Origin of the sequence: Luteibacter rhizovicinus, assembly GCF_004342265.1 — a bacterium.
Taxonomy (GTDB): domain Bacteria; phylum Pseudomonadota; class Gammaproteobacteria; order Xanthomonadales; family Rhodanobacteraceae; genus Luteibacter; species Luteibacter rhizovicinus_B.
Map to the genome: position 1 here is coordinate 57,672 of NZ_SMCS01000009.1, position 56,171 is coordinate 113,842.

A 56,171-nucleotide genomic window follows, 5' to 3' on the forward strand; every position below is an offset into this window, starting at 1 on the left:
CCCAGTACAGGGGGCCGCTTGCCGAAATCCTTACGGATGCGCTTCTTCTCGGTAAACGAGTAGGTCATGGTGGGAGCCGCCTCGGTTCGCAGTGACGCCGGTGGTGCACACACCGGCTAATGATGAAATCGGTAATCGGAGATCGGGAATCGGGTGAATCCCGATGTCCCATTACCGACGGACAAAAACACAACTTCTTTCCGGAACAGGCAAAGCCCGGGGGCTTACGCCCCCAGGCTTGCTTGACGCTAGGTCGAATAAACGACGCCCAAGGCGTCGATTACTTCAGTTCGACCGTGGCGCCGGCAGCTTCGAGATCCTTCTTGAACTTCGCAGCGTCGTCCTTGCTGGCGGCTTCCTTCACGGTGCCACCGGCTTCGGTCAGATCCTTCGCTTCCTTCAGGCCGAGACCCGTGATGGCGCGGACGACCTTGATGACGTCGATCTTCTTGTCGCCAGCCGACTTCAGGATGACGTCGAACTCGGTCTGCTCTTCAGCAGCGGCAGCGGCCGGACCGGCAGCAGCAGCGGCAACCGGAGCGGCAGCCGAAACGCCAAACTTCTCTTCGATCGCCTTCACCAGCTCCATGATTTCCATGAGCGACTTGGCGGCAACGGCTTCAACGATTTCGTTGGTGGAAAGGGACATTTGATTAACCTCTGAAATTTGATTCGGTTTGATAGTCGGCGAACTTAGGCGGGCTCGGCTTCAGCGGGGACTTCGGCGACAACATCGCCGCCACCCTGCTTGTCGGCCACTGCCTTGACGGCGCGGGCGAACATCGCGACCGGCTCGGACAGGACGCGCGCCAGCATCGCCAGGGCTTCCTGACGGGTCGGCAGCGAGGCCAGCACGTCGACGTGAGCGGCCGGAAGCAACTTGCCTTCCACCGACACGACCTTCGCGATCAGCTTGTCGTTGGTCTTCGCGAATTCCTTGATCAGGCGCCCGGCTGCACCGGGTTCCTCAAGCGAGAACGCATACAGGAGCGGACCGACCAGGGCGTCTTTGACGACCTCGAATTCGGTACCACCCACAGCGCGCGCAGCCAGCGTGTTCTTGACAACTTTCAAGAAAACGCCCGACTCGCGAGCCTTCTTACGCATCGCGGTCATCTGAGAGACCGTGGTGCCTGCGTACTCGGCGGCGATCAAGGAGTGAGCCTTAGCCGCGACTTCTGCCAGCTCGGCGACTACTTCTTGCTTCTGAGACAGATTGAGAGCCATTGCACTCCTCCAAATGAACTCCGCTTACGGCTCCTGCCGCTTGCGGTCCTGAGCGACGCCATCCGTGACGTCGGGGACACGGGGTGTCCCGGGTGGTGGCCTTTCCAGAAAACACGATTCCAGAAGGGGCAGCACCATCTGCGCAGGCCGGATTTGCGAGAAACCCGATTAAGCGATCCCGCTAGCGACGACGGCGTTTCCATGCCTACACGAGCTCCTTGCTCGTCGTCATCGCGCGCTGATAGCGCCTGCGGTCTTTGACGGCGACCTCGATCTTTCGATCGGGGCTGCCTTCAAAAACATGCCCACGCCGGACAGTGCCGGCGCGGGACTTGATTCTTACTTGGTGGTGACGGTCGACGTATCGACAGCGACACCCACGCCCATCGTGCTCGACAGCGAGATCTTCTGGAGGTACTGGCCCTTGGCGGCAGCCGGCTTGGCCTTCAGCAGATCGGCGATCAGCGCATTCAGGTTGTCGGCCAGCTGGGCAGCGTCGAAGCTTGCCTTGCCGATCGTGGCGTGAATGATGCCGCCCTTGTCGTTACGGAACTTGACCTGACCCGCCTTGGCGTTCTTGACCGCCGTAGCGACGTCGGCCGTGACCGAGCCGTCCTTCGGGTTCGGCATCAGGCCACGGGGACCGAGCACCTGACCGAGCTTACCGACGACGCGCATCGCGTCCGGCGTAGCAATGACGCGGCCGTAGTTCAGATCGCCAGCGGCCATCTTCTCGGCCAGGTCGTCCATACCGACGGCGTCGGCGCCCGCGGCAAGAGCCGCGTCAGCCTTTTCGCCAGCCGGCACGAACACAGCGACGCGGATCGTCTTGCCGGTGCCGTGCGGCAGCAGCGAGGAACCACGAACGCCCTGATCGGACTTCTTCGCGTCGATGCCGAGGCGAACCGAAACGTCCACCGACTCGGCGAACTTGGCCTTGGCGTTGTCCTTGACGATCTTCAACGCTTCGTCGAGACCGTAGGACTTGCCGTGCTGCACAGCGGCCGTTGCCGCCTTCATACGCTTAGTGAGCTTTGCCATGTCTTAACCCTCCACTACCAGACCCATGCTGCGCGCGCTGCCGGCGATCGTACGCACGGCGGCATCCAGATCGGCAGCCGTGAGATCCGGCTCCTTCTGCTTCGCAACATCTTCCAGCTGGGCACGAGTGACCTTGCCCACCTTATCGGTGTTCGGCTTCGGCGAACCCTTCGCGACGCCGGTGATCTTCTTGAGAAGGATCGTGGCGGGCGGGGTCTTCGTGATGAAGGTGAAGGTACGGTCGGAATAGGCCGTGATGATCACGGGGATCGGGAGACCCGGCTCCAGCTTCTGCGTGGCGGCATTGAACGCCTTGCAGAATTCCATGATGTTCAGACCGCGCTGACCGAGGGCGGGACCCACCGGCGGCGACGGGTTAGCCTGACCGGCCTTAACCTGCAACTTGATGTAACCAATGACTTTCTTTGCCATTCGACTATCCTCGCGAGTTCAGACGCCTGTGAGGCTCCTCGCTGTAAGACTTCCCTGAATACCTGGGTTCGCTGCCTGCGAACCCCTGAAACACGGACACGCCGGGCCGAAAGGCGCCAGCGTGAACCGAGCATTATAGGCATCCGGCCGGGCTTAAGCAAACCCTGTGCCGAAGGAGCTGGCCGTCAGGCCTTCTCCACCTGACCGAATTCGAGTTCGACCGGGGTCGAGCGACCGAAAATGAGCACCGCGACACGCAGGCGGCTCTTTTCGTAGTTCACTTCCTCGACCACACCGTTGAAATCGTTGAACGGGCCTTCGGTAACGCGGACCATTTCGCCCGGCTCGAAAAGCACCTTGGGGCGCGGCTTCTCCACACCCTCGCGGACGCGGCTGAGAATATTATCGGCTTCGCTGTCGCGGATAGGCAGCGGACGGTCCGCCGTACCACCGATGAAACCCATGACCTTCGGGGTTTCCTTGACCAGATGCCAGCTTTCGTCGTCGATACGCGGCGACTTGCCGGTGGTATCGGTTTCGATCTGGACCAGGACATAACCGGGGAAGAACTTGCGCTCGCTGCGACGCTTCTGGCCGCCGCGCATCTCGATGACTTCCTCGGTCGGAACCAGGATTTCACCGAATCTTTCTTCCATGCCTTCGCGCTTAATGCGCTCGTCAAGCGCGCGCTTGACCTGATGTTCGAAACCAGAATAGGCGTGAACCACGTACCAGCGCTTGCTCATGCCTTACCTCAATGTCCGAGCTTAAGCAGCCAATCGAGCACGACCGTCTTCAGCAAGAAGTCGATCAGCCCCATCAGCAGCGAGAGAATGATGACAACCACGATGATGATACCCGTGGTCTTCAGCGTTTCGTCGCGCGACGGCCAGACGACCTTGCGCAGCTCGAATTGGGATTCGGCGAAGAATACGCGCAGTTTGCGACCCGGCTGGGTGAAGGCACCGATAGCGAATGCGGCCACGATGGCCGCGATAACGCCAACCACGCGCGCAGCCTGCGGCACGCTGGCGTCATTACTGAAATAGTAAAAGCCGACGATACCCGCGGCGAGCACGACGAACGCAAGCGCAAGCTTGCCGATGTCGGCGGGGCCCATACCCTTGGCTTGTTCTGCCTTAGTGTTCATACGCACTTGGGCGGGTACCGTACGGACGCCCGGGGGCACGAGGCCTCACGATCATCCTTCGTCACCCACCCTTGGTCCTCTGGAATGGCACGCCAGGAGGGACTCGAACCCCCAACCTGCGGTTTTGGAGACCGCTGCTCTGCCAATTGAGCTACTGGCGTACTGATAAAACAGGGTAAACGCGATGGCGGGCAGCCTTTCGACTTACCCGCCTCGCGACCGGGTGCCGATTCGCTTCCGCGAATCGGCATCGCTTATCTTACTTGGTAATCTTCGAGACCACGCCGGCGCCGACAGTGCGACCACCTTCACGAATCGCGAAGCGCAGGCCGACATCCATGGCGATCGGGAAGCCGAGCTCGACAGAGAACTTCACATTGTCACCCGGCATCACCATTTCGACACCTTCCGGCAGCTTGATCGAGCCGGTGACGTCGGTGGTACGGAAGTAGAACTGCGGGCGATAGTTGCTGAAGAACGGCGTATGACGGCCACCCTCATCCTTCGAGAGGATGTAAACCTCGCCTTCGAAATCGGTATGCGGCGTAACACTGCCCGGCTTGGACAGAACCTGGCCGCGCTCGACGTCTTCACGCTTCAGACCACGGACCAGCACGCCGACGTTATCGCCAGCCTGCCCCTGATCCAGCAGCTTGCGGAACATCTCGACACCCGTGACAGTCGTCTGCTGCGTGGCCTTCAGACCGACCACTTCAGCCGAATCACCCACCTTGACGATGCCGCGCTCGACACGACCCGTGAGAACGGTGCCGCGACCCGAGATCGAGAACACGTCCTCGACCGGCAGCAGGAACGGCTTATCGATATCGCGCTCCGGCTGCGGAATCCAGCTGTCCAGCGCATCGACCAGCTTGACGATCGACGGCACGCCCATCTCGGACTGGTCGCCCTCGAGCGCCTTACGCGCCGAACCCGAAATGATCGGAGTGTCGTCGCCCGGGAAGTCATACTTCGACAGCAGTTCGCGCACTTCCATTTCGACGAGCTCGAGGAGCTCGGCGTCATCGACCAGGTCGGCCTTGTTCAGGTACACGACAATGTACGGTACACCGACCTGACGCGAGAGCAGGATGTGCTCGCGGGTCTGCGGCATCGGGCCGTCAGCGGCCGAGCAAACCAGGATCGCGCCATCCATCTGCGCCGCACCCGTGATCATGTTCTTCACATAATCGGCGTGGCCCGGGCAATCGACGTGACCGTAATGACGGTTCGGCGACTCGTATTCGACGTGGGCGGTCGAGATCGTGATGCCACGAGCCTTCTCTTCCGGAGCAGCATCGATCGAGCCGTAATCCTTGAATTCACCACCGAAGCGCTCAGCGCCAACCTTGGTGAGAGCCGCCGTCAGGGTCGTCTTGCCGTGGTCGACGTGACCGATGGTGCCGACGTTGACATGCGGCTTGGTGCGTTCGAACGTTTTCTTTGCCATGCGCGCTAAACCCCAATGGAGTCAATGAGTAATGAAAATAAAACCGAATCGGTATCGTGAAGTGGTGCTCATGACTGGAATCGAACCAGCGACCTCTTCCTTACCAAGGAAGTGCTCTACCGACTGAGCTACATGAGCACTGTACGCAACGCGCGAAGCTTCAATGGAGCGGGAGACGGGAATCGAACCCGCACAATCAGCTTGGAAGGCTGAAGTTCTACCATTGAACTACTCCCGCACTGCGCGGAACTCGTCTGGTGGAGGGAGGTGGATTCGAACCACCGAAGGCGTAAGCCAGCAGATTTACAGTCTGCCCCCGTTGGCCGCTTGGGTATCCCTCCAACAAAGAACGCCTATTGTCGCGAGCGCCCGTGAAACTGTCAACAGTTCTACACGTGTCGAGAACGTGCGAATGACAAGGCATGGCGCCCTAACGACAGCCCGGCGGACGGGGAGTCGCCAGGCAGCCGCGAAGTGTATCCATGCGCTCGCTCATTGGGAAGCCTGTCCGGCGATTTATATCGCGGATTTTTGCCGGATCGCGGTCACGAGGGGCTCCATCGCCCGCGACATTTCCATCAGTTTCAGCGCGTATTCCTGCAGGCGGAGATCGTCCTCACCCTTCGGCACCCAGGACGGAACGGGCGTCGGCCGACCGCCATCGGGACGGTCCAGAGCCACGAAAACCATCACGCAACTGGTGGCCAGCCGCTCATCGCCGCTGCGCAGATCTCGCGCAAGCACATCCACCGCCAGATGCATGCTCGAGGTACCCGTATGGATCAGCCTTGCCCGCACCGTGACGAGATCGCCAATGAGAATGGGACCAAGAAACTGGATACCGCTGACCGACGCGGTGACGCAATACGCCCCGCTCCAACCCACCGCGCAGGCGTAGCCCGCCTGATCCAGCCATTTCATGGCCATGCCGCCGTGGACCTTGCCGCCGAAATTCACATCCGTCGGCTGGGCCAGAAAGCGAAAATTGACCTCGCGCTGCGTACCCGGCATGTCCCGACCCCATGATGGCAAACCCGCATTATGCCTTGCGATGTCGCTTGCCGAGCGTCGCAGGCTCGCTTAGATTCGCGGTAAGCCCCGGGGGAACACTACGATGGTGTTGCACAGCGTGGCATCTCGACTGGCGATGGGCGTCGTACTCGGATCGGCGATCGTCATGCTGACCACGGGCGGATTGCTGCTCGTCCATACACGCGAGCAGGTGCTGGATCAGACCCAGCGCGAATACACCGCCCTGGCCTCCGGAGCGGCGCAACGCATTCAGAACCGGATCGATGGCGTGGGCGACGTGGCCCAGGTTCTCGCCGGCATGCTGGGCACGCGGCGCGACCAGGCACAGGGACTGATCCGCGACGCATTGGCGTCGAATCCGGACATCGTGAATATCACCGCGGCCTTCGTGCCTCGCGACAACGCGGCCCTGCGCGAAGACGACGCGCCTGTTGCCAGGCGTGCGAAGGATGGTCGGATCACCCTCGCCAGTCGTGTGGGCGAGTCCGAACTCTACTGGTCCGCTCCATGGTTCATACGCGGCCTGAATTGCGACAGGGGCTGCTGGCAACCGCCCTTTCGCTCCTTCGACCGCGAACAGACGCTGATCGGTTATTCGGTCGCGATACCGGGCAAGAACATACCGGTGATTGGCGTCGCCGACGTCACTGTCAGCATCGAATGGTTGCAGGCGGCGCTGGGCGAACTGGAAAAAACGCCACACGCGTACGCGTTCGTGCTGGACGGAAATGGCGACTTCCTCGCACACGAATGGACCTCCTACATCAGCACGCGGGGCAGCACCGCGCTCCTGAGCGCCCTGGCGAACGGCAAGGGCGCGCCGGTACGCCTGACTCCCGAGGAAGGCGGCCGTATCAGCGAACCCGTGTGGGTGTATTTCGTTCCCGTAAAAGGAACCCGCTGGACGTTCGGACTGGTCGTTCCCGAACGTCAGATATTCACCGGCGTCCGGCGCAATTTTCTTGTCGACGCAGGACTGGGCGCCCTCACTCTCTTCGGGGTCTTCCTTATCGCGATCCTGCTCGCACGCCGGCTGATGGCACCGCTCGGCGTACTGGCCGACCGTGCCGAACATGTCGCGCGCGGCGAGCTGGATTTCGCGCTGCCCACGCTGCGCGGCGACGATGAGGTGGCCCGCCTCAACCGGGCATTCGACGATATGCGCCGGCAGCTGGCGGTGCATATCGAGGGCGCCAAACGTAGCGCGCGCGACCAGGCGCGCATGGCCAGCGAGCTGGAAATCGCACGACAGATCCAGCTCGCCCTGCTACCCGAACCGCACTATGTCGCCGACAACGGCAAGCTCGAACTTTACGCCACCCTTCAGCCGGCCAGCGCCGTGGGCGGCGATCTGTACGCCTATTTCATGCTCGGTGCGGATCATCTGTGCGTAATGGTCGGCGACGTATCGGACAAGGGCATTCCCGCAGCCTTATTCATGGCCCGCACGATCACGCTTGCCCGCACGGTGGCCACGCATGCGCGCTCTCCACGCGACATTCTCGCCGTACTGAATCGTGAACTGTGCAAGGACAACGACACCTGCATGTTCGTTACGCTGCTGTGCGGCGTGATCGAAACCGAAACCGGCATGCTGTCGCTCGCCAGCGCGGGACACGAACAGCCGGTGCTGCACGCCGGTGGCACGACCAATCTTGTCGATGTGGAGACCGGACCCGCACTCGGCCTCGACAGCGCGGCCAGCTATCCTGTCCGGGTGCTCACACTGCTGGAGGGCGACACGGTTCTCATGTACACCGACGGCGTCAGCGAGGCTCACAACGACCGTCAACGCCTGTATGGCGCGCAATCCCTGCTCGATAGCGTGGCACGCGTCGAGGAAGGCTCGGCACCTGAGGCTTATGTCGACCGCGTACTGAGCGACGTGGATACCTACGTGGAAGGTCGCGCGCCCTACGACGATATCGCGCTGCTGGCCCTTACCTGGCGCGAGGCACGAAGCGAGGGGGTTCGCATCGATGCGGCTGCACATTCGTAATCGCCTGCACGAAGTATTCGACGCGCTCGATCATGCCGAGGATGCGCTGGATAAGGCTGCCCTCAATCCGTCGTTCCGCGCCGATATCCGGCTCGTACTGGAAGAGCTGATGGTCAATACCGTACGTCACGGTTATCCGGACGGGCGGGACGGCTCCATCGCCATAAAACTCGACATCAGGCCGCCCACCGTCACGGTGGAACTGCGCGACGACGCCATGCCATTCAACCCGCTGGGCATCGAGACGCCGGAGCTTCCAGGCGACCTCGCGCAACACGACGCGGTCGGCGGCCTGGGGGTTCATCTGGCCCGCAGCATCGCAAGCGACATGCACTACTCACGCGACGGCGACAGCAACCATGTCGTCATCCGTTTCGATCAATCCCTTTCGGAAGAAACCCCCGCATGATCCTGAATCTCCGCAGCGAGAGCCCCACCCCCAAGAGGAGCACGGTCTGGCTGGATGGCCGGCTCGACGCGGAGACCTATTCGCAATTCGACGAGGCGGTGCGCGACGTCACGCCCATGGTCGACAACGGCGGCACGCTGGTACTCGATCTCAGCGGACTGGAATACATCAGCAGCGCGGGCCTGCGCAGTCTGGCGCAGCTGCGCAAGGCCATGCACGACCGGGACGGCCGCACGCTGCTGCTCAACCCGCAACCGCAGGTGCGCAAGGTCTTCGACATCGTGAAAGCGGTGCCCGTCGCGGAGGTGTTCGCGGACATCGCGGAGCTGGATCAGTATCTGGATCTGATGCAGCGACAAGTGACCGGGCGAACGGACTTGCAGCCGACCAGCGAATAGCTACCCGGCGCACTACTCACCTACCGACAAACCCCCTCCCCTCGAAGTCACTCCGACGCGCGGAACGCTTGCCAATAAGATAAGTACTCGCTAATGTGATGCCATGGTAGAGAACGACATCTTCAAAGCCCTGGCCGACCCGACCCGCCGCACGATCTTCGGAAAACTGGCGATCGGCAGCATGAACGCCAGTGCTTTGCGGGAAGGTATGGAGATCAGTCAATCGGCCATGTCCCAGCACCTTTCCGTTCTGCGCAACGCAAAGCTGGTGCGCGAAGAACGGCAAGGCCGATTCGTCAATTACGAGGTCGACCCAGAGGGCCTGCTGCTCGTGGTCCGATGGCTGGCGAAGTATCGCGCCTACTGGCCGGCGCGGGTCGACACCTTGAAAGCGTTGCTGAAGGACATGGACCAATGAACGACATCGGGACCAAAACGCAGACGAAGGATGTAGTGCTCGAGTACGAACTCGATGCGTCGCCCGAAAAAGTCTGGCGGGCAATCAGCATCCCCGCATTTCGTGAAAAATGGCTGCCGACAGGAGCATTGGCCGATGTCGAGCCCGTTTCTTCGACGCCAGGCGAGGAAATTCGCTACAGGATGCGGGACGACGAGCCGCCCTTCCTCGAAAGCATCGTGACGCTTCAAGTCGGTCCCAATGCCGTTGGCGGCACCGTACTCAGAATCACCCATGGGCTGGACGACGCACGACTGGTGCGCCACGCGCAGACAGCCGCGAACGACAGCTGGCCCTACCTCATGTGCGCCGCCTGACGCCTTGAACCAACAACAAATCCGGAAAACAGGAGTTCGCCCATGCGCGAAGCGATGCAACTCGTCCCTATGGTCGTCGAACAATCCAGCCGGGGAGAACGGTCCTTCGACATCTATTCGCGGCTTCTGCGCGAGCGCATCGTCTTCCTGAGCGGCGAAGTCAACGACGAGGTATCCGCAGTGATTTGCGCGCAGCTCCTTTTCCTGGAAGCCGAGAACCCGGAAAAGCCGATCCATCTGTACATCAATTCGCCTGGCGGCGTCATTACAAGCGGCTTCGCCATGTACGACACCATGCGCTACATCAAAGCGCCCGTGCATACGCTGTGCATGGGAACGGCCCGCTCCATGGGTTCGTTTCTGCTGATGGCGGGTGAGCCGGGCGAGAGAGCAGCACTCGCCAATGCGAGTCTGCACGTCCATCAACCGCTAGGCGGCGTTCAAGGGCAGGCGTCGGATATCCTCATCCAGGCCGAAGAGATGCAACGGACCAAGCATTGTGTCACCCGGCTTTATGCCGAACATTGCGGGCGCACCTACGAGGAAGTCGAGCGCACTCTCGATAGAGATCACTTCATGACATCGGAGGAAGCGATGGAATGGGGATTGATCGACCGCGTCATCAAGGGACGGAACGCTGGCGCCTGAAGCGCGCTATAAAAAAGGCCCCTTTCGGGGCCTTTTTTAATCAGACATTGAACCGGAAGTGCAGCACGTCGCCTTCCTTCACGATGTATTCCTTGCCTTCCAGACGGAGCCGCCCCGCTTCTTTCGCGCCAGCCTCGCCCTTATACGTAACGAAGTCGTCGTAGCCGATCGTTTCGGCGCGAATGAAACCACGCTCGAAGTCGGTATGAATGACGCCTGCTGCCTGCGGTGCCGTGGAGCCCGCGCGCAGCTGCCATGCGCGCACTTCCTGCACTCCGGCGGTGAAATAAGTCTGCATGCCCAGCAGGCGGTAGCCCGCGCGAATCACGCGATTGAGGCCCGGCTCGTCGATGCCCAGGCTGGCAAGGAATTCGTCGCGATCGGCGTCGTCCAGCTGCGAGAGCTCTTCTTCGATCGCGGCACAGACCGGCACCACCTCGGCGCCTTCGGTCGCTGCGTGCGCACGTACGGCGTCCAGATGCGGGTTGTTCTCGAAACCGTCTTCCGCGACGTTCGCGATGTACATCAGCGGCTTCATGGTGATCAGGAACAGGTCGCGGACGAGTGCCTTCTCGTCCGCATCCAGCCCCAGCGAACGCGCGGACTTGCCCGCATCGAGACCGGCCTGCAACTTTTCAAGCACCGGCTTCTTCGCCATCGCGTCCTTGTCATTGGCCTTGGCGGCGCGCGTGGCGCGATCCAGCGCCTTCGCGACCGACTCAAGGTCCGCCAGCGCCAGCTCGGTATCGATCGTCTCGATGTCCGCGATGGGATCGACCTTGTTCGCCACGTGGATGACGTTGCCGTCATCGAAACAGCGTACGACATGGGCAACCGCGTCGACTTCGCGAATATGCGCGAGGAACTTGTTACCCAGGCCCTCGCCTTTCGACGCGCCCGCAACGAGGCCCGCGATATCGACGAACTCCATGGTCGTGGGAACCACGCGCTGCGGCTTCACGATGGTCGACAGCGCTTCCAGGCGGGGATCGGGCACAGGCACGATGCCGGTATTCGGTTCGATCGTGCAGAACGGGAAATTGGCCGCTGCGATACCCGCCTTGGTCAAGGCGTTGAACAGGGTGGACTTGCCGACGTTAGGCAGACCGACGATGCCGCATTTGATGCCCATGGGACGTCCAGAATCAGAGTGAGAGATGAAGGCCTCAGGCCTTCGTATGCAATCGCTTCATCGCTTCGTCGAAGCGACCTTCGATTGCCAGCGGCAGCACGTCGAACGCGCGGTCGATGCCTTGCATGATCGCGTCTTCGTCGGCGACCGACGGGCGCCCGAGCACCCACGGCGTGACTTTATCCTTGTGGCCAGGATGGCCGATGCCGACACGCATCCGGTGAAACTTGCCGTGACCCAGGTGAGCCACGATATCGCGCAGGCCATTCTGGCCGCCGTGCCCGCCGTCGAACTTGAGGCGCACCGTACCCGGATCGAGGTCGAGTTCGTCGTGGGCGACGAGACACTCTTCGGGAGCGATCTTGTAATAGCGCAGCGCCGATGCAACGGCGATGCCGCTTTTATTCATGAAGGTCGAGGGCTTCAGCAGCCAGACCGTTTCTCCGTCGATACGCAGCTTGCAGATCTCGCCATGCAGCTTGCCGTCGAATCCGAAACGTTCTCCCTGGTCCATTGCCAGGGCGTCAACAAACCAGAACCCGGCATTGTGCCGGGTTCTGACGTATTCGGCCCCGGGATTGCCGAGGCCGACGATGAGACGAAGTCCCGCCATGCTTTACGAAGAAACGAAGGTGGCCCGCGACGTACCAGACGCACGGGCCACCGCCGATTACTTCTTGTCGGCCGGCTTTTCTTCGGTCGGGGCAACAGCCTCGGCCGGAGCGGCGTCGACTTCTTCCTTGACCGACGCCACGGTGACGATGGCGACATCGTGTTCCTTGCCGAGCGCCAGCTCGGGGATCACGACGTTCTTCGGAAGCTTCACTTCCGAAAGGTGGATGATGTCGCCAGCCTTCAGCTCGCCCAAGTCCAGCTCGAGGAATTCCGGCAGGTCCTTCGGCAGGCACGAAACCGTGACTTCCGTGAGGTTGTGCGAAATCACCAGACCCGCGGTCTTGCCAGCCGGCGACTTTTCCTGGTTCAGGAAGTGAACCGGGATAGCGACGCGGATGGCTTCGTTCTCGTTGATGCGCAGGAAGTCCATGTGCAGCATCAGCTGCTTGAACGGATGCTTCTGGTGGTCGCGCACGAGCACCTTCTGCACCTTGCCGTCGATGTCCAGATCGAGGACCGACGATGCGAACGACTCGTCGCGGTAAGCGAGGAGGATCGTGTTGTGCAGGATCTGGATGCTCTGCGGCTCCTGGTTGGAGCCGTAGACGACTGCCGGGACGTAACCCGCACGACGCAGGCGGCGGCTCGCACCTTTCCCCTCGTCCTTGCGGATTTCCGCCTTGATGTTGTGATTCGTTGCCATGGGTGTTGCCTCGTTGATAAAAACCACCTCGCGGTGGTTGGTGCGACTTCCCCGCGACCAGGGAAGCCGTGAAACTCAGTCGATATAGAGCGAGCTGACCGATTCGCCGAAAGCGATGCGCCGGATGGTCTCGGCAAGCAGTTCCGCGACGGACAACTGGCGGATTTTCGCACATCCCAGCGCATCGGCGCGCAGGGGGAGCGTATTGGTCACCACCAGCTGGTCCAGCTGGGAGTTCTCGATATTGGAAATCGCAGCGCCCGAGAGCACCGGATGCACACAGTATGCCACGACCCGGCGGGCGCCCTTTTCCTTCAGGGCGGCGGCGGCGGCGCACAGGGTGCCGGCCGTATCGACGATATCGTCGACCAGGACGCAGGTCTTGCCTTCCACGTCGCCGATGATATTCATGACCGTGGCCACATTGGCCTTGGGACGGCGCTTGTCGATGATCGCCAGATCGGCGTCGTCGAGGCGCTTGGCCAGGGCGCGGGCGCGAACCACGCCACCGACGTCCGGGCTGACCACGATCAGGTCGTCCATGCTGTGGTGGCGCCAGATGTCGGCCAGCAGCACGGGCGAGGCGTAAACGTTATCCACGGGGATATCGAAGAAGCCCTGGATCTGATCGGCGTGAAGATCGACCGTGAGAACGCGGTCGACGCCCGCCGTGGCGATCATTTTGGCGGCCAGCTTGGCCGTGATCGGCACGCGCGCCGAACGCGGGCGACGATCCTGACGGGCATAGCCGAAATACGGCATGACCGCCGTGACGCTGGCGGCCGACGCGCGCTTCAGCGCATCCACCAGCACCAGCAGGTCGAACAGGTTTTCCGCGCTGGGCGCGCCCGTCGGCTGAATGACGAACACTTCCTGCTTACGTACGTTTTCTTCGATCTCGATCTGCGCTTCGCCATCGCTGAAACGACCGATCAGCGCTTTGCCGAGCGGAACGCCGAGGCGCTGGGCGACATCTTCGGCAAGCGCGCGGTGCGCGTTGCCGGTAAACAGCATCGGGGTGGACGTATCCACAGGGAACCTCTTGGAATGAGTGAAGGGGGGTGTGCATGCCATCCCTCAAGGAGATGGCTGGGGCGGCAGGATTCGAACCTGCGTATGCGGGAATCAAAATCCCGTGCCTTAACCAGCTTGGCGACGCCCCAACAAACGCATTCGGCGGAACCTTTTCCGACCGTACTCACCGCCGACCTGCGGCTGTCTTCCTCTTCGTTATTGCTTAGCTGCCCGGCGTGCCAGGATCCGTTGCCGCGCAAGGTGCAGCGGTGACGGGTCCACACCCGCCGCCACATGGGCGACGAAGGCTTCCGGACAGCGCAAGGCAACGCCAAGCGCCGCCTCGTGTGTTCGTGTTTCCAGAAAAACGCAGCCGCCGCTGCCGGAAAGGCGCGCGCGGCCATGTCGACCCAGCCAGTCCAGCGCCGCGGCCACCCGGGGGTGTCGCGCGCGAACCGCCGGTTCGAAGGCATTTTCAGCCGAATCGCCGGAAACAAAGGATGAAATTGTCGCTGGCGCAGCATTTCGTGTCAATTCGGATGCCTGGAACAAGGCTGCCGTAGGTACGTGTTCGCGGGGGTCGAGCACCACGTACCAACGCCTAGGGAGCTTGATCGGCGAAAGACGCTCGCCCACGCCTTCGGCCCAGGCGGAGCGTCCACGAACGAAAACGGGAACGTCGGCACCGAGTTTCAGCCCCAGCGTCGCCAAAGCGTCCTCGTTCAGTCCGGTGCCCCACAGGGCATTGAGCCCCACCAGCACGGTGGCAGCATCGGAACTGCCGCCGCCGAGTCCCCCACCCATCGGAATGCGCTTGCGAACCTCGATCTCGGCGCCAAGCGAGACACCCGTATGTCCGGCCAGGAGGCGCGCGGCACGTACGGTCAGGTCGGCCTCTTCCGCCACGCCGTCGACCGCGACGGGACGTGCGATGGCGCCATCGGCACGTACGCGCAGACGGACCTCGTCGCCCCAGTCGAGCAGGCGAAAGACCGTCTGCAACTCGTGGTAGCCATCGGGACGACGACCGGTGATGCGCAAAAACAGGTTCAGCTTTGCCGGCGCGGGCCATACCGTCCAGTCGCCGGCAGCTAACGGTTTCAGTTCGCGACTCATGAAGACGCGCAGACGATCGGGAAAGCCATTCTCGCGATCCCGCTCCAGGGCGAACGCGAACTCCGGTGCGCGCTTGTCCTTCACCACGAAACCGTGTTTCGCGTAGAACGGCGCATTCCACGGCACATCGGCCAGCGTGCCGAGGTCGACCCGGCGAAACCCCGCTTCCCGCGCCCACTCGCACGCGTGTTCGAGCAAGCTCGCACCGATGCCCCGGCGGCCATAGGCGGGAAGCACATCGATTTCGGCGATACCGACGGTATCGCCCCCCTGCTCCACATCCAGGCAGACGAAACCCACGACGACGTCGCCGTCGAGCGCGATCCAGACGAAACCCCGGGTGATCAGGTCGTGGACGACGTCGCGCGGCAGGGTCATCGTCGAATACGACGGCCACGCTTCATGCCCGCGAAACAGCTCGACAGCCGCGCGCTCGATATCGCACAGGATATCGGCCTGCGAAGGTTCGGCACGCGCGATTCGGATGGGCATGGGAGGGCCGCGGAAGAAAGGTCGGGATTATAGTCGGACGCGTTGCGCGCGATGCCCTACCAAGCTATCGCTGGGTCAGACATGGCGCGCAGCGCAACCGAGCGTCGCGTCAATCGAACTTCCACGATTCGATCGACAAGCGCACCTTGTACGGCGGACGCTCCGCGAAGACTTTCAATGGCAGCGCCGGATCGCGCGTCGCATCCCATGCACGGTAATCGACCTGCCAACCGTCCTGAGTGATGCGCGACGGCAGCCGGTCGGCGCCGAAAGCTATGTCTGCCGCGCCGCTGTCCGCGCGCAACCCAAGCACCCAGGCACGCAGGTCGCGCATGGGCAGTTGCCAGCCAAGCGTGCGCGCCATCAGCGACTCGGCGTCGGCGCCGCGCTGCGGGCCGCCGTCCAGCCCTTCCAGCTCGGCTCCCTCGGGACCGCCGCTCAGGCGGAAGCTCTTGCCCGTCACTGGTCCGCGCACGGTGAATTCGTAGCGGTCGCCGCTCTGGTGCCAGACCAGCGTGCCGCTGCCGCCATCCTGTCCGTTGGACACGGACAGCTTGCCCTCGACTGTCCAGCGATCCTTGCCCGCGAGCGCCCGCTCCCTGCTTTCCTGCGCGCCCAGCATGGCGGCATCGCCCTGCTGACGGACGATGGGGGCGGTACAGGCGGCGAGGAACATCAGCGGCAATGCCGCGACAACGAAACGCAACCTCACGGCTTCAACCTCTGCTCGGTACTCCGCAAGGTCGCGTTTTTCGGGTCGAGCTTGCGCACTTCATCGAGTACGCGCTTCGCTTCGCCGTGTTCGCCGCGCTTCCAGAGCACCTCGGCCAGATGCACGCCGACGTCGGCGTCCTTGCGTGCACCCCAGGCACCGCGCAGCGTCTGTTCGGCGCTGTCGAGACGGCCCTGACGGTATTGCAGCCAGCCCCAGGAATCGGCGATAGCCGGATCGTTCGGGCGCGCCGAGCGCGCGGCCTGCAGGAGCGTCTGTGCTTCGTCGAGGTCGCGATCGCTGTCGGCCAGCGTGTAACCCAGCGCGTTGCTTGTCTCGACGTCGCCGGGTTTCAGTTCCAGTACGCGGCGGAAGTCAGCCACGGCCAGATCGATCTTGCCCGCCTCCGAATACGCGAGACCACGGCCGTACAGCATCTCCGGATCGTCCGCCTTCACACGCAGCGCATGCGAATACGCGTCGGCGGCCTCGTTGAAGCTGCCCTCCCGCATGTATAGCTCCGCATCCAGACCGAACGCCTTGCGCAGACTGTCGGGCTGGTCCGCGTAAGCGGTCTGCAGGTCGGCAACGAGCGCGTGCGCTTCGTCTTTCTTGCCCTGGCCATCGAGCACCACCGCGCTACGCACCGACGCGTCGAAAGCATGCGCATCGTCGTCGGGAACGTCGGCGTACCAGTCCAGCGCGTCTTCTTTCTTGTCCAGCATTTCGGCCAGTTGCCCGAGCGTGAAGGCACTGTCCGCCTGCTCGTCGTCGGGGCGACGCTGGATTTCCTCATACAGGCGACGCATGGCGGCTTTGTCGTTGGCACGTGCGGCCAGCGTGGTACGCAACGCATAGGTATCGGCGTCCTGCGCGCCGGTGGACAACACCTTCGTCGCGCCAGCTTCGTCGCCTCCCTGCGCCAGCAGGGTCGCGTAGGCCAGGCGCAGACGCGCGTTCTTCGGGTCTTTCTGCATGGCCTTGGCGAACAGCACCCTGGCGCCCGCCGGGTCCTTCGCACGGAATTTCTGCTGAGCGGCCCAGGCGTACGTTTCGGCGTTGTGGAAACGCGCCATCGCAGCCTGGCCCGTCCGGGCGGCGTAATCGTGGCGACCCAGGCCTTCGCCTAGCTCGGCCATCGCCAACCACGCCTGGGCGTCATTGGGCAGCCGCTGGGGCGTCGCGACCTGCTCGAGCAACTGGGCCGCCTGTGCCGCGTCGCGCGCCGACAGGATGATCCGGCCGAACTCGCGCCAGGCATCCGGATCGCCGGAAGACACCAGCAGTTCCAATTGTTGCCGCGCGTCGTCGGTATCGCCGCGATCCAGCGCGAGTCGCGCGCGCGTGCTGGCCATCTGGGCAGGCGTGGCGCCAAGGGCTTTCCAGCGATCCAGGGCCTGCCCGACGGCGGGAATATCGTGTACGGCCAGCGCCAGTTCGGTAGCGCGCGCGGCCACTTTCGGGTCATCCGTGAGGAAGGCCGCCCGGCCATAAGCCGCGGACGCGGCCTTGAGGTCGTTATGAGCCAGGGCGAAGTCGCCCTCCAGCAACTGGGCCGTCAGGTCCCGCTCGGGAGGAAGAATCGCCACCTGAAGATGGTCCAGAGGCTGGGCGCTGGCCGGTGTCCGGGCTACCCGCTCGGGAGCTGTCGCACAGCCCGCAAGGGCCGCCAGCGCGACCGCAACAGCCACAAAATGCCGCACTTGCTTGAACTTAGACCGCCCGCTCCGCACAATTCGTCTCCATTACACGCCTAAGAGGCATTCCGTTTAATTCCGGATGCCGCGCCCACAAGCTTAGCCTACGTCATACTGACCCAAGCACCCGTCGACAGCCGCGCACGTCATGCCACTCATCGCCCTCGGGCTCAATCACCTCACCGCGCCGGTCAGCCTGCGCGAACAGGTGGCATTCGACGCCACGGTCGCTCCGGAGGCGCTGGGCGACCTCGCCCGCCAGCCGGGCGTGGAAGAAGCGATGATCCTGTCCACGTGCAACCGGACCGAGCTTTACGTCAGCGTGGCCGAGGGTGCAGAGGCCGTCCCGCAGGCATGGCTGTCGCGTCAACACCGATTGACCCCGCAACGCCTCGATGAGTTCCTTTACCGTCACGACGAAAGCGATGCCGTACGCCACATGTTTCGCGTGGCAACTGGACTCGACTCGATGGTGCTCGGCGAACCGCAGATCCTCGGGCAGGTGAAGGACGCGTATCAGCAAGCCCGTTCCGCGCACGCCCTGCGCGCACCGATGGAACGCCTGCTCCAGCACACCTTCGCCGTCGCCAAACGCGTGCGCACGGATACGCGGATTGGCGCGCATACCGTATCGGTCGCCTATACCGCCGTGCGCCTTGCCGAGCAGGTCTTCACCGATCTCAAACAAGCCTGCGTCCTGCTGATCGGCGCCGGCGAAACGATCGAACTGGCCGCCCGGCACCTTGCCGACAAGGGCGTCCGCCGGCTGATCGTGGCGAACCGCACGCTGGAGAACGCGCAGGAACTGGCCACCCGTTACAGCGGCTACGCCATCGCGCTCGCCGACCTCCCGCAACATCTTGCCGAAGCCGACATCGTCATTTCGTCGACGGCGTCGCGCCAGCCCGTGGTCACGCGCGAGATGGTGTCCCACGCCATTTCCGCTCGCCGTCGCCGCCCGATGTTCATGGTGGACATCGCCGTGCCGCGCGACATCGAACCCGAGGTCGCTCGACTGAACGACGTGTTCCTCTACGGCATCGACGACCTGAAGCAGGTCATCGACGAAAACCGTCGCTCGCGGGAAACCGCCGCGCGCGAAGCCGAAGCGATCATCGACCTGCAGGTCGACCGTTACATGTCGTGGCGTCGCGCCCTCACCCTGCGCAATCCCGCCGTCGACATGCGCCAGGCCGCCGAAGCGCAGCGAGACGAGGTGCTGGGCAAGGCTCAGGCGATGCTCGCGCGCGGCCGCTCGCCCGACGAGGCGCTCGCATTCCTGGCCAATACGCTGACGAACAAGCTCCTGCACGCACCCAGCGCGCGACTGCGCGACGCCGCCCTCTCGGGCGATCTCGACCTGCTGCATGCCGCCGGTCGCCTTTACGGACTGGACGCGGAAGACGACGTTTCCGCATGATGCGCGGCCCTGGAGCCGGCAAACCTGCCTCCCTCCGTACAGCCCTTCCCCGACTGCGAGACGCATGACGCCCTCGATCCGCCGCAAACTCGAAGCCCTCGCCGAACGCCATGAGGAAATCGGCCTGTTGCTCAGCCAGCCCGACGTGCTGGCCGACAACAACCGCTTCCGCGAGCTGTCGCGCGAATACGGACAGCTCGAACCCGTCGTCACGTCGCTGCACGCCCACGACCTCGCCGAGCGCGAGCTGGCCGAAACGCGGGCCATGCTCGACGACCCCGAAATGCGCGACATGGCGGCCGACGACATCGACCGCATCGAGAAGCAGCTGACCGATCTCGACGCCGAGCTGCAAGTCCTGCTTCTGCCGAAAGACCCGCGCGACGAAGGCAACGTCTTCCTCGAAGTGCGCGCTGGCACGGGCGGCGACGAAGCGGCGCTGTTCGCCGGCGATCTCTTCCGCATGTACGCACGCTACGCCGAACGTCAGCGCTGGCAGGTGGAAATCCTCAGTGCCAGTCCCGGCGAACACGGTGGCTACAAGGAAGTGGTCGCGCGTGTCGAAGGCCGCGGCGCCTATTCGCGACTGAAGTTCGAATCGGGCACCCATCGCGTCCAGCGCGTACCGGACACCGAATCGCAGGGGCGCATCCACACCTCCGCCGCCACGGTCGCCATCCTGCCCGAGCAGGACGAGATCGACGATATCGAACTGCGCGACGCCGACCTCAAGGTCGATACCTTCCGCGCGTCGGGCGCCGGCGGGCAGCACGTCAACAAGACCGACTCGGCCATCCGCATCACCCACCTGCCCACCGGCACCGTCGTGGAATGCCAGGACGAGCGCAGCCAGCACAAGAACCGGGCGCGCGCCATGAGCCTTTTGAAAGCCCGCCTGCTGGACGTCGAGCGCAGCAAGCAGAGCGCCGCGCAGGCGGAGTCCCGCCGCCTTCAGGTCGGCAGCGGCGATCGCAGCCAGCGTATCCGCACGTACAACTTCCCGCAGGGCCGCATCACCGACCACCGCATCAATCTCACGATCTACCAGCTGGCCGAGACGATGCAGGGCGACCTGGACGAACTGATCGATACCCTGACCCGCGAATACCAGGCCGACGAACTCAGGTCGCTGACGGCCGCCTCGTAAACCCTCACTCCCCGCGCACGCCAAACAGTGCTAAACAGTGCCCTCCAACCCATCGGGGCACGTGCCGTGAGCGATTCGCGCAAGAAGGAATACGAAAAGACACTCGAAGCCTTGCAGATCGAGCTGGTCGGCCTCACCCGCTGGCTCCGGTCCACGGGCAAGCGGCTGATCGTGGTATTCGAAGGCCGCGATGCCGCCGGCAAGGGCGGCACGATCAAGGCAATCACCGACAAGCTCGATACCCGCGCAGCGCGTGTCGTCGCGCTTGGCAAGCCGAGTCCGGCGCAGGAAACGCAGTGGTACTTCCAGCGCTACGTCGAACACTTCCCGTCGGCTGGCGAATTCGTGCTGTTCGACCGCAGCTGGTACAACCGCGCGGTCGTCGAACCGGCCATGGGCTTCTGTACCGACGAACAATGCGAGGCGTTCCTCGCCGCCTGCCCCACCTTCGAGAAACTCGTCGCCGACGATGGCGTGATCCTGCTGAAATACTGGCTGACCGTCGATCAGGCCGAACAGGAAAAGCGGTTCGCCGAACGTGCGGACGATCCGTTGAAGCGCTGGAAACTCTCGCCCGTCGACATGAAGATGCGCGAGAAATACGGCAAGGTCGGCAAGCTGCGCAATGCGATGATCGAACGGACGCATGCGGAAAACGCGCCGTGGTTCGTGGTCGATTTCAACGATCAGAAGGCGGGTCGATTGAACCTCATACGGCACCTGCTCGATCAGATTCCCGACCGGCGATTGCCGGACAAACCGGTGAAGTTGCCGAAGCTGAAGGACAAGCTGAAGCGCGAGGATGTGACTGCGGCGGCGCTACGGGTGCCGGTCGTTTATTGAAGCACCGGGGCGAAAACCGATTGCATCGCTGCGGATTCCGGCGTGCGCCGGAATGACGGTGAGGGGAATGTGGAACACGGCATTCGGATAACACTGTATCGTCATTCCGGCGCACGCCGGAATCCGCGGCGACCACGCAAGGCAAGCGACAATCTCCGACCGCTTTACGCCCGGGCCCGCCGCCGAATCTCCCGCTTCGGCAACCGCCCATTCCGCGACAACCTCAGCCACTGCCGCAATGCCAGCAGCCCACCGATCGATTCGATCATCGCAGCCGGCACCCACATGATCAGGCCACCGATCAACTGGCCCGTCAGCACGTTCATGGTGAACGCGCGACCACAGATTTCGAAGATGGGATACAGATCGGTTTTCGAAAACGTGACGATGGCGCCCGCCACGATCTGCGGCGTCATGGTGATCGCCGGCGACAATACGCGCACACCGGGCGACATGCGCCCCGGAGGTTTCGGCCGGTGGTCGAGCACGATCCACCAGTAAGCCAGCCCGCTCACGATCATCGACCAGTTCATCGCGCGATAGATCCGCCAGTCCAGCATCGCCAGCGTCTGCATCGGCGGGATCAGCCAGACGAGAATCAGCGCAACGAAGGTAGCCGTCACGAAGGTCGGATTGAGCAATACCGCGAAAACGCCGCGCCAGGCGCGCGACTGCTGAACCGGCCGCAGCCAACGCGCGCGCCAACGCAACGGAAGGCCGGCGCGCAGCACCGTTCCCGGATACGCGGCGATGATCATCAGCGGCGCGAGATGATGCAGCAGCACCTGCTGGATACGGTGCATGAAGAACTCATGCTCCGCGTAGTAATCGAAATAGGTGTGCAGGGACACATATACCGTCGCCATGCCCAGCCAGAAAGCCGCCTGCCGCAACGGCGATACATGCAGCCGTCGAGACCCGCGCCAGTAAAGAAACGACGTTGCCAGGAAGGTCGCGAGGAAAATCCACGAGAACTCCCACGGGACGATCCATTTCAACAGCACGCGACAGCTCCCGCGGAGCGCGAATGCGCCCTAACCGGCAGGCAGGATAGCCGCCACATCGCGGTGAAGCGACGGGCAGCGGTGCGACACATTGCCGCCAGCACGGGTTTACAGGCCGACACGGCGACCGCGACGCTGGCGCCGCCATCCGTAAATAAGACCGAACAACGCGACCAGCCCGGGCACCAGAACGATATTGATGAACTTCAGGCGCAAACCCAGCGCGTCGATTTCCGCGTTCAACTGGTGCTGCACGTCACGCAACTCTTTACCGATGGCCAGCTTGCGCTGGAGGTATTGCTCGACCTCGCGACGCTGTTCCACGGTAACCGCCGTACCGTTGGAGGTACCTCCCTTCGCCGGCTGCAATTCGCTGAGCCGCCGCTGGGTTTCGTAGAGCTCGCCTTCCAGCTCGCGCTTCTTGACCAGGAACTTGCGGTCCGCCGCGGCCTGGAGCGAACGCACCTTCGTAAAGGGGCGCTGCAGACTGGAACGGCCACGAATGGACAGCAGTGCGGACGACCCACTGAGGTTATCGACGAGATTGGCAATGAAATCGCCGTTGTTCGCGAATGCGGTCATCTGCTGCTGACCGAGCAGCGGCTGGATCTCGACCCACAGGCGGTCCGTCAACAGGTCGGTATCGGCGATCAGCACGACCTCGCCCGGTCCCTGCGATTGCGCGAGATGCCCCGTGTCGGTCCGGTCCGGAAACGCCGTACGGAATGTGTCGCGCACGCGTGCCGCCAGTACGTAGCGCTCATGGGTAGGCGTGTAGTCGGAGAGCAGCACGGAAGGATCGCTGGTGGCCTCGCGCACGCGGTCGACCGGTACGATGGTCGCATCGTCGGACGTCTGCACCAGCGGCATCATCTGCGCGTGCGTGGTCGGAGCCAGTTCGAAATGACCCGCGGTGGAGAAGTTCAGGCGTTGCAGGCTCGCAGTGACAACGTCGTCATGGTTGAGGCCCTGCGCATTCAGACCCAGCATCGCCGGGTGACTGAGGCTATTGCCGTTCAGCTCGATCGTCAGCGACTGCGAGCGATCGAGCACGATCTGGGTCGGGTCGTAAACGACGCCCCACGCTTCGAACAGCCGGCGGATATCCGAGTTGTGATCGTCGATCACGCCACGCACGTCGACCAGCGGCGCGGTATCCATCTCCGCATCGGGATCGACGAAAACCACCAGTCGCCCGCCGCGCAGTACGAACTGGTCGATGGCGTACTGCGCATCGGCGCTCAGCCGCTTCGGATGGATCAGCAGGAGCACCTTGAAGCGATCGTCGATCCGGGTCAGCCCGTTCGCGTCGATCATGGACACATCGGCCAACTGTTCCAGCTGGCGCATGATCGTCCAGGGTTGCTCGCCGATCACCATGTTGCCGGCAATGGGCAGCGTACTGATGACGCCGAGCCTGGGTTTATGCGGCGTGCTCAGTTCGTACAGGAGCTTGGCTATGTCGTATTCGACGAAGGCTTCGCGCGCCGGATCGAAGAACGGAATCGCCTGCGTCGTGGCCGCGTCGCCCGTTCCCGCGGTGCCCACCAGACCGAAGAACACGCGCTCGCCGTTGCTGCCGCCGTTCACGGGCATCAGGCCGTAGCTTTCCGCGGCGTCCTCATCGTCCGAATAAGGCACCGGGTCGATCACCCGGAGACGGATGCGCCCGTGTCCACGCACAGCTACTTCGCGCAGCATTTCATGGACGCGCTGCTCATAACTGCGCAGTTGCGCCAGGTCGCGCGAGGCATGTTCGGAGAAGTACAGCGTCAGTGTCAGGGGTCGCTCCAGGCTATCCACGATGCGCGTGGTGCCCGGCGTGAGCGTGTAAATCTTGTCCCCCGTCAGATCGACGCGCGCGGTACGCAAGGTGCGCGCACTGATCGCCACCACCAGCAGGAAGGCGAGCGCGATCCCCACCAGGGCCAGACGCAGCGCGAACGACCGGCTGATATGGAAATGCCGGCCGTCCATCAACGGGTCCTCTTAAGGTCGACCAGCGCGACGCCCGCCGCGAGCCATGCCACGATGCTCGCCACGAAATACGTGACGTCGCGCAGATCGAGGACGCCACGCGCGATAGCCGCCGCATGCCGCGTGATACTCAGCTGGGCCAGCGCGCCGAGCATTTTGGCGGGCAACGCATCCTGGAAGAAATCGAGTACCTGCGGCTGCCCGGCCAGCAGCAGCAGGAAGCACACCGCGGCCGTCAGGATGAACGCGACGATCTGGCTGCGCGTGGCGGCGGACATGCAGGCGCCGATGGCGAGAAAACATCCGGCCATCAGCCAGCTACCGAGATAGCCAGCGAAGATCACACCGTTGTCGGGATCGCCGAGGTAGTTGACCGTGATCCAGATCGGAAAGGTCAGCATCAACGAGAAACCGATGAACAACCATGCCGCGACAAACTTGCCGATCATCGCCTGCGCGATGGTCACGGGTAGCGAAAGCAGTAGTTCGATCGTGCCGGAGCTGCGCTCCTCCGACCACATCGGCATCGATATGGCCGGGACGAGTACGAGGTATAGCCAGGGATGGATGTCGAAGAACGGTTGCAGATCGGCCAGGCCGCGATCGTAGAAATCGCCGGCATAGAACGTCAGCAATCCCGCCAGCACAAGGAAGATGACCATGAAGACGTAGGCGACGGGTGTGACGAAGTAGCTCAGCAGTTCGCGGCGGACGATAGCGAAGACGGCGCTCATGCGGCCGGCCCCGGATGTGCCGAGGTGGTGATGTGGCGAAAGACTTCGTCGAGGCGCCCACGCTCCAACTGGATTTCGGACACTTCGAGGTTCTGCGTACGCAGCAGGGTCTGCACTTCTTCGAGAATCGGCTTGCCCTCGCGCGGAAACACCGTGACACGCCCGTCGAGCGGATCGACTTCCACCGAAGCGACCTCCGGAATACGCGCGAGCATTTCGCGCGACACGCCGCTTCCCTGCGCACTGAACGACACGGCGCCGTGGTAACGCGATTGCCGTTCCAGTTCCGCCGGTGTCGCATCGGCCAGCAACCGGCCGTTGGCGATGATGGCCACGCGGTTGCAGAGCGCGTGCACTTCTTCCAGCAGATGGGTCGAAATCAGGATGGTGCGCTGGCGCGCCATGGCGTCGATCAACATACGCACGGAATGCTTCTGGTTGGGATCGAGACCGTCGGTCGGCTCGTCGAGCATCAGTACCGGTGGGTTGTGCAGGATTGCCTGCGCAAGTCCTACGCGACGGCGCAGGCCCTTCGACAGCATACCGATGGGCTGATCCAGCACTTCTTCCAGTTGCAGGCGCGAGATCACCTCATCGAAGCGACGATACCCCTTGTCTCCCCCCACACTCCGAACACGCGCGATAAAACTCAGGAATTCGCGCACCGTCATTTCGCCGTAGCTAGGCGCGCCCTCGGGCAGATAGCCGAGCGCCTTCTTGGCGGCAACGGGATTGCGGCGCACGTCGTGGCCGCACACGCGCGCCGTGCCCGACGTGGGTGCGAGAAAGCCGGCGATCATGCGCATGGCGGTCGACTTCCCTGCTCCGTTCGGGCCGAGCAGGCCGAGCACCTGGCCGGGTTCGGCGCGGAGAGTCAGCGAGTCGACGGCGGTCAGGCTGCCGTAACAGCGGGTCAGTTGCTCGGTTTCGATCATGGCCTGCGGTCGGATGGGGCGGCGACGAATGTAGCGCATAGAAGCATGTGACGGGCGTCCTTTGCTCTCTTGCTCTCTGTGGGAGCGCGCCTGCGCGCGAAAACCCGATCGCGTCGACGCTTGATCCGAGCGATGGGGTTAGCACCTTTCACGCGCAGGCGCGCTCCCACAGGGTCACGGCATCGTCGACAGCCGACGCACCCTGTCCTGAGCAACAAAAAAAGCCCCGTCGTTGCCGACGGGGCTTCTCGTATCGCGTACCGGCGGATCTTACTGCGCGGCGGCGGTCGACGCGGCGGCCGGGGTCGGAGCCGTGCCAGCCGGAGCGGGCGCCGTACCCGAGGCGGCCGGAGCGGCTTCCTCGAGCGTCGGCTGCTGCACGCCAGCTTCCTGTTCCGGGGTCTGTGCCGGCAGGTTGTCGCCCGACAGCGGCAGATAGATTTCGAACTTCTGCTCGTCGTAACCGGAAACCGTACCGTGATTATTGGTCGGTGCCTTGACCTGGATGTCGTACGGGCGGTTCACGACGTCGTCGAACTTGTAGCCGTGGGTCTGCGCATAAGCGGAGAGCATCATGCGGGTCTGCGGGAGACCGGCGCCGGTGCCGTTCCACTCGGCCTTCAGTGCGCGGCCGCCAAAGGCCAGCACAGCCTTGACGTCGCCGTCGACGATGACGCGACCGAGCTTGTCCTTGCTGCCCGGAGCCGCCGAATCGGTGGCTGCCTGGTCGGCCGGGGCAGCTGCCGGTGCGGTGTCGAGCGTCGGACGCTGTGCGGCCGTCAGTGCGACGTCCTGACCGTTGATCTTCAGCGTCGTGCTGTCGATCTCGGCGGCGACGTCGAACGTGTAGTTCTGATCGCCCCAGTTCGTGGTGAACGTGATGCGCGGGCTGACGATGTTCACGCCGAGCTTCTTGGCGGCAGCCTGGATTTCACCCATGGCCTTGTCCGACGCGGTGTCGACATCGTCGAGCGTACGCGGCGCCGTGGTGGACACGAACAGGATCGGCTTGGCCGGCTGTTCGGCCATCGTCGGAACCAGCTTGCTGTAGTCGATATTGGGAATCGACGCCATCAGGTTCTGCAGGTTCGCCAGGCTGAACTGGATCAGCGAATCCGGATCGCCGTGGATATAGAGGTTCGAGAAGCGGCTGATCAGGTTGAAGCCGTAATCGACGTCGTACGACCACGTGACCTTGACCAGCTTCTGGCTGCGACCGCTGCGCTCCAGGTTGATCGTGAACTTCTTGTCGTTACCGCGCCAGCCGTTGGTGACGTTCCAGACGATCGTGCCCTTGCCGGCATCGGAAATCGCCGAGAAGGACGGATCGATGGTGGCGATTTCGAATTCGCCGTTACCGACCTTCTTGTCTTCGCTGGTCCAGGAGATCTTCGAGCCCGGGCCATAGGCCTTGCCGGACAGTTCGAACTGGATCTTCGGATCGAACGAGCGCATCGCGGTGTAATCCGGGAAGCGACGGAAATTGCTGAAAACGTCGTAAACCTGACGGAGGTCCTTGCTGATCAGCATCGAGCGCTCGACGTGTCCCGTCGAGGGCATGGCCACACCCACCACGACACCAAGCACGGCGACGATGACGATGGCAACAATAAGTTCTAACAGACGCGTCATTCCACGGTTCTCCGAACGTCTTCTAAACGGGCGCTCCGGATGGCGGCGAAAGCCGGCCCGGAAAGCCCCTGATGAATCGGCCCGTAACGTGGCATCGTCCGTGCCGAAAGGACGGATGGTACTTGCTCGCGCACGGGAACGCTATTGGGTAAGCCCTGCTGATTTGCGAAACGTCGCAAGGCCCCCATGCCGCAGCGCAGCGCGGTTTTCGGCCTACGCGACATGTAGGCGAAATCAGACGATGCCGAGTTCCAGCGCCTTGAGGACCGCCCGGGTCCGGTCGCGGACGCCCAGCTTGGACAGAATATTGGACACGTGATTCTTCACGGTCCCTTCCGCCACGCGCAGCGAATTGGCGATTTCCTTGTTGCTGTAACCGCCCGAAAGAAGCCGCAGAATTTCGGTCTCACGCTCGGTGAGGGGATCGGGCTGCTCCAGGCTGGAGAACTGGTTCTGGATACGCCCCACGCCAGCCAGCAGACGCTGGGTGACCATGGGCGCCACCAGCGACCCGCCCGCCGCCACCGTGCGCACGGCTTCCACCAGTTGCTCCAGGGAAACGTCCTTCAGCAGGTATCCGCGCGCGCCCGCCTTCAGGCCCGAAAGCACGAGCTGGTCGTCGTCGAACGTGGTCAGGATGATGGTGGGCGGCAGTTCGTTGCGGCCGCTCAGGGCCTGCAGTACGTCCAGCCCACTCATGTTGGGCATGCGCAGGTCCAGCAGGACGACGTCCGGCTTGATCTGCGGGATGGTCTGCACGGCCTGGGCGCCATCGGCACATTCGGCGATGACGCGGATGTCTCCCGCCAGGTCGAGCAGCGAGCGAATGCCCTGGCGAACCAGGTTCTGGTCGTCAACGAGACAGACAGAGATCATTGCGGATCCTCAGCGATAGCGCGGCATTGTGGCATGGGGAATGTCATGTAGCCTCAGGAAGGCTGGTGTCCAGCGCGGGGCGTGTCGGCGCATGTGCCAGCGCCTGCTCCTCGCCCAGGGGAAGACGGGCGGTCAGTGCGAAACCGCCCGCCGGGTGGGTCACGAAGTCCACCGTGCCCCCGAATTCGGCCAGCCGTTCGCGCATACCCGTCAGACCGTTGCCCGGCCGGAACTGGCTGGCGCCGTTGCCGTCGTCCCGGGCGTCGAGACACAACTCGTCGGGCCCGGTATGCCGGAACGTCAACCAGAGGTGGCGCGCACCGGAATGACGGACGGTATTGGTAAGGATTTCCTGCACGCAGCGCAACAGCATCTGGGCGCGCCGCGGATCTTCCACGCCGAAACGCGGCGGTATGGAAAGAATCACTTTAAGACCGGGAACGCCTTCTATGAGACTGCGCAACGCCTGGGTCAGGTCGATCGCGTCGTCCTGGCGCAGCTCGCTCACGACCTCGCGGACGTCGGCCAGCAGCTGTTTGGCGGTCGATTGCGCCTTGCGCACGTGCTCCCCCGCCGCTTCGTTGGTCAGGTGGCTGGCCACTTCGAGATTCAGGCTGAGCGCCGTGAGATGGTGGCCCACCAGATCGTGAAGGTCCCGTGCGATGCGCATGCGCTCGGCGATGCGCGTCGACTCGGCCAGCAGCGCCCGGGTGGCGCGCAGTTCGGAATTCAGCCGTCGCTGTTCCTCCCGCTCCTCGGCCTGCTGGCTGGCGACCGCGGAGGTGATGAAGGTCAGCGCCGAAAAGCTGAAATACATGCAGGACTGCATCAGCGCCATCAGCCAGGCACCGCTCACCCAGTGAAAAGCGGCCCCGAAGATCGGAATGAGCGCCGCGTGCGACAGCACCATCCATGCGGCGCCGACGGGCACGGTCACCAGCCAGGGAACGATCGTCGCCACGATCACCAGCAACAGGGCCGCAAGGCCGCTCTTGCTCAGCCAGCCGATCGTCAGCGCCGCCGCCGTCAGGAACAGCAGCGCCGCCAGCTTGGTCGCGCTGTTCATGGGCGCGCCGAGATTACGCGTCAACAGCCAGTACACGACCCCGAAGGCCAGGTAGCAGGCAGTCCACAGGAGAAGTGCGACGTCGCCCAGTTCGCCCGGCTTGAGCATCGAGAGCGGCAGCCCGAGGCACAGATAGACGAAATAGGTGCCGTATCGCAGGAGGCGGGTGTGATTGAAATGAGGCCAGGGCATGGGGACCATCATAGGGCTTGAGCGCGGCACCACCATCTGACTGAAGTCACGGCTTGGCGGCTCGCCCAAGCATGCGCTTTTACAAGTGTTTTACATCCTGACCTGCTCTCATGAAGTGTGTCGCGAAGTGTGTCGCGTGCCATAATGCCGCGCATCCGAAGGGCCGGTCTGCGGTCTTCCCTCGAAACGTTCATCTGCGGAGCAACGAATGGCCCTTGCCATCCGCGACGTGCGCGAGCACGACCTGGACGCCGTGCTGGCGCTCAACAACGCCGCCGGCACCGGCATTCTCGTCACCGACAGCGCGCGACTGCGTCATCTCTACGATAACGCCCATTATTTCCGCGTCGCAGAGATGGACGGCGTCATCGCCGGTTTCCTCATCGCCCTGCGGCCGGACGCCAACTACACCAGCCCCAATTTCCACTGGTTCCAGGACCATTACGAAAGCTTCGTTTATATCGACCGCATCGTGGTCGCCCCCGAATATCGCGGGCACGGGCTTGGCCGCGTGTTCTATTGCGATGTCCAGAGTTATGCCGAGGTACGTGTGCCGCTCCTGACGTGTGAAGTCTTTCTCGAACCGCGCGACGACATGGTCGTGCTTTTCCACGGCACCCTGGGCTTCCAGGAAGTCGGTCAGCAGAAAATGGGCGCGAAGGGCCCGAAGGTCAGCCTCCTCGCCAAGGAACTGCCCAGCTTCCCGTTCGTACGCGAGCGTTACCTCGATGGAGACGGCCTGCCCGACGTGTCCTGGCTCGCGGAACGCCACCGCCCCTGCGAGGGCGCCGCACAGGAGGTGCGCGCATGAACGCCCGCGCCGACTCCCTTGAAGCCGCCTGCGATCTTCGTTTCGGTCAGGTAGGCATCGCTTGCGTACGCGTTCGGCGTCCCGACGCCGCGGCCCTGTGCGACGAACTGGAACGCCGCGTTCGTTCCGCCCCGCAGATGTTCACCCGCGCCGCCGTCGTGCTCGATCTCAGCCATCTGGCCGCCCTGCCCGACGACGGTACGGTCGACGCCCTGCTGGAAGCCGTGCGCAGCGCGGGCATGCTGCCCGTCGGCCTGGCCTATGGCACGGCGGAAACCGAGCAACTCGCCGAGCGTATGGGTCTTCCGCTGATCGCGAAGTTCCGTGCGGCGTACGAGCCGGTCGCCGGCGAAGCCGCGCCCGCACCGGTCGCCAGCGCTCCGGCACGCGCCGAAGCGGCACCCACGCGACAGCCGATTCACGAAGATTACGCACCGCCCGCCGCGCATACCGCGCAGTACCACACGGGTAGCGCCGTTCGTTCAGGACAACAGATTTACGCTCGCGACCGCGACCTGGTCGTTACCGCCGCGATCGCCAACGGCGCGGAAGTGATCGCGGACGGTTCGATTCATGTTTACGGCGGCCTTCGCGGCCGCGCGATGGCCGGTGCCCAGGGCGACGAGACCGCGCGCATTTTCTGCTCGGATTTCCGTGCGGAACTCGTCGCCATCGCCGGGCACTATCGTGTGTTCGAAGACATGCCGAAAGAATTCGAAGGCCAGGCCGTGCAATGCTGGCTCGACAATGGAAAACTGCTGGTTGCGCGGCTTTGATGCCGACGCTGCCACACACGCGGAGATACCCACTTGACTGAAATCATCGTCGTCACTTCCGGAAAAGGCGGAGTCGGCAAGACCACGACCAGCGCATCGCTGGCCACCGGTCTGGCCATGGCCGGAAAAAAAGTCGCCGTCATCGACTTCGACGTCGGCCTGCGTAATCTCGACCTGATCATGGGCTGCGAGCGGCGGGTCGTTTACGACTTCATCAATGTCGTCCACGGCGAGGCCACGCTAAAGCAGGCCCTGATCAAGGACAAGCGCAACGAGACCCTTTTCGTACTGGCTGCCTCGCAGACCCGCGACAAGGATGCGCTCACCCAGGAGGGCGTCGAGAAAGTCCTCGACGAACTGGCCAAGGAAGGCTTCGACTTCGTGGTCTGCGACTCGCCCGCCGGTATCGAGAAAGGCGCGCATCTGGCGATGTACTTCGCCGACCACGCCGTCGTCGTCGTCAACCCGGAAGTTTCCTCCGTGCGCGACTCCGACCGCATCCTCGGCCTGCTTGCCAGCAAGACGCGCCATGCGGAACGCGGCGACACGACGGTCAAACAGCATCTGCTGCTGACTCGCTACAACCCGGTGCGTGTCGAAGCCGGTGAAATGCTCAGCGTGAAAGACGTCGAGGACATCCTCGGCATCTCCGTCGTCGGCGTCATTCCGGAATCGGAAAACGTGCTGGCGGCGTCGAACTCCGGCGAGCCGGTCATTCTCCGCGAGGACTCCTTCGCCGGCCAGGCATATAAGGACACCGTAGCCCGCATTCTCGGCGAAGAGCGCCCACTGCGCTTCACCGAAGTGGAGAAGAAAAGCTTTCTCAAGCGCGTATTCGGAGGCTGAGCATGGGTATCCTGGATTTCCTGCGACGCAAACCCGAGCCGAGCGCCGGCGTGGCGAAAGAGCGCCTGCGCATCATCGTGGCTCAGGAACGTTCGACGCGCGGCGGCCCGGACTATCTGCCCCTGCTGCGCAACGAACTGCTTGAAGTGATCCGCAAGTACGTCAACGTCGACGTCGAAGCGGTGATGATCAATCTCGAACGCGACAGCGGCCACGAAGTTCTCGAACTCTCGGTCGCCCTGCCCGACATCAAGCCGGCCGCACCGTAAGGCCTGCGACATGGGAGTGACGGTCGAATCCATGGGGCCCGGGATGGCCCCCGCCGAGGACGATGGCGTCCTGCGTCTTGGCGACATTGGTTTCGACGCGCCGCGCGCGCTTCTGGCCGGCTACGGCCTCACCCTGATCGAAACGCCTGCCGGCGAGCCGATTCCCGGCAGCTATTGGGGCGAGTCGGAAGCCGGCATCATCGGTAGCGCGGTTTACGCGCGCGCCGACACGCCCGTGCATTCCATGCTCCACGAATCCTGCCACCTGCTGGTATTGCCAGCCGACCGCCGTGCGGCGGTGCATACCGACGCCACGGATTCGATCGAGGAAGAAGACGCGACCTGCTACCTGCAGATCGTGCTGGCGGACGAACTTCCCGGCGTGGGCCGCGAGCGCCTGATGGACGACATGGATCGCTGGGGCTACACGTTCCGGCTGGGATCCACGCACGCATGGTTCGAGAACGACGCGACCGAAGCGCAACGGTTTCTCTCCGAACGCGGCCTGCCGGTCTAACCCGGCTCCTGCAACTCGGCCTGCTCCGCGGCGCTGCCCATGCCTGCCGCCTTGTGTCGTGCGATCGCGCGGCGTTCCAGATGCGAATACCACCACCATGCGAGCAGCCCGATCGAACACATGCCTGTCGCGCCCAGCGCCAGACCCAGCATGTTGTAAGACAGCAGCGGAGACAGGACGCCCGCGACCAGTGCCGTGAACAACAGGCTGGAGAACGCCTGTACCGACGACACGCCGCCACGCTGCGCCGGAAAGCGGTCCAGCAGCAATAGCGTCAGCGTCGGGAACGCCATCTGGACGCCGAAGCCGTAAAGCGCCAGCGGCAACGTCGACCAGGGCACCCGCGGCGTGGGCAGAGCCAGCGCCAGCACGATGTTGATCGCGCACGACGCGAGCATGAATACGTAGCCGACGGCGACGGTCCGCGCGGCGCTCGCCCGCCCCGCGACGCGGCCGGACGTATAGGCCCCGGCCACCATGCCGATCACCACCGGTACGAAAAGCCACGGGAATCCCTGTGCACCCAGCCCCAGCAGATCGCGAACCAGTCGCGGTGCCGAGGCGATGTACAGGAACAGGCCCGAAAAATTGATGGAGCTGGCGATGGCCAGCGGCCAGAACGGCAAGTCGCTGCCGATACGGACGTAGCCGGCCAACAACGGGCGCGGACGAAAGATCGTGCGATTCGCTTTGGGATGCGATTCCACCAGGAACCGCGCCACGCCCATCGTCAGCAGCACGGTAAAGACCGCCAGCGCCCAGAAAATACCGCGCCAGCCGTCGATACCGAGCAGCCACGCACCGACGATGGGAGCGATGGCCGGGGCGATGCCGAAAATCATCATCACCTTCGACATCATCCGCTGCGCTTCCTCGCCATTCATGGTGTCGCGCACCACCGCGCGCCCCACGACGATGCCCGCACCGGCACACACGCCCTGCAATGCGCGGCAGCCGAGCAGGAACGTAAAGGTCGGCGCCAGTGCCGCGCCGACCGACGCCAGCGCATAAACCGCCATGCCGATCACGATCACCGGCTTGCGGCCGTACGCGTCGGACAGCGCGCCATGGAAAAGACTCATGACGGCGTACGCGATCAGGTACACGCTGACCGTCTGCTGCAGCGCCACCTCGCCCACGCCGAAATTGCGACCGATATCCGGAAACCCCGGGAAGATCGCATCGATCGAAAACGGGCCGATCATCGCCAGCGCCGCGAGCAGCAAAGGCAGATGACGCCGCGGATCGCGGGTGACGGGAGTCATTGGGCAATGGGCAAAGGTGAGTAGCCGGAAGTATAGCGACGCCACACCCTTTCTGTTTTCGCGAGCAGGCTCGCTCACACAGAAAGCCCGTGAAGTCGCGAATTCGTATCTTCACGAATTCGTTATGTACACGAACATGTCGCACTGCGCCATAATCGACCGACATCGGCTCGAACAGGGGCACTGCGTGGGCTATACCGGGTTTCTTGCCGTCGGCATCGGAGGCGCGTTCGGCTGCTGGCTGCGCTGGTGGCTCGGCGTCGTTTTCAATCCGATCTTTCCCAACCTCCCCCTGGGCACGCTCGCGGCCAACCTCACCGGTGGCCTGTTGATGGGCATCACGCTCGGCATCTTCGATCACTACCAGGCGCTTCCGCTCGAAGCGCGCCTGTTCGTCGCCACCGGATTCCTCGGCGGCCTGACCACCTTTTCTACATTTTCCGCGGAAACGACCGGCCTTCTGCTGCGCCAGGAGTACCTCTGGTTCGGCGCGCACGTATTCGTGCACCTGGCCGGCTCGATCGCGATGACGGTACTCGGTTTGGGTTTGGCCAAGGGCGTGTTGCGACACGTGAGCTAGGGATAACTAAGGAAGCGAGGTCCGACGATGGGTAACGATTCCCTGAAGGCACGCGCGCAGGCCCTGCTGGAACAGGCCGGCATCCACATCGGCGGCGACGGTCCGACCGATCTGATCGTCCATGACGAGCGCACCTATGCGCGCGTCTTCGCCCACGGCTCGCTCGGGCTTGGCGAGGCGTATATGGACGGCTGGTGGGACGTGGACGACCTGCCGGGCTTCTTCGCCCGCGTGCTCGACTCCCATATCGACTCTTCGCTGCGCACGCTGGACACGCTGATCGCGCACCTGAAAGCGCGCTTCATCAATATGCAGCGCGGCGAACATGCGTGGGACGTCGGCCGCCAGCATTACGATCTCGGCAACGACCTGTTCGAGGCGATGCTCGGCAAGCGTCTCGTTTACTCGTGCGGCTACTGGGCCAACGCGACCAACCTCGACGACGCACAGGAAGCGAAGCTCGACCTGATCTGCCGGAAGCTGGCGCTCAAACCCGGTCAACGCGTGCTCGACATCGGTTGCGGCTGGGGCGAAGCGCTGAAGTACGCCGCCGAACGCTACGGCGTCAGCGGCGTCGGCGTCACCGTATCGCAGGAACAGGCGAACTACGCACGCGACCTGTGCCGCGGCCTGCCCATCGACATCCGTCTACAGGACTATCGGGAGATCGACGAGCGTTTCGATGCCGTCATGTCGATAGGCATGTTCGAACACGTGGGCTTCAGGAATTACCGCACCTGGTTCGAAGTCGCACGACGCTGCCTGCCTGTCGACGGCCTGGCGCTGCTGCATAGCATCGGTAGCAACGGTGCACCGGGCCGTCCCGATCCATGGATCGAAAAGTACATTTTCCCGAATTCGGTCATCCCGTCGTCGAGCCAGGTGACGACCGCGTTGGAGAACCTGTTCGTGATCGAGGACTGGCACAACTTCGGCGCCGACTACGACCGCACGCTGATGGCGTGGCTGGGCAATGTCGATAAGGCATGGCCTTCGCTCAGCGCCAGCTACGACGAACGGTTCCGCCGTATGTGGCGTTTCTATCTTGCCTGTTCGGCCGGGGTATTCCGCAGCCGTCGCGACCAGTTGTGGCAACTGACGCTGAGCCCTCACGGCATCCCCGGCGGATATCGCGTCCCGCGCTGATACGACGCGACTTCACGCCCCCTAACATCGGGTGCCCTAACGTCGCGGGATGCCGGATCCACGCAACGCCATGGTCGAAACGGATATCCCCGCGCGCCTGGACCGGCTGCGTTGGGGGCGTTTCCATTTGCTGGTCGCCGTGGCGCTGGGCATCACATGGGTGTTGGATGGTCTCGAAGTCACTATCACGGGCTCTATCGCCGGCGCGCTCAAATCGAGTCCGGTACTCCACCTGACCGATGCCGAAGTCGGTCTCGCCGGCAGTCTGTATCTCGTCGGTGCCGTCGTCGGCGCGCTGTTCTTCGGCTGGTTGACCGACCGGCTCGGACGCAAGAAGCTTTTCACGATCACGTTGGGACTCTATCTGCTGGCTACCGCGGCAACGGCGTTCTCGTTCGACTTCTGGAGCTTCGTGCTGTTTCGCGCACTGACCGGCGCCGGCATCGGCGGCGAATACGCCGCGATCAATTCGGCCATCCAGGAGCTTGTTCCCGCACGATATCGCGGACATACCGATCTGGTTATCAACGGCAGCTTCTGGATCGGTGCCGCACTGGGGGCGCTGGGCGCGGTCGCCCTGCTCGATACGTCATGGGTGTCGCCCGAGATCGGCTGGCGCCTGACATTCGGGCTCGGCGCCATACTCGGCCTTGGCGTTCTTCTGTTGCGTCGCTACATTCCAGAAAGTCCGCGCTGGCTGATGCTGCACGGACGAATCGCGGAAGCCGAAGCCATAATGGGCGACATCGAAAGACGTCTGGGTACTCCTGTCGCTACGGAACCGCCGGTAAAACTCCGGCTGCGACCGCGCACCCTGCGCATGGCCGACGTCGCACGCACCCTGTTCCACGACTACCCGCGACGAACCGTCCTTGGCGTGGTCCTGATGGCGACACAGGCGTTTTTCTACAACGCCATCTTCTTCACCTACGCGCTGGTACTCGGCCGCTTCTATGGCGTGGCCGATGCCGAGGTCGGTCTGTACCTGCTGCCCTTCGCCGCCGGCAACTTTCTTGGACCATTACTGCTCGGCCGCCTGTTCGACACGATAGGACGACGTGCGATGATCGCGACGACGTATGCGCTGTCCGGCGGATTGCTCGCCGTGACCGCATGGATGTTCGTGAACGGATGGCTGGATGCGCGCACGCAGACCATGGCATGGAGTGTCGTGTTTTTCTTCGCGTCGGCCGCGGCCAGCTCGGCGTATCTCACGGTAAGCGAGAGCTTTCCCCTGGAACTGCGCGCCCTGGCTATCGCACTGTTCTACGCATTCGGCACAGCCATCGGCGGCGTGGCCGGCCCGTGGCTGTTCGGCGCACTGATCGGCACGGGCGAACGGGTGTCGATCGGGTGGGGCTATGCGCTGGGAGCCGTGTTGATGGTCGTGGGAGCGATGGCGGCCCTGTGGCTGGGCATCGCGGCGGAACGGAAGCCGCTGGAGGACGTGGCAACGCCATTGTCCCGCGAATAGCCCGCTTGCTTTCGGCGCGTCGGCAAGGACATAGTCCACGCATCAACCAGGGGGTATCTCCATGCGCAGCTTGCTCGTCGCCGCCGTACTCGCCGTCGCATCGCTCTGCCCGCTCGCGGCACAAGCCGCACCTCCCGCCAGCACGACCCCCTCCTACTTCGACAACCGCGGCCGGGACGACGTCCTCTCCGGCGGCGCGAAGATGATCGAGATCGATACGCCCAAGGGCCACTTCCGCGTCTGGACCAAGCGCATGGGCAATAACCCGCGCATCAAGGTCCTGCTGCTGCATGGCGGCCCCGGCGCGACGCACGAATACTTCGAGGCATTCGACAGCTACTTCCCGGCGGCGGGCATCGAGTATTACTACTACGACCAGCTCGGCTCCGCGTTCAGCGACAAGCCCACCGATCCGGACCTCTGGGACATCCCGCGCTTCGTCGAAGAAGTGGAACAGGTACGCCAGGCGCTGCACCTGGACAAAGACAACTTCTACCTGCTCGGTCATTCATGGGGCGGCGTGCTCGCTATCGAGTACGCGCTGAAGTATCAACAGCACCTGAAAGGCCTGGTCATTTCCAACATGATGGACAGCGGCCCCGCGTACGACGCCTATGCGCACAACGTGCTTATGCCGGCGATGGACCCGAAGAAGCTGGCGCGCGTAAAGCAGCTTGAAGCGACGAAGGACACGGCAAACCCCGAGTACATGGCGCTTCTCATGCCGATGCACTACGAACAGCACGTGCTGCGCATGCCGGCGGACCAATGGCCCGATCCGGTAACGCGCGCCTTCGCTCATCTCAACGAGCAGGTCTATGTGTCCATGCAAGGCCCCAGCGAGCTCGGCATCAGCGGCAAACTGGAACACTGGGATCGCAGTGGCGACCTGAAACGCATCACCGTACCGACGCTGGTCATCGGCGCGCGCTACGACACGATGGATCCGAAGTACATGGAAGCCATGTCGAAGCGCCTGCCCCACGGCCAGTATCTGTATTGCCCCAAGGGCTCGCACATGGCGATGTACGACGATCAGGAAACCTATTTCACGGGCCTGGTGAAATTCCTGCGCGAGACGGACGCCAAAGCGCCGTAACACGCCTCGTCATCGCACCAGTTCGGCCCCGTCGCATTCCGCGACGCCCTGGTGCAGGTTCACGGGAACTTCGCTGTACACATCGTGATGATAGTAAGCCAGCGCGTTCTCGAAGATCGCCGCATAACCCTGCCCGTAACGGATGTCGATGCGCTCGTCGCTGACAAAGACGCAATAGCCGTCGCGAACATTCGTCATGCGCAGCAGCAGCGGCTCGCGATACCGGACGAAGACGGGTGAAACAATCTTCGCCCGGATTTCGAGCGTCATCGGACCGGCCACCCCCCGGCTGCGGATTTCACCCACGGTAAGCAAAACCGCGCCGCCCGCCATGGGGTGTTCCAGCAAAGTCGCGCGCTCGGAGCAGGCAGTCAGCACATACATGCCCAGTGCCGTTGCGGGGAAACGCAACGAGGAAAACGCATTCATCGACTCGTCCTTGAGCTAAGCCATCCGGGGCCGGTCTTGCCGACAGGCAAGGGTTCAGCCGCCATGCTATGTGCCCCGGTCACGTGCGTCTGCGACTTGCGCCTCGTTCCTTACGCACGGGGAAGATCGCCAACCGTCATCCCGGTCTACACCCATGAGACGCCTTTCTGGCAACATTCCCGGGTTAACGACGCGCCGATGCGCGCCTACCGGATAGCTAAATCCATGAATCTGCAAGCCAATTACGAACAGATCCCGCTCAAGGACTATGCCGAGCGGGCTTATCTCGACTATTCGATGTACGTCGTGCTGGACCGCGCCCTGCCTTTCGTGGGCGACGGACTGAAGCCCGTCCAGCGCCGCATCATCTACGCCATGAGCGAGCTGAGCCTCGCCGCCACCGCCAAGCCGAAGAAGTCGGCGCGCACCATCGGCGACGTGATCGGCAAGTTCCATCCGCATGGCGACTCGGCCTGCTACGAAGCGATGGTCCTCATGGCCCAGCCGTTCTCGTACCGCTATCCGCTGGTCGACGGCCACGGCAACTTCGGTTCGCCGGACGATCCGAAGAGCTTCGCGGCCATGCGCTATACCGAGTCGCGCCTGACCCCGATCGCCGAAGTGCTGCTGTCCGAGCTGGGTCACGGCACGGTCGACTGGGTACCGAACTTCGACGGCACGATGGACGAACCCTCGTGGCTGCCCGCGCGCGTACCGCACGTGCTGCTGAACGGCTCGATGGGCATCGCGGTCGGCATGGCCACCGATATCCCGCCGCATAACCTGCGCGAGATCGCCAGCGCCTGCATCCGCCTGCTGGACGATCCGGACGCCACCATCGCCGACCTGTGCGAGCACGTGCGCGGCCCGGACTATCCGACCATCGCCGAGATCATCACGCCACGCAAGGAACTGCTGGCGATGTACCAGACCGGCAACGGTTCGGTGCGCGCACGTGCCGTCTACGAGCGCGACGACGGAAACATCATCATCACGGCGTTGCCGCACCAGGTGTCGCCATCGAAGATTCTCGAGCAGATCGCGGCGCAGATGCGCGCGAAGAAGCTGCCGATGATCGAAGACCTGCGCGACGAATCGGATCACGAGAATCCCATCCGTCTCGTACTGGTGCCGCGCTCCAATCGCGTGGACGCCGACGAGATGATGCAGCATCTCTTCGCCACGACGGATATGGAGAAGAGTTTCCGCGTCAATCTCAACATGATCGGTCTCGACGGACGTCCCCAGGTCAAGGACCTGAAGATGATCCTGACGGAATGGCTGCGCTTCCGCACCGATACCGTCACGCGCCGCCTGACTCACCGGCTGAGCCGGGTCGAGCGCCGTCTGCATATGCTTGAAGCGTTGCGCGTCGCCTACCTCAATCTCGACGAGGTCATCCGCATCATCCGTAGCGAGGAAGAGCCGAAACCCGTGCTCATCGCCCGCTTCAAGCTCTCGGAGGAACAGGCCGACTACATCCTCGAAACGAAGTTGCGCCAGCTGGCGCGTCTCGAGGAAATGAAGATCAACGGCGAGCGCGACCTGCTCGAAGAAGAACGCGCGCGCATCAACGTCCTGCTGAAGTCGCCCGCCAAGCTGAAGAGCCTGATCAAGGAAGAACTGCGTAGCGACGCCGAGAAGTTCGGCGACGACCGCCGTTCGCCGCTGATCGAACGCAGCGCCGCGCAGGCCCTGGACGAGAGCGCGCTGGTCGCCTCCGAACCGGTCACGGTCGTGCTGTCGCTGAAGGGTTGGGTACGCGCGGGCAAGGGCCACGACATCGATGGCGAAGCGTTATCCTACCGCGACGGCGACAGCCTGCTGGCCACCGTGCGTGCGCGTACCACCCAGCAGATCGCCTTCGTCGATTCGACGGGCCGCGCTTACTCCACGGCGGCACATACGCTGCCTTCGGCACGCGGCAACGGCGAACCCCTGACCGGACGTTTCAGTCCGCCGGCGGGTGCCCGCTTCGACGCCGTGGCGGCGGGCGACAACGATACCCGACTGGTTCTCGCCACCGATTTCGGCTACGGCTTCGTCACCCGTTTCGAGGCGCTCACCGGCCGCAACAAGGCCGGCAAGCAGATCATCACGTTGGGCGACGGCGCGCGCGTACTGGCGCCCGCCATCACGGCGGATCCGTCACGCGATCGCATCGTGGTCGTCACCACCGAAGGTCATCTGCTGATGTTCTCGGTCGCCGAACTGCCTGAACTCGACAAGGGCAAGGGCAATAAGCTGATCGAAATTCCGAAGGCAAAGCTGGCATCGGCCGAAGAACGCGTCGCCGGTGTCGCTGTCGTCACCGAAGGCAAGGGCGAAGTCACGCTGTATGCCGGTCAGCGCAAGCTCACGCTGAAGTGGGCCGACCTGGTCGAGTACGGCGGCAATCGCGCGACCCGTGGCAACGTCCTTCCGCGCGGCCTGCGTCGTGTGGAGCGGATCGAGACCACAGGCTGATTCTCTGTAGGTGCCGCCTGCGGGCGAAGGCCAACAGGGCGAGGAAGCCCCGATGCTCACATCCGCGAGCCTGTTCTCCGGGCTTGCGAATGTCACGCACAGCATCTTCGCTCCATTGGCCTTCGCCCGCAGGCGGGCTCCTACAGGAAAGCGCGACCTCAAAGCCGCGTAAAATTCCACGACACCATCTTGCCGCCGCTGTACGGCATCACCCCGTGGAACGGCCGCGGATCGTCGTCGAACACCAGCGGCAGGAAGTGGCGATCGCCCTCCCACATCGGCAGTTCGTTCAGCTTGTCGAGCGGCACCCACTCGAGCGCGCCCTCGGCATTTTCGGTGAACGCCGTTCCCTCGAACCGGTCGATCACGAAGATGAAACCCAGCCAGTCTTCGCCTTTCTTGCCGAAGCCCGGCCAGTTCAGGGTGCCGCGCAGGCGCATTTCGACACACCGGATACCGGCTTCCTCCATGATTTCGCGGCGCATGCACGCGGCGATGTCCTCGCCCGGCTCCATCTTGCCGCCGAGTCCGTTGTATTTGCCCAGATGCTGATCGTCCTCGCGCGCATTGCGGTGGATCATCAGGACGTGGGTGCCGTCGGGCGACAGAACGTAACCTAGCGTGGCGACGATGGGCGTGTAGGGCATGGCTTAAAGGACAACGGGACGAAAACCCCGAGTTTACGCGAGCGATCTCTGTCGCGGGCCCTTGCGCTTCCGGCACCCGGGCGGCGACCATCGGGGGATGCCTCTCGCACTCCCCCTTCCCCGTATCCTGCACCGGCTCGGACTGCGACTCGCGGTCACGGCTGGCATGCTCTCGCTGACGATCGGCTGCTCGACACCCGCCGACGCACTCGACAGCCGCGACGTCGTCTTCGAAAACCAGTCATATCGCGTGGTTTCCATCGACACACGACGCGACGCCATCGAACTGCACTGGCGCGATCCCGAAACCCAGCAGCCGTTCGGTACGATCGAAGCCCTGCGCGCATGGGGCGAAGGCAAGGGCCGTACGCTCGCCTTCGCGACGAACGCCGGCATTTACGACCGCCAGTTCGCACCGCTTGGCCTGTATATCGAGGACGGCAAGACCGTCGTTCCGCTGAACCTCGTGCATGGCAATCCGCGTTCGGGGAATTTCTCCCTGCTGCCCAATGGCGTATTCGCCATCTACGACGACGGTCATGCGGAGGTCCGCACCAGCGAAGCCTTCCGCGCGGCAGGCAGCAAACCGCGGGTCGCATCGCAGTCGGGGCCGATGCTCGTGATCGACGGGCAGATCAATCCGCAGTTCGACGATGGGTCGGACAGCATGAAGTGGCGGAGCGGCGTATGCGCCAAAACGCCAACCGAAGTGGTTTTCGTCGTCAGCCGCGCACCCGTGAATTTCCATAGCTTCGCGCGGTTGTTCCGCGACGAGATCGGCTGTCGCGACGCGTTGTTCCTCGACGGAACGATTTCACAGGCTTATACGGCCGAGGATGGTTACGCGGGCGCACCGGCGTTCATGACGAAACCGTATGCGGGGATGTTTGCGGTGTTTACGAAGAGCGAGTGAAGGTGTGCCGCGATAATCGATTCTTTCGCTGCGCGCGAAAGATCCCTACCCCAACATCCGTTCGCAAATCGCCAGATAAAGGTCCGGTAACCGCTCAAGCTGATCCACCGCGACATTCTCATCCACTTTGTGGATCGTCGCGTTCACCGGCCCGAGCTCGATCACCTCGGCGCCCATCGGCGCGATGAACCGCCCATCGGATGTACCGCCGCCCGTGCTTTGCTCCGGATCGATGCCGCACATATCCCGGCACACGGACACTACGACTTCGCGCAGCCTCCCGCCCGGCGTGGCCAGGAACGGGTGACCGGACAGATGCCAGTCGATCGCGAAATCGACGCCGTGCGCGCGCAGGATAGCTTCGGCGCGTTCGCGCAACCCTTCCGCCGTGCTTGCCGTCGAATAACGGAAGTTGATCAGCGCCACCAGTTCGCCGGGAATGACGTTGTTCGCGCCCGTCCCCGCATTGATATTCGACACCTGGAACGAGGTCGGCGGGAAATCGGCATTGCCTTCGTCCCAACGCTCGCTGGCCAGCGCCGCGAGTGCCGGTGCGAATGCGTGGATCGGATTGCGTGCCTTTTCCGGATAGGCGACATGCCCCTGAATACCGTGCACCGTCAGCGTTCCCGAGAGCGAACCGCGACGACCCACACGGATCAGATCGCCGAGTGTCTCTTTCGCCGAAGGCTCGCCCACCACGCACGCGTCGATTCGCTGCCCCGTGGCGACGAAATGATCGACCACACGACGGACGCCATGCAGCGCCACGCCTTCCTCGTCGCTGGTCAGCAACAGACCGACGGTACCTGCATGATCCGGATGCGCATCGACGAAACGTTCGAGCGCAACAACCATCGCCGCGACCGACCCTTTCATGTCCGCCGCACCGCGACCATAGAGGACGCCATCGCGGATCGTCGGTTCGAACGGGGGCGTAGCCCAACTGTCTTCCGGCCCTGTCGGTACGACGTCCGTATGACCGAGGAAAGCCAGTACCTGTCCGGCTTCGCCATGCGTCGCCCACAGATTGTCGACATCCTCGAAACGCAGGTATTCGACGTTGAAACCCCGTGCGGTGAGTCGCTGGCCGATCCGATCGAGACAGCCGGCATCGTCGGGCGTCACCGAACGGCGGCGGATGAGATCGCAGGTGAGATCGAGAACGTCGGACATATCGCTCACTTGTCGAATCGCTTCTTGAACGCGTTATCCGTGAAGCCCACCGTGACTTCGTCGTCGGTCACGACGACCGGTCGGCGGACCAGGGCAGGATATTCCTTCAGCAGCAGCGTCCATTCCGGATCGCTCTGCGGATCCTTGCGCTGCGGAAGCAGCTGGCGCCATGTGGTGCCGCTCTTGTTCACCAGCTTGTCCCAGCCACCGACCTTCGTCGCCCATGCTTTCAGCGTCGCGGCGGGCACCGGATTGGCGCGGTAATCGATAAACGTGTGCGGCACGTCGAAGCGCGCAAGCCAGTTGCGTGCTTTCTTGCAGGTGTCGCAGTTGGACAGCCCGTAAATTTCCGTCATCTTCAAATTCCGTGACCTGTAGGAGCGCTCCGGAGCGCGATCACTCGCCGCTACGCAGAAGCTCGTTAATCCCTGTCTTGGACCGGGTCTTCTCATCCACCTGCTTCACGATAACCGCGGCATACAGGCTATGGCTGCCATCCTTCGCCGGGATGCTGCCAGCGACGACGACGCTGCCCGCCGGCACGCGACCGTAGCTGATTTCGCCGGTCGCGCGATTGTAGATACGCGTGGACTGGCCGAGGAACACGCCCATGCCGATGACACTACCCTTCTCCACCACCACGCCTTCGACCACTTCCGAACGCGCACCGATGAAACAGTTGTCTTCGATGATCGTCGGATTCGCCTGCAACGGTTCCAGTACGCCACCGATGCCAACGCCACCGGACAGGTGCACGCCCTTGCCGATCTGCGCGCACGAACCCACCGTCGACCATGTATCGACCATGGTGCCCTCGCCGACGAAAGCGCCGATGTTGACGTAACTTGGCATCAATACGGCATCTTTCGCGATATGCGCGCCACGGCGGACGAGCGCGCCGGGCACCACGCGCGCACCGATATTGGCGAACTCCGTCGCATCGCCATCGGCGAAACGAAGGGGCACTTTGTCGAACGCGGACGACGGGCCGCCATCCACTACGCGATTGCCGTTCATGCGGAAGTACAGCAGCACCGCTTTCTTGAGCCACGCGTTGACGGTCCAGCCACCCTTGCCGTCCGGTTCCGCGACGCGGCGCTCGCCGGATTCCAGAAGGTCAAGCACCTGGTCCACGGCGGGACGGAGGCTGCTCTCGATTTCGGACTGCGTCAGATCGGCGCGGCGCTCGAAGGCATCGTCGATCAGGGATTCAAGCGTTTGCATCTGCATGTATTACGTTCCTGGCTTCGCCGCCGATCCGGCGCAGCAATACCTCGCGCAGGATATCCCTGCGTTCGGTCGATAGCGGCGCGTTCTGGCGGTCGGTCAATTGAAAGAAATCTTCGACGCGTTCGCCGAAGGTAGCGATGCGCGCATCATGCACGCGCACCTGCGCTTCGGCCAGCGCCTGTGCGACGGCGGCAAGCAGACCGGGACGGTCCGTGCACACCAGCGCGAGCTGGGTACGCCCGCCGGCATCGGCGAACTCGATGCGTGGTGGCATCTGGAAATGACGGAGATGGCGCGACAGGCTTCGCTTGGCGGGCTGCTGTCCTGCCGGCTGCAGCAGCGCGCGCTGCATGCGCAGGCGAAGTTCTTCCGCGCGCTGCAACGTGGCCGGCGCCTGCGTATCGGCTTCCAGCAGCAGGAAGGTGTCGAGCGCCATGCCGCTGCTTGAGCTCAGGATGCGCGCCTCTACCACCGAAAAGCGCAGACGATCGAGCATCGCGGTCACGGCGGCGAACAGGCCATCTCTGTCGAGGGTATAGATGAAAAGCTCGGTGCTGCCGCGAACGGAAAACGGATGGACTTCCACCAGCGGTGTCGTACCGCGCGCACGCAGGATGGCCGCGGTCTGCCAGGCGATCTGCTCGGGGCGGTGGCGCAGGAAGCTCGTATCGGGAAATTCGCCCCATATGCGTGTGATGTCCGCGGCCGGCACGCGGTCGGCAACCAACATAGCCAGCGCCCGTTCGCGACACTCGCGAACGCGGACACCGGCGTGCGCGGGCAACTCCAGATCGCTGCGCAACGCATAGCGGGTAGCCGTATAGAGGTCCGCCAGCAACCGGTCCTTCCACGCGTTCCAGAGTTTCGGGCTGGTTCCGATGATATCGGCGACCGTCAGCAGGTACAGATGGTCCAGCCGCTCCCAGTCGCCCACCACGCTTGCAAAACGATGCACGACGTCGGGGTCGGTGATGTCCTGGCGCTGGGCCGTCGTGCTCATTAGCAGATGCCAGCGGACAAGCCAGGCGACGAGATCGATGTCTTCGGCCGCAAGTCCCAGGCGCGTACAGAACGCACGTGCGTCTTCTTCGCCCAGCACGGAGTGATCTCCGCCGCGACCTTTCGCGATGTCGTGGAACAGCGCGGCCAGCAGCAGGAGCTCGGGTTTCTCCATGGACGGCCATATCTCGCACGCAATCGGGAAATCGCGACGTGCCGAAGGATCGGCGAACCGGGCCACGTTACGCAGGACGCGCAGCGTGTGTTCGTCGACGGTATAAACATGGAACAAGTCGTACTGCATGCGACCGACCACGCGGCCGAACGCGGGAAGGATCGCAGCGAGAAGCCCATGCCGATTCATGCGCCACAGCGCTTCCACCGAGGGCGCGCCACGGCGAAGCAGCACCAGGAAGGCTTCCAGCACATGCGGATCGTCGGCGAGCGTTTCGCCGTGGATGGATACGGCATGCTGGATTCGCCGCATGGTCTCGGCCGTGAATCCGGTAATGCCCTTCTCGTCGAGCCGCGCGATGAAAATCTCGACCAGCGCGGCGGGCCGATGCTGAAACAGATGCGGATTACGCAGCGCCAGACGCGAGCCGTAGCGCACGTAATCCGTGCCGACGGACTGGGGCTCGGTTTCCGGTTCCAGCATTTCCTCGAAACGCTCGACCAGTTGCACGCCGACCCGTTCGATCAACGTGGCGGCACGGTAATAACCCTGCATGAACTGTTCGACGCCGAGGTTCTTTGCATGCTCGTCCTCGAAACCCAGACGGGCGGCGATCGCGCGCTGATAGTCGAACAGCAGGCGCTCCTCGGCGCGTCCCGCTTCCAGATGCAGGGCGTAGCGATACTGGCGCAGCGTCGCTTCGGCGCGGTGCAGTCCGGCAGCTTCGACGGGTTCGAGCAGGCCCTCGCCCACCATCGCATCGAAATCGGGCGCGCCAGCCAGACGCAGGCCCAGCCAGCGCAGGGCATCGAGCGTGCGCAGGCCGCCCGGACCGTCCTTGAGATTCGGCTCGAGGTTGTGGGCGGTATCGTCGTAACGCGCATGCCGGGCGTCGCGTTCGGCCAGACGCGCGGCGAGATAAGCGCGCGGCGGCCAAAGCGCCGGATCGGCCAGGATGGCGCGTAACTGCGTGTCGAGGATCGGCTGACCGACCAGGCGGCGCGCATCGAGCATGCTGGTGAAGACGCTGGCATCGCTTTCCGCCAGCGCACGGCATTCCGGCACAGTGCGTACGGCGTGGCCGGGCTTCATGCCGATGTCCCACAGACAACCGAAGAAACTTTCCAGCGCCTTCGACACGGCGGGCGAGGTCTCGCCGACCAGCGCCAGCAGGTCCACGTCCGAACAGGGGAACAACAGGCCGCGACCGAAGCCGCCGACCGCGAAGAGCGCGGCGGCCGCGATGTCGCCAAGACAGGCACCCCAGACATGCACCACGATGCGCTGCACCGCTTCGCCACGCCGACGGGCCAGCGCCGTCGCGTCCTCGCCGTCGCGGAAAGCCACGTCGAGATCGCGATCGACGTCCCCCAGCAACTGGCGCAAGGCGCGTCGCGCCTCTGGGGAAACACCCGACCTGGGAACAACGGCGGGAAGGCGCGGAAGCGGCGGAAGCGTCACGTCGGGGCCTGCTCGGGTTGGGTGGTAACCGGCTGTCGACCTTCCGGTCGTCAGCCGCGCAATGACATCAGGCGGCGTCCGGCCACGGGGTGAGGATCTCGAAACCATCCTCGGTAACGGCAATGGTGTGCTCCCACTGCGCCGACAGCGAATGATCCTTCGTCACGACGGTCCAGCCGTCCGGGAGTTCCTTGGTCTGCGGCTTGCCGGCATTGACCATTGGCTCGACCGTGAAGGTCATGCCGGCCTTCAGTTCCAGGCCCGTACCGGCCCGGCCGTAATGCAGCACCTGCGGCTCGTCGTGATAAACCTTGCCGATACCGTGTCCACAGTACTCGCGCACGACGGAAAAACCAGCGGCTTCGGCGTGTTTCTGGATGGCGGCACCGACGTCGCCCAGCGTGGCGCCCGGGCGCACGGCCTGGATGCCGCGCATCATGGCTTCATGCGTGGTTTCGACCAGGCGTTTCGCCAGCACGCTGGGCGTGCCCACGAAGTACATGCGGCTGGTATCGCCGTGCCAGCCGTCCTTGATGACCGTGACATCGATATTGATGATGTCGCCGTCCTTCAGAACCTTGCTCTCGGTCGGAATACCGTGGCAGATCACGTGATTGACCGACGTACAGACCGTCTTGGGAAAGCCGCGGTAGCCGACGTTGGCCGGAATCGCCTGCTGCACGTTCACGATGTGCTCGTAGGCCAGGCGATCCAGCTCCCCGGTGGTGACGCCGGGCTTCACGTGGGGGACCAGCATGGCCAGCACTTCGGCCGCCAGGCGCCCTGCGACGCGCATGCCTTCGATTTCTTCCGGGGTTTTGGGGATAACTGCCATAGTGTCTCTGCCGTGAGGCTCGATTCGGCTCGGGGAAGGCCTTCAGATGGCGGCACGGCGCGGGGAAATCCACCGCCTTGTCGCCGGAATGCCCCTCGGGCTACAATTAGCGAGTTTTGCTGCCCGGCCAACCGCCTTTCATAAGGCTCCGGACACAAAGTCGAAGCGCGATTGTAACCGCACAAGGGCTTAAATAGCCCTGCACGGCCATCGCATTTAACGCCACACACGCATCGGCACCGCCTTCGGGGTGCCTCGTATTCCATCCGCCGCGAAACGCGCCGGACGGGCTACGGGGTCGAAGCCGGGGATGCGTGGAGGTCCCAACCCCCACAGAACCGCTTTCATGCGGTTCGCCCAGGAGTAATTCCATGGCACAAGTCACCATGCGCGAGATGCTGGAAGCCGGCGTCCATTTCGGTCACCAGACCCGTTACTGGAACCCCAAGATGGCTCCGTACATCTTCGGCGCCCGCGGCAAGATCCACATCATCAACCTCGAAAAGACCCTCCCGCTGTTCACCGACGCGATGAATTTCCTGTCGGGCCTGGCGCAGAAGGGCGGCACCATCCTGTTCGTCGGTACCAAGCGTTCCGCCCGCGAAGCGCTGGCCGAAGAAGCCGCGCGCGCCGGTCAGCCGTTCGTCACCGCCCGCTGGCTCGGCGGCATGCTGACCAACTTCCGCACGGTCAAGCAGTCGGTTGCCCGCCTGAAGGAACTCGAAGCCGCCGAAACCGACGGTTCGTTCGAGCGCCTGGTCAAGCACGAAGTGCTGGCCCGTCGTCGCGAGCGCGACAAGCTGCAGAACTCGCTGGGCGGCATCAAGGACATGAATCGTCTGCCGGACGCGCTGTTCATTATCGATATCGGTCACGAAGACATCGCCGTGCAGGAAGCCCGCAAGCTGGGCATCCCGGTCATCGCCGTCGTCGATACCAACTACGATCCGGGCCTGGTCGACTACGCCATCCCGGGTAACGACGACGCCATCCGCGCCATCCAGCTCTACGCCCGTGCCGCCGCCGACTCCATCCTGGAAGGCAAGGCCGCCTCCCCGCAGCACGCCGCGCGCGGCGATGCGAACGAGTTCGTCGAACTCGACGAGGAAGGCAACCCGGTCGCGAAGGAAGAGCGCAACGACCGTCGCGGTGCTCCGGCCAAGAAGGGTCCGGCTGGCCCGCGTCGTGAAGGCGGCCGCGGCCGCGCTTAAGCGCCCGCCCCGATCCTTCGGTTCCATCCGGCACCGCGGCAAGTCCGCCGCGGTGCCCACCAAATTCTGAGGAAATACACATGGCTGAGATCACCGCAAGCCTCGTCAAGGAACTGCGTGAGCGCTCCGGCGCCGGCATGATGGAGTGCAAGAAGGCACTCGTCGAAAACAACGGCGACATCGAAGCCGCGATCGACGCCCTGCGCAAGAGCGGCGCCGCCAAGGCCGATAAGAAGGCCGACCGCGTTGCCGCCGAGGGCCTGATCGCCGTCGCGCAGAAGAACGGCGTCGCCGTTCTGGTTGAAGTCAACAGCGAAACCGACTTCTCCTCGCGCAACGAGCAGTTCATCCAGTTCACCAAGGACGTCGCCAACGTCGCCATCGATTCCGGCGCCGCCGACGTCGAAGCGCTGAAGGCCGCCAAACTCGGTGGCTCGACCGTCGAAGACGCCGTCAACGAGCTCACCCGGACGATCGGCGAGAAGTTCGAAGTCCGTCGCATGGCCAAGGTCGCGACCGACGGCGTGCTCGCCAGCTATTCGCACGGCGGCCGCATCGGCGTACTCGTGGCACTGAAGGGTGGCGACGAAGCGCTGGCCAAGGGCATCGCGATGCACGTCGCCGCGATGAATCCGGAGTTCGTCCACGAGTCCGACATCCCGGCCGAGTACCTCGAGCGCGAGAAGGCGATCGAGCTGGGCAAGATGTCCGAAAAGGAAAAGGCCAAGCCGGCCGAAATCCTCGAGAAGATCGTCAGCGGCAAGGTCAACAAGATCAAGGCGGAGAAGACCCTCGTCGGTCAGCCGTACGTGCTGGACACCGAGATCACGGTCGCCGATGCCCTCAAGAAGGCTGGCGCTGAAGTCGTCACCGTCTCGCGCCTCGCCGTCGGCGAAGGCATCGAGAAGGTTGTCGACAACTTCGCCGAAGAAGTGATGAAGCAGGCAGGCCTGGCGTAAGCCGCTCCCGCTGGCAGCAGTACCACGAAGGCCGCGAGAAATCGCGGCCTTCGCTTTTTGTGAAGGTCCGCGATTTGCCCACCCGGACCACTCCCTTGTGGGAGCGCTCTCGAGCGCGATCCCTGAGCGCCGGACGCGAAAGGCTTGCGCGACACGGATCACCCGGCGGCGTCCGCATGATCGGGCATCGCACTTCGCCCCGGATCGCGCCCGAGAGCGCTCCCACAAGGGCGCCGCCCAAGGCGTTCGCATTACCGCCCTACCCGTTACACTACCGCCGTTTTGCCTCACACAATCTGGAGATCCCCCATGAGCACACCGCTGAATCATCGCCGCATCCTGCTCAAGCTCTCCGGCGAAGCGCTGATGGGAACCGAGGACTACGGCATCGATCCGAAAATGATCGGCCGCCTCGCCAAGGAAATCCTCGAAGTCGTCGATGCGGGCGTCCAGGTCGGCGTCGTCATCGGTGGCGGCAACATCTTCCGCGGCGCAGGCCTCGCCGCCGCCGGCATGGACCGCGTCACCGGCGACCACATGGGCATGCTCGCCACCGTCATGAACGCGCTGGCCATGCAGGACGCCATCGAAAAGCTTGGCGGCGAAGCCCGTACCATGAGCGCGATCAAGATCAACGAAGTCTGCGAGGACTTCATCCGTCGCCGCGCCATCCGCCACCTCGAAAAAGGCCGCGTCGTCCTGTTCGCCGCGGGTATCGGCAACCCCTTCTTCACGACCGACTCGGCCGCCGCCCTGCGCGCCGTGGAAGTGGGCGCCGACCTGCTGCTGAAGGCCACCAAGGTCGACGGCGTCTATACGGCCGATCCGAAGCGCCACGCCGATGCCGAGCGCTACGAACACCTTACCTACAACCAGGTCATCGAACGCCGCCTGGAGGTCATGGACACGGCCGCTATCGCGCTCTGCCGCGACCATCGCCTGCCCCTGCGCATCTACGACATGACCGAGCCGGGCAACCTCATGCGCATCATGAAGGGCGACACGGTCGGCACCTTGGTCGACGCCGGCTAAAGCGGAGCTTCCTGTAGGAGCGCTCCCACAACGGCGAGGAGGGCCCCCCTTGCCCGGGAGTAGCCCCCTCGCCCGCACTGCTATACTCGTCTGCTGACCAGATTCCACCGGGAAACGCCCATGTTCGCTACGCCCAACGAGATCGAAACCGATGCCAAAACCCGTATGGGCAAGAGCATCGACGCGCTCAGCCACGAGCTGAAATCCATTCGTACCGGCCGCGCCAATGCGGGGATTCTCGACAAAATCAAAGTGCCTTACTACGGCACGCCGACGCCTCTCAGCCAGGTTGCCAACGTGTCGACCCCGGATGCCCGCGCGCTGCTGATCAAAGCATTCGACAAGACAATGATCGGTCCGATCGAAAAGGCGCTGATGGCTTCCGACCTCGGCATCACGCCGACGACGATAGGCATGGACATCCGCCTGAACTTCCCGCCGCCGACCGAAGAGCGCCGCAAGGAACTGGCCAAGAGCGTCGCCGGCAAAGGTGAAGACGCCAAGATCGCCATCCGCAACATCCGTCGCGAAGCGAATCAGCACATCGAAAAGCTTCTGAAAGACAAGACGATCACGGAAGACGACAAGACGCGCGCGGACGACGGTATCCAGAAAATTACCGACCAGTTCGTCAAGAAAGTGGATGACGCGGTGAAAGAGAAAGAAAAGGAGCTGATGGCGCTCTGAGCGCCATCGCGTTCCCCATGGCAGCAGGCCAGACCGCGCGGGTACCCCGGCACGTCGCCATCGTCATGGATGGCAACGGCCGCTGGGCGAAAAAGCGTCTCCGCCCTCGCAGTTTCGGCCATCGCGCCGGACAGAAAGCGGTGCGCGAAGCCGTGGAATTTTCCCTGCGTCGCGGTATCGAGTCACTGACCCTGTTCGCGTTCTCCAGCGAAAACTGGAACCGTCCGGCAACCGAAGTCGGCGCCTTGATGGAGTTGTTCCTGAAAGCGCTGGACAAGGAAGTGGACGAATTGCACGGCAACGGCGTACGCATTCGCTTCGTCGGCGACCTTGACGCTTTCGCGCCCGAACTGCGCGATCGCATGCTCGGCGCCATGGAACAGACCGCCGGAAACAGCGCGCTCAACATGAATGTGGCCGTGAACTACGGCGGCCGCTGGGATATCGCGCAGGCCGCACGTCAGGCCGCCCTGGCCATCGGCCGGGGCGAGTTCCGGGCCGACGAACTCGACGAAACCCGCCTCGCCACCTACGCCTGCCTCGCGGATCAGCCACCGCTCGACCTGTTCATCCGGACGGGCGGCGAGCATCGCGTCAGCAATTTCCTGCTCTGGCAGCTGGCTTACGCCGAGCTGTATTTCACCGATACCCTGTGGCCCGACGTCGACCAGGCCTGCCTCGCCGAGGCCCTCGACGACTATGCCCGCCGCGAGCGCCGTTACGGGCGCACCGGCGAGCAGGTCGCCAACGCCAGCTGACGCCGAGAATTCCCATGCTTAGACAGCGCACCCTGACCGCCCTGCTGCTCCTGCCGCTCGTGCTGGCCCTCATCCTGTTGCCGCCGACCTGGCTGTTCGCGATCCTCGGATCGCTTGCCTTCCTGGTCGCCGCCTGGGAGTGGAGCGCGCTTGCCGGCTGCCGCACGACGATGGGCCGCGGCATCGTAGTTGCCGGCGCCGCCGTGTTGTTCCTGGCACTCAACCTGGTCAGGACTCCTGGCGTACTCAACGTCCTCATCTTCGTGGGCGTCGCATGGTGGATCGGCGTGCTGTTCTGGCTACGCAATCTCACCTTCGCGGCAGCGCCCAACGCCGAGAACCGCTTGCTCAAGCTCGGCGTCGGCGTCCTGGTCGTCGTACCCACGCTGGCAGCGGCTATCGCCCTGCACTCCAGCGAGCCGCACGGTCATTGGTGGATGCTGTTCGGTCTCGTCATCGTGTGGGCCGCCGATACCGGCGCCTATTTCAGCGGCCGCTTTTTCGGCCGTCGCAAACTGGCGCCGCGGATCAGCCCGGGAAAGACCTGGGCGGGTGTCTACGGCGCACTCGTGGCGGGCGCTTTCACGGCGTGGCTCGGCGGCTGGCTGCTCGGCGTGCCGGATACCGATCACATGCTCGGTTTGATCGGCCTGGGCCTGCTGACGGTCGCGGCCTCGGTCGTGGGCGATCTGTTCGAAAGTCTGCTGAAGCGCCATGCCGACGTGAAGGATTCCGGCACCCTGTTCCCGGGGCACGGCGGCCTGCTCGATCGCCTGGACAGCGTGTTCGCCGCCCTGCCGGTCTTCGCGGCCGGCAAGCTCATCCTGGGCCTGTAATGACCACGTCCGTCGCCGTCCTTGGCGCTACCGGCTCGATCGGCACCAGCACGCTCGATGTCATCGCGCACCATCCCGACCGGTTCCGCGCCAGTGTGCTGGTCGCCCATCGCAGCGTGGATGCGCTCGTCGCGCTTTGCCAGCGATTCCGGCCCGATCTGGCGATCATCGCCGACGCCTCGCTCGGCGCGGAGCTAGCTCGACGCCTTGTCGCCGCCGACGTGCGCTGCGATGTCGGCGCCGGCTCCGACGCCGTGATCGCAGCGGTCTCCGGGCCGCTCTGCGATACCGTGGTCGCCGCCATCGTCGGCGCCGCCGGACTGGAATCGACGCTTGCCGCCGCACGCGCGGGCAAGCGGTTGCTGCTGGCCAACAAGGAATCGATCGTCATGGCGGGGCCGCTGCTGCTCGACGCCCTGCGCGAAGGTGGCGGCGTCCTGATTCCGGTCGATTCGGAACATAACGCTATTTTCCAGTGCCTTCCCGGCGGCCGCCCCGACCTGAACAAAGCCGGCGTGCGCCGCCTGATACTGACCGCTTCGGGCGGCCCGTTCCGCGGACGCACCCGGGCCGAACTGGGTTCCATCACCCCCGATCAGGCCTGTGCCCACCCCAAGTGGTCCATGGGCCGGAAAATCTCGGTCGATTCGGCCACGCTGATGAACAAAGGTCTGGAAGTCATCGAGGCGCACTATCTGTTCGGCGCGCCCGCCGACGCCATCGACGTCGTGGTTCATCCGCAGAGCCTCGTCCATTCGATGGTCGAGTACCTCGACGGTTCCGTGCTCGCCCAGCTGGGCAATCCCGACATGCGCACGGCCATTGCCCACGCGCTGGCGTGGCCGGAGCGCATCGAGGCCGGCGTAACGCCGCTCGACCTGCCCCGTAGCGGCCCCCTGGCCTTCGAGCCGGCCGATACCGACACCTTCCGCTGCCTGGCCCTGGCTTTTGAAGCCCTGCGCGCCGGCGGCGATGCCACGGCCATCCTCAATGCGGCCAACGAAGTGGCGGTCGATGCATTCCTGGCCGGAACCCTGCCGTTCCTGGCGATCGCGGAGGTCGTCGAACACGTCCTCGCGGAACTGCCGCCCGAACCCGTGGTCGATGTCCAGACGCTCGTCGCTCGCGACGCCGTCGCCCGCCAGGCCGCCCGGAAAGTGCTTCACCGCGCTTACTGTTAAGCTAGGTCGACCCGAACCGCGATATTTCAAGAAGCGTCCCCTCGATAATGAGTCCCATCCTCGGTTCCGTGTTCTGGTTGCTGGTCACGCTTGGCGTGCTGGTGACCTTCCACGAATTTGGCCACTACTGGGTCGCCCGCCGCTGCGGGGTCAAGGTGCTGCGCTTCTCCGTCGGATTCGGCCGCCCGTTGTGGCGCCGCGTCGCGAAGGACGGCACCGAATACCAGATCGCCGCCATTCCCCTCGGCGGCTACGTGAAGATGCTCGACGCCCGCGAAGGCGACGTTGCCCTGGCCGATCAGGGCCAGGAATTCACCGGCAAGTCGGTGTGGAAGCGCATCGCCATCGTGGCCGCTGGCCCCGCCTTCAATCTCGTTTTCACGATCGTCGCCTTCTGGGCGATGTACATGATCGGCAAGCCCGACATCGTGCCGATCGTCACCGCCGCGCCGAACAGCATCGCCGCGCACGCGGGCATCCTTCCCGGCGATCGCATCGTCAGCATGGACGGTCGACCGACCGGCAC

59 protein-coding genes and 5 tRNA genes (2 of these 64 cut by a window edge) are annotated in these 56,171 nt (G+C 63.7%); 28 read left to right on the top strand and 36 right to left on the bottom strand.

All coding sequences use genetic code 11. The annotated features are described in order from the left end of the window. From rpoB to EC912_RS17505, 13 genes are all read right to left on the bottom strand, one after another. Window positions 1–68, bottom strand: the beginning of a protein-coding gene (rpoB, locus tag EC912_RS17445) for a DNA-directed RNA polymerase subunit beta (RefSeq protein WP_132146691.1). 4,102 nt of this gene lie to the left of the window's left edge; only the first 68 of its 4,170 coding nucleotides appear in the window; its start codon is at window positions 66–68; the stop codon falls past the left edge of the window. 212 nt (window positions 69–280) lie between these two features. Continuing rightward, the gene (gene rplL, locus EC912_RS17450) at window positions 281–649 is read right to left on the bottom strand and encodes a 50S ribosomal protein L7/L12 (protein WP_132146694.1); all 369 of its coding nucleotides are present in this window, start codon (window positions 647–649) and stop codon (window positions 281–283) included. A 44-nt stretch (window positions 650–693) separates the two neighbouring features. After that, the gene (gene rplJ / locus EC912_RS17455) at window positions 694–1,227 is read right to left on the bottom strand and encodes a 50S ribosomal protein L10 (protein WP_132146697.1); all 534 of its coding nucleotides are present in this window, start codon (window positions 1,225–1,227) and stop codon (window positions 694–696) included. Window positions 1,228–1,566: 339 nt separating this feature from the next. Further along, complete coding sequence (gene rplA, locus EC912_RS17460) at window positions 1,567–2,268, bottom strand: 50S ribosomal protein L1 (protein ID WP_132146700.1); 702 nt, start codon at window positions 2,266–2,268, stop codon at window positions 1,567–1,569. 3 nt (window positions 2,269–2,271) lie between these two features. Further along, window positions 2,272–2,700, bottom strand: a complete 429-nt coding sequence (gene rplK, locus EC912_RS17465; protein ID WP_132146703.1) for a 50S ribosomal protein L11 — start codon at window positions 2,698–2,700, stop codon at window positions 2,272–2,274. A gap of 185 nt (window positions 2,701–2,885) precedes the next feature. Next, window positions 2,886–3,446, bottom strand: a complete 561-nt coding sequence (nusG, locus tag EC912_RS17470) for a transcription termination/antitermination protein NusG (protein WP_132146706.1) — start codon at window positions 3,444–3,446, stop codon at window positions 2,886–2,888. Between the two features lie 8 nt (window positions 3,447–3,454). Then, on the bottom strand, window positions 3,455–3,850 hold the full coding sequence (secE, locus tag EC912_RS17475) for a preprotein translocase subunit SecE (protein ID WP_132146709.1): 396 nt from the start codon (window positions 3,848–3,850) through the stop codon (window positions 3,455–3,457). An 85-nt stretch (window positions 3,851–3,935) separates the two neighbouring features. Next, window positions 3,936–4,011: transfer RNA gene (locus EC912_RS17480), tRNA-Trp, on the bottom strand. A gap of 98 nt (window positions 4,012–4,109) precedes the next feature. After that, window positions 4,110–5,300: an elongation factor Tu gene (gene tuf / locus EC912_RS17485; RefSeq protein ID WP_132146712.1), complete on the bottom strand. Its 1,191-nt coding sequence runs from the start codon at window positions 5,298–5,300 to the stop codon at window positions 4,110–4,112. A 62-nt stretch (window positions 5,301–5,362) separates the two neighbouring features. Continuing rightward, a tRNA-Thr gene (locus EC912_RS17490) sits at window positions 5,363–5,438 on the bottom strand. A 26-nt stretch (window positions 5,439–5,464) separates the two neighbouring features. After that, a tRNA-Gly gene (locus EC912_RS17495) sits at window positions 5,465–5,538 on the bottom strand. A gap of 17 nt (window positions 5,539–5,555) precedes the next feature. Then, window positions 5,556–5,641: transfer RNA gene (locus EC912_RS17500), tRNA-Tyr, on the bottom strand. Between the two features lie 175 nt (window positions 5,642–5,816). Beyond that, window positions 5,817–6,311 carry an acyl-CoA thioesterase gene (locus EC912_RS17505; RefSeq protein ID WP_132146715.1) on the bottom strand — a complete coding sequence of 165 codons (495 nt, stop codon included), beginning with the start codon at window positions 6,309–6,311 and terminating at the stop codon, window positions 5,817–5,819. Between the two features lie 103 nt (window positions 6,312–6,414). Between EC912_RS17505 and EC912_RS17510 the strand changes: the two genes are divergently transcribed. The 6 genes from EC912_RS17510 (at window position 6,415) to EC912_RS17535 (ending at window position 10,560) form a co-directional block, all read left to right on the top strand. Beyond that, on the top strand, window positions 6,415–8,331 hold the full coding sequence (locus tag EC912_RS17510) for a SpoIIE family protein phosphatase (RefSeq protein WP_132146718.1): 1,917 nt from the start codon (window positions 6,415–6,417) through the stop codon (window positions 8,329–8,331). Continuing rightward, the gene (locus EC912_RS17515; RefSeq protein WP_132146721.1) at window positions 8,312–8,740 is read left to right on the top strand and encodes an ATP-binding protein; all 429 of its coding nucleotides are present in this window, start codon (window positions 8,312–8,314) and stop codon (window positions 8,738–8,740) included. The genes EC912_RS17510 and EC912_RS17515 overlap by 20 nt, the downstream gene beginning before the upstream one ends. Continuing rightward, window positions 8,737–9,138 carry an STAS domain-containing protein gene (locus tag EC912_RS17520; protein WP_132146724.1) on the top strand — a complete coding sequence of 134 codons (402 nt, stop codon included), beginning with the start codon at window positions 8,737–8,739 and terminating at the stop codon, window positions 9,136–9,138. The genes EC912_RS17515 and EC912_RS17520 overlap by 4 nt, the downstream gene beginning before the upstream one ends. 103 nt (window positions 9,139–9,241) lie before the next feature. Further along, a complete protein-coding gene (locus EC912_RS17525; protein ID WP_132146727.1) occupies window positions 9,242–9,556 on the top strand; it encodes an ArsR/SmtB family transcription factor in 315 nt (104 codons plus the stop codon). Then, window positions 9,553–9,912 (top strand): SRPBCC family protein, encoded by a 360-nt coding sequence (locus tag EC912_RS17530; RefSeq protein ID WP_132146730.1) that lies wholly within the window; start codon window positions 9,553–9,555, stop codon window positions 9,910–9,912. Before EC912_RS17525 ends, EC912_RS17530 begins: the two co-directional genes overlap by 4 nt. 42 nt (window positions 9,913–9,954) lie before the next feature. Further along, window positions 9,955–10,560, top strand: coding sequence for an ATP-dependent Clp protease proteolytic subunit (locus tag EC912_RS17535; RefSeq protein ID WP_132146733.1), 606 nt, complete (start codon window positions 9,955–9,957; stop codon window positions 10,558–10,560). 40 nt (window positions 10,561–10,600) lie between these two features. Here EC912_RS17535 and ychF read toward each other — a convergent pair whose 3' ends face one another. From ychF to EC912_RS17575, 8 genes are all read right to left on the bottom strand, one after another. Next, on the bottom strand, window positions 10,601–11,692 hold the full coding sequence (ychF, locus tag EC912_RS17540; protein ID WP_132146736.1) for a redox-regulated ATPase YchF: 1,092 nt from the start codon (window positions 11,690–11,692) through the stop codon (window positions 10,601–10,603). 34 nt (window positions 11,693–11,726) lie between these two features. Beyond that, entirely contained in the window at window positions 11,727–12,305 is a 579-nt protein-coding gene (pth, locus tag EC912_RS17545) for an aminoacyl-tRNA hydrolase (RefSeq protein WP_132146739.1), read from the bottom strand. 57 nt (window positions 12,306–12,362) lie between these two features. Continuing rightward, window positions 12,363–13,010 (bottom strand): 50S ribosomal protein L25/general stress protein Ctc, encoded by a 648-nt coding sequence (locus tag EC912_RS17550; protein ID WP_132146742.1) that lies wholly within the window; start codon window positions 13,008–13,010, stop codon window positions 12,363–12,365. 75 nt (window positions 13,011–13,085) lie between these two features. Further along, the gene (locus EC912_RS17555; protein WP_132146892.1) at window positions 13,086–14,024 is read right to left on the bottom strand and encodes a ribose-phosphate diphosphokinase; all 939 of its coding nucleotides are present in this window, start codon (window positions 14,022–14,024) and stop codon (window positions 13,086–13,088) included. 72 nt (window positions 14,025–14,096) lie between these two features. Next, window positions 14,097–14,173: transfer RNA gene (locus EC912_RS17560), tRNA-Gln, on the bottom strand. A gap of 67 nt (window positions 14,174–14,240) precedes the next feature. After that, window positions 14,241–15,632, bottom strand: coding sequence for a 4-(cytidine 5'-diphospho)-2-C-methyl-D-erythritol kinase (gene ispE, locus EC912_RS17565; protein ID WP_132146745.1), 1,392 nt, complete (start codon window positions 15,630–15,632; stop codon window positions 14,241–14,243). Between the two features lie 109 nt (window positions 15,633–15,741). After that, the gene (gene lolB / locus EC912_RS17570) at window positions 15,742–16,344 is read right to left on the bottom strand and encodes a lipoprotein insertase outer membrane protein LolB (protein WP_279389044.1); all 603 of its coding nucleotides are present in this window, start codon (window positions 16,342–16,344) and stop codon (window positions 15,742–15,744) included. After that, window positions 16,341–18,035, bottom strand: coding sequence for a tetratricopeptide repeat protein (locus EC912_RS17575; RefSeq protein ID WP_243649339.1), 1,695 nt, complete (start codon window positions 18,033–18,035; stop codon window positions 16,341–16,343). The genes lolB and EC912_RS17575 overlap by 4 nt, the downstream gene beginning before the upstream one ends. A 154-nt stretch (window positions 18,036–18,189) precedes the next feature. On the opposite strand from EC912_RS17575, the gene hemA reads away from it, so the two are divergent. From hemA to ppk2, 3 genes are all read left to right on the top strand, one after another. Next, complete coding sequence (gene hemA, locus EC912_RS17580; RefSeq protein ID WP_132146751.1) at window positions 18,190–19,461, top strand: glutamyl-tRNA reductase; 1,272 nt, start codon at window positions 18,190–18,192, stop codon at window positions 19,459–19,461. Between the two features lie 64 nt (window positions 19,462–19,525). Continuing rightward, entirely contained in the window at window positions 19,526–20,608 is a 1,083-nt protein-coding gene (gene prfA / locus EC912_RS17585; RefSeq protein WP_132146754.1) for a peptide chain release factor 1, read from the top strand. 66 nt (window positions 20,609–20,674) lie between these two features. Next, window positions 20,675–21,451 carry a polyphosphate kinase 2 gene (gene ppk2, locus EC912_RS17590; protein ID WP_132146757.1) on the top strand — a complete coding sequence of 259 codons (777 nt, stop codon included), beginning with the start codon at window positions 20,675–20,677 and terminating at the stop codon, window positions 21,449–21,451. Between the two features lie 164 nt (window positions 21,452–21,615). On the opposite strand, the gene EC912_RS17595 is transcribed toward ppk2, so the two are convergent. The 7 genes from EC912_RS17595 to EC912_RS17625 all read right to left on the bottom strand — a co-directional run bounded on the left by EC912_RS17595 (window position 21,616) and on the right by EC912_RS17625 (window position 29,867). Further along, a complete protein-coding gene (locus EC912_RS17595; RefSeq protein ID WP_132146898.1) occupies window positions 21,616–22,452 on the bottom strand; it encodes a cytochrome c oxidase assembly protein in 837 nt (278 codons plus the stop codon). Between the two features lie 111 nt (window positions 22,453–22,563). After that, a complete protein-coding gene (locus tag EC912_RS17600) occupies window positions 22,564–24,432 on the bottom strand; it encodes a GldG family protein (protein WP_132146760.1) in 1,869 nt (622 codons plus the stop codon). Continuing rightward, a complete protein-coding gene (locus tag EC912_RS17605) occupies window positions 24,432–25,166 on the bottom strand; it encodes an ABC transporter permease subunit (protein WP_132146763.1) in 735 nt (244 codons plus the stop codon). Before EC912_RS17605 ends, EC912_RS17600 begins: the two co-directional genes overlap by 1 nt. Beyond that, window positions 25,163–26,101 carry an ABC transporter ATP-binding protein gene (locus tag EC912_RS17610; RefSeq protein WP_132146766.1) on the bottom strand — a complete coding sequence of 313 codons (939 nt, stop codon included), beginning with the start codon at window positions 26,099–26,101 and terminating at the stop codon, window positions 25,163–25,165. The genes EC912_RS17605 and EC912_RS17610 overlap by 4 nt, the downstream gene beginning before the upstream one ends. Before the next feature lie 270 nt (window positions 26,102–26,371). After that, entirely contained in the window at window positions 26,372–27,733 is a 1,362-nt protein-coding gene (locus EC912_RS17615; RefSeq protein ID WP_132146769.1) for a polyketide cyclase, read from the bottom strand. A gap of 234 nt (window positions 27,734–27,967) precedes the next feature. After that, the gene (locus tag EC912_RS17620; RefSeq protein ID WP_132146772.1) at window positions 27,968–28,609 is read right to left on the bottom strand and encodes a response regulator; all 642 of its coding nucleotides are present in this window, start codon (window positions 28,607–28,609) and stop codon (window positions 27,968–27,970) included. A gap of 43 nt (window positions 28,610–28,652) precedes the next feature. Then, the gene (locus tag EC912_RS17625) at window positions 28,653–29,867 is read right to left on the bottom strand and encodes a sensor histidine kinase (protein WP_132146775.1); all 1,215 of its coding nucleotides are present in this window, start codon (window positions 29,865–29,867) and stop codon (window positions 28,653–28,655) included. A 208-nt stretch (window positions 29,868–30,075) separates the two neighbouring features. Here EC912_RS17625 and EC912_RS17630 point away from each other — a divergent pair, with 208 nt between their 5' ends. From EC912_RS17630 to EC912_RS17650, 5 genes are read left to right on the top strand one after another with little or no spacing between them, the layout of a single operon-like run. Further along, complete coding sequence (locus tag EC912_RS17630) at window positions 30,076–30,678, top strand: GNAT family N-acetyltransferase (RefSeq protein WP_132146778.1); 603 nt, start codon at window positions 30,076–30,078, stop codon at window positions 30,676–30,678. Further along, window positions 30,675–31,454: a septum site-determining protein MinC gene (gene minC / locus EC912_RS17635; protein ID WP_132146781.1), complete on the top strand. Its 780-nt coding sequence runs from the start codon at window positions 30,675–30,677 to the stop codon at window positions 31,452–31,454. Before EC912_RS17630 ends, minC begins: the two co-directional genes overlap by 4 nt. 33 nt (window positions 31,455–31,487) lie before the next feature. Beyond that, entirely contained in the window at window positions 31,488–32,300 is an 813-nt protein-coding gene (gene minD, locus EC912_RS17640) for a septum site-determining protein MinD (protein ID WP_132146784.1), read from the top strand. A gap of 2 nt (window positions 32,301–32,302) precedes the next feature. Next, on the top strand, window positions 32,303–32,569 hold the full coding sequence (gene minE, locus EC912_RS17645) for a cell division topological specificity factor MinE (RefSeq protein ID WP_132146787.1): 267 nt from the start codon (window positions 32,303–32,305) through the stop codon (window positions 32,567–32,569). A 43-nt stretch (window positions 32,570–32,612) separates the two neighbouring features. Next, entirely contained in the window at window positions 32,613–33,086 is a 474-nt protein-coding gene (locus EC912_RS17650; RefSeq protein ID WP_207906888.1) for a hypothetical protein, read from the top strand. Here the strand turns inward: EC912_RS17650 and EC912_RS17655 are convergent. Then, window positions 33,083–34,351, bottom strand: coding sequence for a multidrug effflux MFS transporter (locus tag EC912_RS17655; protein ID WP_132146790.1), 1,269 nt, complete (start codon window positions 34,349–34,351; stop codon window positions 33,083–33,085). The two genes, EC912_RS17650 and EC912_RS17655, sit on opposite strands and share 4 nt — an antisense overlap. Before the next feature lie 187 nt (window positions 34,352–34,538). On the opposite strand from EC912_RS17655, the gene crcB reads away from it, so the two are divergent. From crcB to EC912_RS17675, 4 genes are all read left to right on the top strand, one after another. Further along, complete coding sequence (crcB, locus tag EC912_RS17660; RefSeq protein WP_132146904.1) at window positions 34,539–34,931, top strand: fluoride efflux transporter CrcB; 393 nt, start codon at window positions 34,539–34,541, stop codon at window positions 34,929–34,931. Window positions 34,932–34,958: 27 nt separating this feature from the next. Continuing rightward, on the top strand, window positions 34,959–36,077 hold the full coding sequence (gene cfa, locus EC912_RS17665; protein WP_132146793.1) for a cyclopropane fatty acyl phospholipid synthase: 1,119 nt from the start codon (window positions 34,959–34,961) through the stop codon (window positions 36,075–36,077). A gap of 49 nt (window positions 36,078–36,126) precedes the next feature. Continuing rightward, window positions 36,127–37,551, top strand: coding sequence for an MFS transporter (locus tag EC912_RS17670; RefSeq protein WP_132146796.1), 1,425 nt, complete (start codon window positions 36,127–36,129; stop codon window positions 37,549–37,551). Between the two features lie 61 nt (window positions 37,552–37,612). Further along, complete coding sequence (locus tag EC912_RS17675; protein WP_132146799.1) at window positions 37,613–38,650, top strand: proline iminopeptidase-family hydrolase; 1,038 nt, start codon at window positions 37,613–37,615, stop codon at window positions 38,648–38,650. Window positions 38,651–38,659: 9 nt separating this feature from the next. On the opposite strand, the gene EC912_RS17680 is transcribed toward EC912_RS17675, so the two are convergent. Then, the gene (locus EC912_RS17680; RefSeq protein ID WP_132146802.1) at window positions 38,660–39,079 is read right to left on the bottom strand and encodes a hypothetical protein; all 420 of its coding nucleotides are present in this window, start codon (window positions 39,077–39,079) and stop codon (window positions 38,660–38,662) included. A gap of 225 nt (window positions 39,080–39,304) precedes the next feature. Here EC912_RS17680 and parC point away from each other — a divergent pair, with 225 nt between their 5' ends. Further along, window positions 39,305–41,545: a DNA topoisomerase IV subunit A gene (parC, locus tag EC912_RS17685; RefSeq protein ID WP_132146805.1), complete on the top strand. Its 2,241-nt coding sequence runs from the start codon at window positions 39,305–39,307 to the stop codon at window positions 41,543–41,545. A 158-nt stretch (window positions 41,546–41,703) separates the two neighbouring features. Here parC and EC912_RS17690 read toward each other — a convergent pair whose 3' ends face one another. Beyond that, a complete protein-coding gene (locus tag EC912_RS17690) occupies window positions 41,704–42,192 on the bottom strand; it encodes an NUDIX hydrolase (RefSeq protein WP_132146808.1) in 489 nt (162 codons plus the stop codon). Between the two features lie 97 nt (window positions 42,193–42,289). On the opposite strand from EC912_RS17690, the gene EC912_RS17695 reads away from it, so the two are divergent. Further along, entirely contained in the window at window positions 42,290–43,105 is an 816-nt protein-coding gene (locus EC912_RS17695; RefSeq protein ID WP_428993110.1) for a phosphodiester glycosidase family protein, read from the top strand. Window positions 43,106–43,150: 45 nt separating this feature from the next. Here the strand turns inward: EC912_RS17695 and dapE are convergent, their stop codons facing one another. The 5 genes from dapE to map form a co-directional block, all read right to left on the bottom strand. Continuing rightward, entirely contained in the window at window positions 43,151–44,281 is a 1,131-nt protein-coding gene (dapE, locus tag EC912_RS17700; protein ID WP_132146910.1) for a succinyl-diaminopimelate desuccinylase, read from the bottom strand. A gap of 5 nt (window positions 44,282–44,286) precedes the next feature. Continuing rightward, window positions 44,287–44,637, bottom strand: a complete 351-nt coding sequence (locus tag EC912_RS17705; protein WP_132146811.1) for a Spx/MgsR family RNA polymerase-binding regulatory protein — start codon at window positions 44,635–44,637, stop codon at window positions 44,287–44,289. Window positions 44,638–44,677: 40 nt separating this feature from the next. Continuing rightward, window positions 44,678–45,505 carry a 2,3,4,5-tetrahydropyridine-2,6-dicarboxylate N-succinyltransferase gene (gene dapD, locus EC912_RS17710; protein ID WP_132146913.1) on the bottom strand — a complete coding sequence of 276 codons (828 nt, stop codon included), beginning with the start codon at window positions 45,503–45,505 and terminating at the stop codon, window positions 44,678–44,680. Further along, complete coding sequence (gene glnD, locus EC912_RS17715) at window positions 45,492–48,146, bottom strand: [protein-PII] uridylyltransferase (protein ID WP_243649340.1); 2,655 nt, start codon at window positions 48,144–48,146, stop codon at window positions 45,492–45,494. The genes dapD and glnD overlap by 14 nt, the downstream gene beginning before the upstream one ends. Before the next feature lie 67 nt (window positions 48,147–48,213). Next, window positions 48,214–48,981 (bottom strand): type I methionyl aminopeptidase, encoded by a 768-nt coding sequence (gene map / locus EC912_RS17720; protein ID WP_132146817.1) that lies wholly within the window; start codon window positions 48,979–48,981, stop codon window positions 48,214–48,216. A gap of 371 nt (window positions 48,982–49,352) precedes the next feature. On the opposite strand from map, the gene rpsB reads away from it, so the two are divergent. The 8 genes from rpsB to rseP all read left to right on the top strand — a co-directional run. After that, entirely contained in the window at window positions 49,353–50,192 is an 840-nt protein-coding gene (gene rpsB / locus EC912_RS17725) for a 30S ribosomal protein S2 (protein WP_132146820.1), read from the top strand. 80 nt (window positions 50,193–50,272) lie between these two features. Then, window positions 50,273–51,151 (top strand): translation elongation factor Ts, encoded by an 879-nt coding sequence (gene tsf / locus EC912_RS17730; protein ID WP_132146823.1) that lies wholly within the window; start codon window positions 50,273–50,275, stop codon window positions 51,149–51,151. A 309-nt stretch (window positions 51,152–51,460) separates the two neighbouring features. Continuing rightward, the gene (pyrH, locus tag EC912_RS17735; RefSeq protein ID WP_132146826.1) at window positions 51,461–52,183 is read left to right on the top strand and encodes a UMP kinase; all 723 of its coding nucleotides are present in this window, start codon (window positions 51,461–51,463) and stop codon (window positions 52,181–52,183) included. 120 nt (window positions 52,184–52,303) lie between these two features. Continuing rightward, a complete protein-coding gene (gene frr / locus EC912_RS17740; RefSeq protein ID WP_132146829.1) occupies window positions 52,304–52,870 on the top strand; it encodes a ribosome recycling factor in 567 nt (188 codons plus the stop codon). Window positions 52,871–52,887: 17 nt separating this feature from the next. Next, window positions 52,888–53,628 carry a polyprenyl diphosphate synthase gene (gene uppS, locus EC912_RS17745; protein WP_132146832.1) on the top strand — a complete coding sequence of 247 codons (741 nt, stop codon included), beginning with the start codon at window positions 52,888–52,890 and terminating at the stop codon, window positions 53,626–53,628. A gap of 14 nt (window positions 53,629–53,642) precedes the next feature. Further along, entirely contained in the window at window positions 53,643–54,464 is an 822-nt protein-coding gene (locus EC912_RS17750) for a phosphatidate cytidylyltransferase (RefSeq protein WP_132146835.1), read from the top strand. Continuing rightward, on the top strand, window positions 54,464–55,645 hold the full coding sequence (locus EC912_RS17755) for a 1-deoxy-D-xylulose-5-phosphate reductoisomerase (protein ID WP_132146838.1): 1,182 nt from the start codon (window positions 54,464–54,466) through the stop codon (window positions 55,643–55,645). The genes EC912_RS17750 and EC912_RS17755 overlap by 1 nt, the downstream gene beginning before the upstream one ends. Window positions 55,646–55,692: 47 nt before the next feature. Then, window positions 55,693–56,171, top strand: the start of a protein-coding gene (gene rseP, locus EC912_RS17760) for an RIP metalloprotease RseP (protein ID WP_132146841.1). Its footprint extends 868 nt past the window's final position; 479 of the gene's 1,347 nt are visible here — the first part of the coding sequence; it begins with the start codon at window positions 55,693–55,695; the stop codon falls past the right edge of the window.

Coding starts and splice junctions, on each gene's coding strand:
- rplL (WP_132146694.1), bottom strand. CDS start 649: ATGTCCCTTTCCACCAACGAAATCGTTGAAGCCGTTGCCGCCAAGTCG.
- rplJ (WP_132146697.1), bottom strand. CDS start 1,227: ATGGCTCTCAATCTGTCTCAGAAGCAAGAAGTAGTCGCCGAGCTGGCA.
- rplA (WP_132146700.1), bottom strand. CDS start 2,268: ATGGCAAAGCTCACTAAGCGTATGAAGGCGGCAACGGCCGCTGTGCAG.
- rplK (WP_132146703.1), bottom strand. CDS start 2,700: ATGGCAAAGAAAGTCATTGGTTACATCAAGTTGCAGGTTAAGGCCGGT.
- nusG (WP_132146706.1), bottom strand. CDS start 3,446: ATGAGCAAGCGCTGGTACGTGGTTCACGCCTATTCTGGTTTCGAACAT.
- secE (WP_132146709.1), bottom strand. CDS start 3,850: ATGAACACTAAGGCAGAACAAGCCAAGGGTATGGGCCCCGCCGACATC.
- tuf (WP_132146712.1), bottom strand. CDS start 5,300: ATGGCAAAGAAAACGTTCGAACGCACCAAGCCGCATGTCAACGTCGGC.
- EC912_RS17505 (WP_132146715.1), bottom strand. CDS start 6,311: ATGCCGGGTACGCAGCGCGAGGTCAATTTTCGCTTTCTGGCCCAGCCG.
- EC912_RS17510 (WP_132146718.1), top strand. CDS start 6,415: ATGGTGTTGCACAGCGTGGCATCTCGACTGGCGATGGGCGTCGTACTC.
- EC912_RS17515 (WP_132146721.1), top strand. CDS start 8,312: ATGCGGCTGCACATTCGTAATCGCCTGCACGAAGTATTCGACGCGCTC.
- EC912_RS17520 (WP_132146724.1), top strand. CDS start 8,737: ATGATCCTGAATCTCCGCAGCGAGAGCCCCACCCCCAAGAGGAGCACG.
- EC912_RS17525 (WP_132146727.1), top strand. CDS start 9,242: ATGGTAGAGAACGACATCTTCAAAGCCCTGGCCGACCCGACCCGCCGC.
- EC912_RS17530 (WP_132146730.1), top strand. CDS start 9,553: ATGAACGACATCGGGACCAAAACGCAGACGAAGGATGTAGTGCTCGAG.
- EC912_RS17535 (WP_132146733.1), top strand. CDS start 9,955: ATGCGCGAAGCGATGCAACTCGTCCCTATGGTCGTCGAACAATCCAGC.
- ychF (WP_132146736.1), bottom strand. CDS start 11,692: ATGGGCATCAAATGCGGCATCGTCGGTCTGCCTAACGTCGGCAAGTCC.
- pth (WP_132146739.1), bottom strand. CDS start 12,305: ATGGCGGGACTTCGTCTCATCGTCGGCCTCGGCAATCCCGGGGCCGAA.
- EC912_RS17550 (WP_132146742.1), bottom strand. CDS start 13,010: ATGGCAACGAATCACAACATCAAGGCGGAAATCCGCAAGGACGAGGGG.
- EC912_RS17555 (WP_132146892.1), bottom strand. CDS start 14,024: ATGCTGTTTACCGGCAACGCGCACCGCGCGCTTGCCGAAGATGTCGCC.
- ispE (WP_132146745.1), bottom strand. CDS start 15,632: ATGCCCATCCGAATCGCGCGTGCCGAACCTTCGCAGGCCGATATCCTG.
- hemA (WP_132146751.1), top strand. CDS start 18,190: ATGCCACTCATCGCCCTCGGGCTCAATCACCTCACCGCGCCGGTCAGC.
- prfA (WP_132146754.1), top strand. CDS start 19,526: ATGACGCCCTCGATCCGCCGCAAACTCGAAGCCCTCGCCGAACGCCAT.
- EC912_RS17600 (WP_132146760.1), bottom strand. CDS start 24,432: ATGGACGGCCGGCATTTCCATATCAGCCGGTCGTTCGCGCTGCGTCTG.
- EC912_RS17605 (WP_132146763.1), bottom strand. CDS start 25,166: ATGAGCGCCGTCTTCGCTATCGTCCGCCGCGAACTGCTGAGCTACTTC.
- EC912_RS17610 (WP_132146766.1), bottom strand. CDS start 26,101: ATGATCGAAACCGAGCAACTGACCCGCTGTTACGGCAGCCTGACCGCC.
- EC912_RS17615 (WP_132146769.1), bottom strand. CDS start 27,733: ATGACGCGTCTGTTAGAACTTATTGTTGCCATCGTCATCGTCGCCGTG.
- EC912_RS17620 (WP_132146772.1), bottom strand. CDS start 28,609: ATGATCTCTGTCTGTCTCGTTGACGACCAGAACCTGGTTCGCCAGGGC.
- EC912_RS17625 (WP_132146775.1), bottom strand. CDS start 29,867: ATGCCCTGGCCTCATTTCAATCACACCCGCCTCCTGCGATACGGCACC.
- EC912_RS17630 (WP_132146778.1), top strand. CDS start 30,076: ATGGCCCTTGCCATCCGCGACGTGCGCGAGCACGACCTGGACGCCGTG.
- minC (WP_132146781.1), top strand. CDS start 30,675: ATGAACGCCCGCGCCGACTCCCTTGAAGCCGCCTGCGATCTTCGTTTC.
- minE (WP_132146787.1), top strand. CDS start 32,303: ATGGGTATCCTGGATTTCCTGCGACGCAAACCCGAGCCGAGCGCCGGC.
- EC912_RS17650 (WP_207906888.1), top strand. CDS start 32,613: ATGGCCCCCGCCGAGGACGATGGCGTCCTGCGTCTTGGCGACATTGGT.
- EC912_RS17655 (WP_132146790.1), bottom strand. CDS start 34,351: ATGACTCCCGTCACCCGCGATCCGCGGCGTCATCTGCCTTTGCTGCTC.
- cfa (WP_132146793.1), top strand. CDS start 34,959: ATGGGTAACGATTCCCTGAAGGCACGCGCGCAGGCCCTGCTGGAACAG.
- EC912_RS17670 (WP_132146796.1), top strand. CDS start 36,127: ATGCCGGATCCACGCAACGCCATGGTCGAAACGGATATCCCCGCGCGC.
- EC912_RS17675 (WP_132146799.1), top strand. CDS start 37,613: ATGCGCAGCTTGCTCGTCGCCGCCGTACTCGCCGTCGCATCGCTCTGC.
- EC912_RS17680 (WP_132146802.1), bottom strand. CDS start 39,079: ATGAATGCGTTTTCCTCGTTGCGTTTCCCCGCAACGGCACTGGGCATG.
- parC (WP_132146805.1), top strand. CDS start 39,305: ATGAATCTGCAAGCCAATTACGAACAGATCCCGCTCAAGGACTATGCC.
- EC912_RS17690 (WP_132146808.1), bottom strand. CDS start 42,192: ATGCCCTACACGCCCATCGTCGCCACGCTAGGTTACGTTCTGTCGCCC.
- EC912_RS17695 (WP_428993110.1), top strand. CDS start 42,290: ATGCCTCTCGCACTCCCCCTTCCCCGTATCCTGCACCGGCTCGGACTG.
- dapE (WP_132146910.1), bottom strand. CDS start 44,281: ATGTCCGACGTTCTCGATCTCACCTGCGATCTCATCCGCCGCCGTTCG.
- EC912_RS17705 (WP_132146811.1), bottom strand. CDS start 44,637: ATGACGGAAATTTACGGGCTGTCCAACTGCGACACCTGCAAGAAAGCA.
- dapD (WP_132146913.1), bottom strand. CDS start 45,505: ATGCAAACGCTTGAATCCCTGATCGACGATGCCTTCGAGCGCCGCGCC.
- map (WP_132146817.1), bottom strand. CDS start 48,981: ATGGCAGTTATCCCCAAAACCCCGGAAGAAATCGAAGGCATGCGCGTC.
- rpsB (WP_132146820.1), top strand. CDS start 49,353: ATGGCACAAGTCACCATGCGCGAGATGCTGGAAGCCGGCGTCCATTTC.
- tsf (WP_132146823.1), top strand. CDS start 50,273: ATGGCTGAGATCACCGCAAGCCTCGTCAAGGAACTGCGTGAGCGCTCC.
- pyrH (WP_132146826.1), top strand. CDS start 51,461: ATGAGCACACCGCTGAATCATCGCCGCATCCTGCTCAAGCTCTCCGGC.
- frr (WP_132146829.1), top strand. CDS start 52,304: ATGTTCGCTACGCCCAACGAGATCGAAACCGATGCCAAAACCCGTATG.
- uppS (WP_132146832.1), top strand. CDS start 52,888: ATGGCAGCAGGCCAGACCGCGCGGGTACCCCGGCACGTCGCCATCGTC.
- EC912_RS17750 (WP_132146835.1), top strand. CDS start 53,643: ATGCTTAGACAGCGCACCCTGACCGCCCTGCTGCTCCTGCCGCTCGTG.
- EC912_RS17755 (WP_132146838.1), top strand. CDS start 54,464: ATGACCACGTCCGTCGCCGTCCTTGGCGCTACCGGCTCGATCGGCACC.